The sequence below is a fragment of the Stenotrophomonas sp. PI_27 genome, from assembly GCF_027854495.1.
In the GTDB taxonomy this organism is placed as follows: Bacteria; Pseudomonadota; Gammaproteobacteria; order Xanthomonadales; family Xanthomonadaceae; genus Stenotrophomonas; species Stenotrophomonas pavanii.
The window spans coordinates 114637-170507 of the sequence record NZ_JAJNOF010000003.1 but is presented as its reverse complement, the minus strand read 5'-3'; the positions used below and the strand labels follow the sequence as shown (position 1 = coordinate 170507).

49 protein-coding genes (2 of these 49 only partly in view) are annotated in these 55871 nt (G+C 68.5%); 18 read left to right on the top strand and 31 right to left on the bottom strand.

Annotated elements, in window-relative coordinates; all coding sequences use genetic code 11:
- The 3 genes from LRM18_RS04945 to LRM18_RS04935 form a co-directional block, all read left to right on the top strand.
- Nucleotides 1–1908, top strand: the 3' portion of a protein-coding gene (locus tag LRM18_RS04945) for a DEAD/DEAH box helicase (protein WP_053461795.1). 582 nt of this gene lie to the left of the window's left edge; 1908 of the gene's 2490 nt are visible here — the last part of the coding sequence; its start codon lies off the left edge, out of view; it ends in the stop codon at nucleotides 1906–1908.
- Nucleotides 1905–2927: a ribonuclease H-like domain-containing protein gene (locus tag LRM18_RS04940; protein ID WP_270951886.1), complete on the top strand. Its 1023-nt coding sequence runs from the start codon at nucleotides 1905–1907 to the stop codon at nucleotides 2925–2927. Before LRM18_RS04945 ends, LRM18_RS04940 begins: the two co-directional genes overlap by 4 nt.
- Nucleotides 2928–2993: 66 nt before the next feature.
- A complete protein-coding gene (locus tag LRM18_RS04935) occupies nucleotides 2994–3308 on the top strand; it encodes an I78 family peptidase inhibitor (RefSeq protein ID WP_049470483.1) in 315 nt (104 codons plus the stop codon).
- Between the two features lie 66 nt (nucleotides 3309–3374).
- Here the strand turns inward: LRM18_RS04935 and LRM18_RS04930 are convergent, their stop codons facing one another.
- Nucleotides 3375–5363: a M56 family metallopeptidase gene (locus LRM18_RS04930; RefSeq protein ID WP_270951884.1), complete on the bottom strand. Its 1989-nt coding sequence runs from the start codon at nucleotides 5361–5363 to the stop codon at nucleotides 3375–3377.
- A 3-nt stretch (nucleotides 5364–5366) separates the two neighbouring features.
- Nucleotides 5367–5753 carry a BlaI/MecI/CopY family transcriptional regulator gene (locus tag LRM18_RS04925; protein WP_270951882.1) on the bottom strand — a complete coding sequence of 129 codons (387 nt, stop codon included), beginning with the start codon at nucleotides 5751–5753 and terminating at the stop codon, nucleotides 5367–5369.
- Nucleotides 5754–5944: 191 nt separating this feature from the next.
- On the opposite strand from LRM18_RS04925, the gene LRM18_RS04920 reads away from it, so the two are divergent.
- Nucleotides 5945–7012, top strand: a complete 1068-nt coding sequence (locus LRM18_RS04920) for a serine hydrolase domain-containing protein (protein ID WP_270952433.1) — start codon at nucleotides 5945–5947, stop codon at nucleotides 7010–7012.
- A 39-nt stretch (nucleotides 7013–7051) separates the two neighbouring features.
- Here LRM18_RS04920 and LRM18_RS04915 read toward each other — a convergent pair whose 3' ends face one another.
- Nucleotides 7052–8164 carry an SDR family oxidoreductase gene (locus LRM18_RS04915; protein ID WP_057493716.1) on the bottom strand — a complete coding sequence of 371 codons (1113 nt, stop codon included), beginning with the start codon at nucleotides 8162–8164 and terminating at the stop codon, nucleotides 7052–7054.
- Between the two features lie 35 nt (nucleotides 8165–8199).
- Entirely contained in the window at nucleotides 8200–8424 is a 225-nt protein-coding gene (locus LRM18_RS04910; protein WP_270951878.1) for a hypothetical protein, read from the bottom strand.
- A 152-nt stretch (nucleotides 8425–8576) separates the two neighbouring features.
- On the opposite strand from LRM18_RS04910, the gene LRM18_RS04905 reads away from it, so the two are divergent.
- Nucleotides 8577–8885 carry a hypothetical protein gene (locus LRM18_RS04905; RefSeq protein WP_206631572.1) on the top strand — a complete coding sequence of 103 codons (309 nt, stop codon included), beginning with the start codon at nucleotides 8577–8579 and terminating at the stop codon, nucleotides 8883–8885.
- Here the strand turns inward: LRM18_RS04905 and LRM18_RS04900 are convergent.
- Entirely contained in the window at nucleotides 8873–9931 is a 1059-nt protein-coding gene (locus LRM18_RS04900; protein ID WP_049470499.1) for a DNA topoisomerase IB, read from the bottom strand. The genes LRM18_RS04905 and LRM18_RS04900 overlap by 13 nt on opposite strands.
- Before the next feature lie 111 nt (nucleotides 9932–10042).
- Here LRM18_RS04900 and LRM18_RS04895 point away from each other — a divergent pair, with 111 nt between their 5' ends.
- The 3 genes from LRM18_RS04895 (at nucleotide 10043) to LRM18_RS04885 (ending at nucleotide 16593) form a co-directional block, all read left to right on the top strand.
- Nucleotides 10043–10432, top strand: a complete 390-nt coding sequence (locus LRM18_RS04895; RefSeq protein WP_014035471.1) for an I78 family peptidase inhibitor — start codon at nucleotides 10043–10045, stop codon at nucleotides 10430–10432.
- Nucleotides 10433–10607: 175 nt separating this feature from the next.
- Nucleotides 10608–15062, top strand: a complete 4455-nt coding sequence (gltB, locus tag LRM18_RS04890; RefSeq protein WP_270951866.1) for a glutamate synthase large subunit — start codon at nucleotides 10608–10610, stop codon at nucleotides 15060–15062.
- Between the two features lie 85 nt (nucleotides 15063–15147).
- On the top strand, nucleotides 15148–16593 hold the full coding sequence (locus LRM18_RS04885; RefSeq protein WP_049470505.1) for an FAD-dependent oxidoreductase: 1446 nt from the start codon (nucleotides 15148–15150) through the stop codon (nucleotides 16591–16593).
- On the opposite strand, the gene LRM18_RS04880 is transcribed toward LRM18_RS04885, so the two are convergent.
- Nucleotides 16579–18984, bottom strand: a complete 2406-nt coding sequence (locus tag LRM18_RS04880; protein WP_270951861.1) for an ATP-binding protein — start codon at nucleotides 18982–18984, stop codon at nucleotides 16579–16581. The genes LRM18_RS04885 and LRM18_RS04880 overlap by 15 nt on opposite strands.
- Nucleotides 18985–19151: 167 nt before the next feature.
- Here LRM18_RS04880 and LRM18_RS04875 point away from each other — a divergent pair, with 167 nt between their 5' ends.
- The gene (locus LRM18_RS04875) at nucleotides 19152–20018 is read left to right on the top strand and encodes a methylglyoxal synthase (protein WP_049470511.1); all 867 of its coding nucleotides are present in this window, start codon (nucleotides 19152–19154) and stop codon (nucleotides 20016–20018) included.
- A 333-nt stretch (nucleotides 20019–20351) separates the two neighbouring features.
- Here the strand turns inward: LRM18_RS04875 and LRM18_RS04870 are convergent, their stop codons facing one another.
- The 3 genes from LRM18_RS04870 to ttcA are packed head-to-tail and all read right to left on the bottom strand — an operon-like array spanning nucleotide 20352 to nucleotide 23053.
- Nucleotides 20352–21131: a SprT family zinc-dependent metalloprotease gene (locus LRM18_RS04870; RefSeq protein ID WP_049470515.1), complete on the bottom strand. Its 780-nt coding sequence runs from the start codon at nucleotides 21129–21131 to the stop codon at nucleotides 20352–20354.
- Nucleotides 21132–21190: 59 nt separating this feature from the next.
- The gene (locus LRM18_RS04865) at nucleotides 21191–22096 is read right to left on the bottom strand and encodes a recombination-associated protein RdgC (protein ID WP_270951857.1); all 906 of its coding nucleotides are present in this window, start codon (nucleotides 22094–22096) and stop codon (nucleotides 21191–21193) included.
- A 36-nt stretch (nucleotides 22097–22132) separates the two neighbouring features.
- Complete coding sequence (gene ttcA, locus LRM18_RS04860; protein WP_204323518.1) at nucleotides 22133–23053, bottom strand: tRNA 2-thiocytidine(32) synthetase TtcA; 921 nt, start codon at nucleotides 23051–23053, stop codon at nucleotides 22133–22135.
- 90 nt (nucleotides 23054–23143) lie between these two features.
- Between ttcA and LRM18_RS04855 the strand changes: the two genes are divergently transcribed.
- Entirely contained in the window at nucleotides 23144–23347 is a 204-nt protein-coding gene (locus LRM18_RS04855; protein ID WP_049470524.1) for a DUF465 domain-containing protein, read from the top strand.
- Between the two features lie 99 nt (nucleotides 23348–23446).
- On the opposite strand, the gene plsB is transcribed toward LRM18_RS04855, so the two are convergent.
- From plsB to LRM18_RS04830, 5 genes are all read right to left on the bottom strand, one after another.
- Entirely contained in the window at nucleotides 23447–26083 is a 2637-nt protein-coding gene (plsB, locus tag LRM18_RS04850) for a glycerol-3-phosphate 1-O-acyltransferase PlsB (RefSeq protein ID WP_057493722.1), read from the bottom strand.
- A complete protein-coding gene (locus LRM18_RS04845; RefSeq protein WP_336297076.1) occupies nucleotides 26083–27036 on the bottom strand; it encodes a hypothetical protein in 954 nt (317 codons plus the stop codon). Before LRM18_RS04845 ends, plsB begins: the two co-directional genes overlap by 1 nt.
- 316 nt (nucleotides 27037–27352) lie before the next feature.
- A complete protein-coding gene (locus LRM18_RS04840; RefSeq protein WP_074725832.1) occupies nucleotides 27353–28174 on the bottom strand; it encodes a serine protease in 822 nt (273 codons plus the stop codon).
- A gap of 218 nt (nucleotides 28175–28392) precedes the next feature.
- Complete coding sequence (gene pyrF, locus LRM18_RS04835) at nucleotides 28393–29118, bottom strand: orotidine-5'-phosphate decarboxylase (protein ID WP_049470536.1); 726 nt, start codon at nucleotides 29116–29118, stop codon at nucleotides 28393–28395.
- Nucleotides 29115–30038, bottom strand: coding sequence for a 5'-nucleotidase, lipoprotein e(P4) family (locus tag LRM18_RS04830; RefSeq protein WP_049470541.1), 924 nt, complete (start codon nucleotides 30036–30038; stop codon nucleotides 29115–29117). The genes pyrF and LRM18_RS04830 overlap by 4 nt, the downstream gene beginning before the upstream one ends.
- Before the next feature lie 101 nt (nucleotides 30039–30139).
- Here LRM18_RS04830 and LRM18_RS04825 point away from each other — a divergent pair, with 101 nt between their 5' ends.
- Complete coding sequence (locus tag LRM18_RS04825; RefSeq protein ID WP_049470542.1) at nucleotides 30140–30790, top strand: DUF480 domain-containing protein; 651 nt, start codon at nucleotides 30140–30142, stop codon at nucleotides 30788–30790.
- A gap of 74 nt (nucleotides 30791–30864) precedes the next feature.
- Here LRM18_RS04825 and LRM18_RS04820 read toward each other — a convergent pair whose 3' ends face one another.
- Together LRM18_RS04820 and LRM18_RS04815 are read right to left on the bottom strand one after the other, a co-directional pair.
- Entirely contained in the window at nucleotides 30865–31392 is a 528-nt protein-coding gene (locus tag LRM18_RS04820; protein WP_262231607.1) for a GNAT family N-acetyltransferase, read from the bottom strand.
- Nucleotides 31393–31446: 54 nt separating this feature from the next.
- On the bottom strand, nucleotides 31447–33423 hold the full coding sequence (locus LRM18_RS04815) for a UvrD-helicase domain-containing protein (RefSeq protein ID WP_049468492.1): 1977 nt from the start codon (nucleotides 33421–33423) through the stop codon (nucleotides 31447–31449).
- A 101-nt stretch (nucleotides 33424–33524) separates the two neighbouring features.
- Between LRM18_RS04815 and LRM18_RS04810 the strand changes: the two genes are divergently transcribed.
- Entirely contained in the window at nucleotides 33525–34145 is a 621-nt protein-coding gene (locus LRM18_RS04810; protein ID WP_049468491.1) for a thymidine kinase, read from the top strand.
- A gap of 271 nt (nucleotides 34146–34416) precedes the next feature.
- On the opposite strand, the gene LRM18_RS04805 is transcribed toward LRM18_RS04810, so the two are convergent.
- The 4 genes from LRM18_RS04805 to LRM18_RS04790 form a co-directional block, all read right to left on the bottom strand.
- Complete coding sequence (locus LRM18_RS04805; RefSeq protein ID WP_270951834.1) at nucleotides 34417–36021, bottom strand: glucan biosynthesis protein D; 1605 nt, start codon at nucleotides 36019–36021, stop codon at nucleotides 34417–34419.
- A gap of 106 nt (nucleotides 36022–36127) precedes the next feature.
- Nucleotides 36128–36940: a bifunctional DNA-formamidopyrimidine glycosylase/DNA-(apurinic or apyrimidinic site) lyase gene (gene mutM, locus LRM18_RS04800; RefSeq protein ID WP_005421105.1), complete on the bottom strand. Its 813-nt coding sequence runs from the start codon at nucleotides 36938–36940 to the stop codon at nucleotides 36128–36130.
- A gap of 19 nt (nucleotides 36941–36959) precedes the next feature.
- Nucleotides 36960–37292, bottom strand: coding sequence for an EF-hand domain-containing protein (locus LRM18_RS04795; protein ID WP_049468487.1), 333 nt, complete (start codon nucleotides 37290–37292; stop codon nucleotides 36960–36962).
- Entirely contained in the window at nucleotides 37289–38491 is a 1203-nt protein-coding gene (locus LRM18_RS04790) for a fatty acid desaturase (RefSeq protein WP_103283078.1), read from the bottom strand. The genes LRM18_RS04795 and LRM18_RS04790 overlap by 4 nt, the downstream gene beginning before the upstream one ends.
- A gap of 151 nt (nucleotides 38492–38642) precedes the next feature.
- On the opposite strand from LRM18_RS04790, the gene LRM18_RS04785 reads away from it, so the two are divergent.
- Complete coding sequence (locus LRM18_RS04785) at nucleotides 38643–39464, top strand: ATP-binding cassette domain-containing protein (RefSeq protein ID WP_064239581.1); 822 nt, start codon at nucleotides 38643–38645, stop codon at nucleotides 39462–39464.
- Between the two features lie 130 nt (nucleotides 39465–39594).
- Here LRM18_RS04785 and LRM18_RS04780 read toward each other — a convergent pair whose 3' ends face one another.
- Nucleotides 39595–40797 carry a DUF4785 domain-containing protein gene (locus LRM18_RS04780; protein ID WP_270951819.1) on the bottom strand — a complete coding sequence of 401 codons (1203 nt, stop codon included), beginning with the start codon at nucleotides 40795–40797 and terminating at the stop codon, nucleotides 39595–39597.
- Nucleotides 40798–40808: 11 nt separating this feature from the next.
- Nucleotides 40809–41687, bottom strand: a complete 879-nt coding sequence (locus LRM18_RS04775; RefSeq protein WP_053506740.1) for a hypothetical protein — start codon at nucleotides 41685–41687, stop codon at nucleotides 40809–40811.
- Nucleotides 41688–41947: 260 nt separating this feature from the next.
- On the opposite strand from LRM18_RS04775, the gene LRM18_RS04770 reads away from it, so the two are divergent.
- Entirely contained in the window at nucleotides 41948–42787 is an 840-nt protein-coding gene (locus tag LRM18_RS04770; protein ID WP_074725837.1) for a phosphatase PAP2 family protein, read from the top strand.
- Nucleotides 42788–42802: 15 nt separating this feature from the next.
- On the opposite strand, the gene LRM18_RS04765 is transcribed toward LRM18_RS04770, so the two are convergent.
- The 3 genes from LRM18_RS04765 to LRM18_RS04755 all read right to left on the bottom strand — a co-directional run bounded on the left by LRM18_RS04765 (nucleotide 42803) and on the right by LRM18_RS04755 (nucleotide 46791).
- Nucleotides 42803–43750: a hypothetical protein gene (locus LRM18_RS04765; protein ID WP_270951816.1), complete on the bottom strand. Its 948-nt coding sequence runs from the start codon at nucleotides 43748–43750 to the stop codon at nucleotides 42803–42805.
- Nucleotides 43732–44454: a hypothetical protein gene (locus LRM18_RS04760; RefSeq protein ID WP_270951814.1), complete on the bottom strand. Its 723-nt coding sequence runs from the start codon at nucleotides 44452–44454 to the stop codon at nucleotides 43732–43734. Before LRM18_RS04760 ends, LRM18_RS04765 begins: the two co-directional genes overlap by 19 nt.
- Nucleotides 44455–44520: 66 nt before the next feature.
- A complete protein-coding gene (locus LRM18_RS04755; RefSeq protein ID WP_270951812.1) occupies nucleotides 44521–46791 on the bottom strand; it encodes a TonB-dependent receptor in 2271 nt (756 codons plus the stop codon).
- A gap of 159 nt (nucleotides 46792–46950) precedes the next feature.
- Between LRM18_RS04755 and LRM18_RS04750 the strand changes: the two genes are divergently transcribed.
- Both LRM18_RS04750 and LRM18_RS04745 read left to right on the top strand, forming a co-directional pair.
- Complete coding sequence (locus LRM18_RS04750; RefSeq protein WP_049468473.1) at nucleotides 46951–47967, top strand: TIGR00266 family protein; 1017 nt, start codon at nucleotides 46951–46953, stop codon at nucleotides 47965–47967.
- A gap of 234 nt (nucleotides 47968–48201) precedes the next feature.
- A complete protein-coding gene (locus LRM18_RS04745) occupies nucleotides 48202–49194 on the top strand; it encodes a patatin-like phospholipase family protein (RefSeq protein ID WP_049468508.1) in 993 nt (330 codons plus the stop codon).
- A 39-nt stretch (nucleotides 49195–49233) separates the two neighbouring features.
- Here the strand turns inward: LRM18_RS04745 and LRM18_RS04740 are convergent, their stop codons facing one another.
- A complete protein-coding gene (locus LRM18_RS04740; RefSeq protein ID WP_270951808.1) occupies nucleotides 49234–49719 on the bottom strand; it encodes an Lrp/AsnC family transcriptional regulator in 486 nt (161 codons plus the stop codon).
- 125 nt (nucleotides 49720–49844) lie between these two features.
- On the opposite strand from LRM18_RS04740, the gene phhA reads away from it, so the two are divergent.
- Together phhA and LRM18_RS04730 are read left to right on the top strand one after the other, a co-directional pair.
- On the top strand, nucleotides 49845–50738 hold the full coding sequence (phhA, locus tag LRM18_RS04735) for a phenylalanine 4-monooxygenase (protein WP_270951806.1): 894 nt from the start codon (nucleotides 49845–49847) through the stop codon (nucleotides 50736–50738).
- Nucleotides 50739–50769: 31 nt separating this feature from the next.
- Entirely contained in the window at nucleotides 50770–51420 is a 651-nt protein-coding gene (locus LRM18_RS04730) for a DUF4375 domain-containing protein (RefSeq protein ID WP_270951804.1), read from the top strand.
- A gap of 81 nt (nucleotides 51421–51501) precedes the next feature.
- On the opposite strand, the gene LRM18_RS04725 is transcribed toward LRM18_RS04730, so the two are convergent.
- The 5 genes from LRM18_RS04725 to LRM18_RS04705 form a co-directional block, all read right to left on the bottom strand.
- Complete coding sequence (locus LRM18_RS04725; protein ID WP_270951802.1) at nucleotides 51502–52599, bottom strand: GDSL-type esterase/lipase family protein; 1098 nt, start codon at nucleotides 52597–52599, stop codon at nucleotides 51502–51504.
- Between the two features lie 101 nt (nucleotides 52600–52700).
- Complete coding sequence (kduD, locus tag LRM18_RS04720) at nucleotides 52701–53456, bottom strand: 2-dehydro-3-deoxy-D-gluconate 5-dehydrogenase KduD (protein WP_270951800.1); 756 nt, start codon at nucleotides 53454–53456, stop codon at nucleotides 52701–52703.
- A gap of 80 nt (nucleotides 53457–53536) precedes the next feature.
- Complete coding sequence (kduI, locus tag LRM18_RS04715) at nucleotides 53537–54385, bottom strand: 5-dehydro-4-deoxy-D-glucuronate isomerase (protein ID WP_053506103.1); 849 nt, start codon at nucleotides 54383–54385, stop codon at nucleotides 53537–53539.
- A gap of 182 nt (nucleotides 54386–54567) precedes the next feature.
- The gene (locus tag LRM18_RS04710) at nucleotides 54568–55626 is read right to left on the bottom strand and encodes a LacI family DNA-binding transcriptional regulator (protein ID WP_019337388.1); all 1059 of its coding nucleotides are present in this window, start codon (nucleotides 55624–55626) and stop codon (nucleotides 54568–54570) included.
- 39 nt (nucleotides 55627–55665) lie between these two features.
- Nucleotides 55666–55871, bottom strand: the end of a protein-coding gene (locus LRM18_RS04705) for a family 43 glycosylhydrolase (protein WP_336297078.1). The gene runs 1339 nt beyond the window's last position; the window shows 206 of its 1545 coding nt (coding positions 1340–1545); the start codon falls outside the window, past its right edge — the gene reads right to left on this strand; it ends in the stop codon at nucleotides 55666–55668.

Here is a 55871-nt window from a genome sequence, read left to right as displayed (position 1 = left end):
GCGCAGTTCTTCGAGAACCTGCGCTACATCGTCATCGACGAGGTGCATACCTACCGCGGCGTGTTCGGCAGCCACGTCACCAACGTGCTACGCCGGCTCAAGCGCATCTGCGCGTTCTACGGCGTGCAACCGCAGTTCATCCTGTGCTCGGCCACCATCGGCAACCCGCAGGCGCATGCCGAGGCGTTGATCGAGGCGCCGGTCACCGCCATCACCGAATCCGGCGCACCCAGCGGGCCGAAGCAGGTGCTGCTGTGGAACCCGCCAGTGATCAATCCGGACCTGGGCCTGCGCGCTTCGGCGCGCTCGCAGAGCAACCGCATCGCGCGCATCGCGATCAAGTCCGGGTTGAAGACGCTGGTGTTCGCGCAGACACGGCTGATGGTCGAAGTGCTGACCAAGTACCTGAAGGACATCTTCGACCACGACCCGCGCAAGCCGCCGCGCATCCGTGCCTACCGCGGCGGCTACCTGCCCACCGAACGCCGCGAGACCGAGCGGGCGATGCGCGCCGGCAACATCGACGGCATCGTCAGCACCTCGGCGCTGGAGCTGGGGGTGGATATCGGCAGCCTGGACGTGGTCATCCTCAACGGCTACCCCGGCAGCGTGGCCGCCACCTGGCAGCGCTTCGGCCGTGCCGGCCGTCGCCAGCAGCCGGCGCTGGGGGTGATGGTGGCCAGCTCGCAGCCACTGGACCAGTACGTGGTGCGGCATCCGGATTTCTTCGCCGAAGCCTCGCCCGAACATGCGCGCATCGCGCCGGACCAGCCGCTGATCCTGTTCGACCACATCCGCTGCGCCGCGTTCGAGCTGCCGTTCCGGGTCGGCGATGGCTTCGGCCCGATCGACCCGGAAGTGTTCCTGGAAGCGCTGGCCGAAACCGAGGTCCTCCACCGCGAAGGCGAACGCTGGGAATGGATCGCCGACAGCTACCCGGCCAACGCGGTCAGCCTGCGCGCGGTCGCCGACGGCAACTTCGTGGTGGTCGACCGCAGCGATGGCCGCCAGCAGATCATCGCCGAGGTCGATTATTCCGCCGCCGCGCTCACCCTGTACGAGGGCGCCATCCACATGGTGCAGTCCACGCCCTACCAGGTGGAAACGCTGGACTGGGAGGGCCGCAAGGCCTACGTCACCCGCACCCACGTGGACTACTACACCGACAGCATCGACTTCACCCGGCTCAAGGTGCTGGACCGCTTCGACGGCGGCGTGGCCGGCCGTGGCGATTCGCACCATGGCGAAGTGCACGTGGTGCGCCGCGTGGCCGGCTACAAGAAGATCCGCTACTACACCCACGAGAACATCGGTTATGGCCCGGTGAATCTGCCCGACCAGGAACTGCACACCACCGCGGTCTGGTGGCAGTTGCCGCAGGCCCTGCTGCTGCGCGCGTTCGCCAGCAAGCAGGATGCGCTCGATGGCTTCCTCGGTGCGGCGTATGCGCTGCACATCGTCGCCACCGTGGCGGTGATGGCCGATGCGCGCGACCTGCAGAAGTCGGTCGGCAACGGCGATGGTTCCTGGTTCGCCATCGCCGACCAGAGCGGCCGTGGCCAGCTGCGCGGCAGCGAAGGCGATCCTGGCGGGGTGGAGCTGCTGCAGGAGTTCGTACCCACGGTCTATCTGTACGACAACTTCCCCGGCGGCGTCGGCCTCAGCGAACCGCTCTGGCAGCGCCAGGCCGAGCTGGTGCAGCGCGCGCGCGAACTGGTCCAGCGCTGCGACTGCAAGGCCGGCTGCCCGGCCTGTGTCGGCCCGGTGCTGGCCGCACAGGAGGACGATGAAACCTCGCCGCGGGCGCTGGCGCTGCGCGTGCTGGACCTGTTCGATGCCGAAGCCTGCCAGTACGTGCGCGACGTGGTGGTGACCACGCGCGAGCCGATGGAGTTGCTGGCACCGTGAGCCTGAGCCTGGACAAGCTGCGCCTGCTGCGGAAGCAGGCCGGCGACCCGAAAGCCGCCGTACCGGCGGCACCGGACGCTCCCGCTGCACCTGCGGCACCGCGGGCCGCCAACGATGCGCGACAGCCGCCGGTCGAGCGCTCGGTGTTCGCCTGGGTCGAACAGGAGATCCGCCACAAGCCGACCGGCGCTGCGGCCTGTGCCCCGGCGCCGGCAACGCTGCGGCGGCCGGAGGTGGGAAGCCTGCATCGCCTGCTCGGCCTGCGCGCGCGCGGTTCCGCCACGCCGGCACGCGCCAGCGCACAGGATCGCCAGCTACCGGGGGACGAGATCGCACCGGGCCTGTTCCTGATCGAATCGCTGCAACCGCAGCCGATCCCGGCCGCCCCGTTGTCACTGGCCTTCGCCAGGCGCGAGGACCAGCACGTGGCCGCGCGCGATCTGCTGTTCTTCGATACAGAGACCACCGGGCTGGCCGGTGGCACCGGCACCCGCGCCTTCATGATCGGCGCGGCCGACTGGCACGTGTGCCCGCAGCGCGGCGAGGGCCTGCGCATCCGCCAGCTGCTGATGGCCACGATGGCCGCCGAGGACGCCATGCTGGCCACCTTCGCCGGCTGGCTGCAGCCGTCCACCGTGTTCTGCAGCTACAACGGCCGCAGCTACGATGCGCCGCTGCTGAAGGCGCGCTATCGGCTGGCCCGCCAGCCCGACCCGATCAGTGCACTGGACCACGTCGACCTGCTCTACCCCACGCGCCGCCGTTACCGCGGCCGCTGGGAGAACTGCAAGCTGTCCACCATCGAACGCCAGCTGCTGCGCGTCGTGCGCGAGGACGATCTGCCGGGCTCGGAGGCGCCTGGCGCCTGGTTGCGCTTCCTGCGCGGCGGCGACGCGGTGAACCTGCGGCGGGTGGCCGACCACAACCATCAGGACGTGGTGACCCTGGCCCTGCTGTTGCAGCGGCTGGTACGCGAGGAACAGCGCGAACGCGAGACGCTGGCGCTGGTCGGGCAGTAGGCGTTGACATGCCCTGACGGTGGCAGCGGTGACACTGCCGGCACCATCCACGCCTGGAGCCCGACGATGCGTCCCAGTCCCCTTGTCCTGCTCGCCATCCTGCCCTTGGCCGCCTGCAGTCACGCCGGCGGCAGCACCGCCCACGATCCTGCACCGGCGCCCGTGGCCGATGCCGGGCACGAATGCAGACCCGAGGCGCTGGACGCCTTCACCGGCAAGACCGCCGACGAGGCCACGATCAGGAAACTGGTGGCTGACAGCGGCGCGCGCGGCGCACGGGTGGTCAAGCCGGGCATGGCGGTGACCATGGACTTCCGCCAGGACCGCGTCACCGTGCAGGTGGACGCGCAGAACCGCATCGAACGCGCCAGCTGCGGTTGATCGACCCGGTGGGTGCCGGCCAGCGGCCGGCGCCCCACATTGCCGGCCAGCGGCCGGCACTACCAGTCAGAGACGCTCGGCCTTGCCGCTGGCCAGTGCGCGCGCGATCACCTGCTGTGCCTGCTGCGACGCCTGCGCATGCACGCGGGCCTGGCGCTCGCCAAGCGCGGCCTGCTGGCTGCCCAGCGCCGCCTGACGGCTGGCCAGTTCAGACTGCTGGCTGGCCAGCCGCTGGATGTCGCGGGTGTGGCTGGCACGCGCGCTTTCGTTGTCCACGTGCTGCATGGCACGACGTGCCTGTGCTGCGGCCTCACGTGCAATGGCCGAATCGCGGGTCGCGCCCCGCGCCGCCTTCGCCGCCTCGGCCGCCGCTTCGCGGTTGATGTCATGCGCGGCCATCGCGCTGCGCGCGGCCTCGGCGGCCGCCAAGGCGATGCGTCGCGCCTCCTCGCCCTGCAGGCGACCCATCTCGCCCATCTGCCTGCCGAGTTCACCCTGCCGGCGGCCCAGCGCACTCTGCTGACGGCCGAGTTCGCGCTGCTGGCGGCCCAGATCCACCGCGCCACTGTAGGCACGCTGCAGGCTCTGGATCATCATCGGATCACGCACCACGTAGCGCTTGTCGCCCTGGCGGAACCACAACGCCGGGCCCTTGCCGAGCTGCTGGCGGGCCACCGTCACGTCATCCATGCCGCCGTTGGCGAAGGTCGAATCACCATCGACCAGCACGAAGGCCTGCGGCGGCGACCTGCCCAGGTCCAGGCGGCCATAGGTGGTGATGGATGAGGCCGTCGAAGTCGTTCCCTGGGGGTCTTCGGCCATGCCGGCGGCGGCGTCGAAATCGGCCACGTCGGCATCGTCGGGCCCGGTCGTATCAGCGGGTTCGGCCGGTGCTGCAGGCGCCTCCGGTGCAGCCGGTGCTGCAGGCGCCGCCGGCACACCCGCGGCCGATGGCGGTGCGGCCGGGGCCTTGGGAGCCTTCGGCGATGGCGGCACAGCCACCTTCGGTGCCGTCGGCGGCGCGGGCGGAGTTGGCGGCACCGGGGCCGCGACCAGGCGCATCGGTGCCACGCCCACCAGGACCACGACGGCCGTCAGCGCCATCGCCAGAACGCGCGGGCAGGCCCGGCGCGGCTGCAGCGACAGCAGGCGGCGCTTGAGGCTGGTGGCGTCCGGCGCGGCACTGGCCACGCCCAGGTGTGGCTGCGGCGCAACGCCCAGCTGCAGCAGCAGGCGGCCATAGGCTTGGCGGCTGGCACCCTGCTGGCCCACCACGGCCGCATCCACGGCTTCCTCGCGGGCCTGCGCGTATTCGCGCACCGACAGGCGCAGCAACGGGTGGAAGAAGAACAGGTGCTGGGCCAGCGCGGGCAGCAGGCCCCATTGCAGGTCACGGCGCTGCAGGTGCTGCAGTTCGTGGGTCAGTGCCAGGTCCAGCGCGTCGCCCTGCAGGGCGTTGTCGCCCGCCGGCAGCAGCAGCACCGGGCGGAACGGACCGACCAGCTGCGGTGCGTCCACCTGCCTGCTCATCCACAGCCGCGGCGCAGGGCGCACGCCGTGTGCATCGGACGCCAGCTGCAACGCGGCTACCAGCGCCTCGGCCGTGCAGGGATACGCCGCCGCCAGCAACGCGCGGCAGCGACGCCATTCACCGAAGGTGCGCAGGGCCATCAGCAGCACGCCCGACATCCACAGGCCGGCCAGTGCCACCGCCCACCACGCCATGGCCGGCATGTCCGCCGCAGCCGTGGGCATCGCCGCCAGCAGCTGTGCCGAGGCTTCCGGGGCCAGCGGATAGACCACATCGGCGGCCGCATCGGTTGCGGTCATCGCCACCGCCTGCGGTGCGGGCAGCCAGGCCAGCTGCAGCGGCTGGCTCCAGAACAGGCCAAGCACGGCCTGCAGCGATACCAGCCACCACAGGCGGCAGCGGGTCGCCGCCGACAGGGACGGCAGCGCGCGGCACACGCCATACACCAGGGCCACCAGCAACACAGTCTGCAGGCTGGTCCAGCCCAGCCGTTCCAACAACGGGATCAGCATCGTGGTGTCCATGGCTCAGCCCTCGTGGCGACGCGATTGGAGTTGGGCCACCAGCGCTTCCAGCTCGGCCAGTTCGTTGTCGCTGACCTGCTGGCGCTGCGACAGGTAGGCCACGAACGGCGACACCGAGCCCTGCAGGGTGCTGTCGACGAACTGGGCCACGGCGCCCTGCAGCACGCTTTCCGGGCCACGGGTGGCCTGGTAGCGGTAGACGCCGTCCTGCTGGTGGCGCTGAAGATACCCCTTCGCCCGCAGCCGCTCCATCATCGTCAGCACGGTCGAACGGGCCAGGCCGCGGGCCTCGCCGTAGCCACTGGCGACCTCGCCGACCGTGGCCGGCGCATGTTCATCGATGTACTGCAGCAGGGCCAGTTCCTGGTCCCCGATCGTCTTGCCACGCATGACACCACTCCCTTGACTACACGTGTCGTCACTTTCTCTGTGACGACAGTTGTAGTCAACCCCCCGGAAGTCATGGGCCGACGAACGGTAGGCACCACCGCGCACTTAAACCTTTGACGCGCCGTCTGCATCCGATCCGCAACGTCCCAGTGGAATGCCGCATGTTCCGTCCCACGCTCCGAGTGCTGCTCATGCTCATCAGTGCACTGCCCTTCGCTGCCATCTCTGCCAGCCACGACCCGGCCAACGACCAGACCCGCCGCCTGATCCGCCAGGTCATGCTGGAACAGCGCATCCCCGGCTTGCAGGTCGCCGTGGTCAAGCAGGGACAGATCGTGCTGTCAGAGGCCTATGGCCTGGCCAACGTCGAGAATGGCGTGCCCGCCACGCGCGACACCCGCTTCCCGCTCAATTCGGCCACCAAGGCGTTCACCGGCGTGGCCGCCGCACAGTTGGCACAGCGGGGGCAGCTGGATCTGGACGCGCCGGCGTCGCGCTACCTGGATGATCTTCCACCTGCGTGGAAAGACGTACGCGTGCGCCAGTTGCTGGCGCATACCTCAGGCCTTCCGGACATCCTCGATGCGAACGGACTGCTTGGCGGTGGCTCCGAGGCACAGGCATGGGCGGCAGTCACCGCGCGCCCTGTCGAAGCCGCCCCGGGGCAGCGTTTTGCCTACAACCAGACCAACTACGTGCTGCTGGCCAGGATCATCGCGCAGCTATCCGGCATGCCCTACGAACGCTTCCTGGCCACCGGCCAGTTCAGCAGTGCACGCATGGCGCGCACCACCTTCGGCGACAGCTATGACCTGATTCCGGATGTGGCGACGATGTACAGCCTGGCCCCGCGTGCCACCGACGCTGCGGATGCGCCGTCGCGCCTGTCGCACTGGTTCTATGACATACCGCCTTCGCTGTGGGCCGGTGGCGGCATCCTCACCACTGCCGACGACACCGCGCGCTGGCTGGTCGCGCTGACCGAAGGCGGCCTGTTGGACGACGCCGCGCGTGCACGCATGTGGTCGGCCGAGCGTCTGGCCGATGGCCGTGCCGGCCCCTGGGCCGCCGGCTGGCCCGTGCTGCAGGACACACCGGACCCGCAGGTCGCCGGCATCGGCGGTGCCCGCTCGGCCTTCGTGGTCTATCCCGAGCGCGGCGTGGCGGTGGTGGTGCTGACCAATCTTGTCGGTGCCAATCCGCAGCAGTTCATTCCACGCATCGCCGATCTTTATGCGCCTGCGGTGACCGTGCCCTGAGGTGGCCGGCCAGCGGCGGGCACTACCGGCAGTGCCTGTTCACCCACGCGGCCCGCCCATCACCGGCAGGATCACCCCGCTGATGTAGCTGGCACAGGCTGGCGACGCCAGGAACACATAGGCCGGTGACAGCTCCTCGGGCTGTGCGGGCCGGCCCATGTCACTGTCCTTGCCGAATTCCGCTACGTCTTCAGCCTGCTTGTCAGCCGGATTCAACGGCGTCCACACCGGACCGGGTGCCACGCAGTTGACCCGGATGCCACGTGGCAGCAGCTGGCTGGCCAGGGCCTTGGTGAACGCATGGATCGCGCCCTTGGTGGCCGAGTAATCGATCAGCGCCTTGCTGCCGAAGAGTCCGGTTTCCGAACCGGTGTTGATGATGCTGGCGCCCTCGCCCATGTGCGGCAGTACCGCACGCGCCATCTGGATGTAGCCGCCGATGTTGGTCTGCAGCGTCTCCTGCAGGTGCGCGTCTTCCAGATCCTCCAGCCGCTCGCAGTGCAGCTGGAACGCAGCGTTGTTGACCAGGATGTCGATGCCACCGAAGGCCTTGGCCACCTGCTTCACCGCCTTGTTGCAGAAGCGCGGGTCGCGCACGTCACCGGCGATCACCACACAGCGGCCGCCTTCGCGCTCCACGTGCTGGCGGGTGATGTCGGCATCTTCGGCCTCGTCCAGGTGCAGGACCGCCACATCGGCGCCTTCGCGTGCGAACAGCACGGCCACCGCGCGGCCGATGCCGGAATCACCGCCCGTGACGATCGCGCGCATGCCCTGCAGCTTGCCGCTGCCGGTGTAGTCCGGCGCGAGGAAGCGCGGCGCCAGCGCCAGTTCGTGTTCGTGCCCCGGCTTTGCCAGCTGCTGGGCCGGCATGGCCTCCGGCTGGCGGCGTGCGCCGGCCTGGGTGGCGGTCTTTTTCGTGGCCTTCTTGGCCGCGCGGGCGTCCTTGGCCTTTTCCTGGTCCTGCAGGCGCCGCTGCCGGGCGGCAACGCGGGCAGCGCGGGGATCACCGGCGGCGGCCTTGCGCGTTGCGGTCTTCACCACCCGCGTACGCGCAGTGCCTGCAGCCGTTTCCGCAGCCGGCGCCTTCGCACCCTTGCGTACCTTGGGGGATGCCTTGCGGCGGGCGGGCACCTTCTTGCTCGTGGCCATGGGGTCTCCTTCAGTCAGATGGGAATGGGGGCTGCTCAGGCGCGGTCGGCCACGCCCTGCACGCCGGCGTGGCTGGCACAGTGCGCACAGCAGAAGATCCGGCCGTCGCCTTCGACGCCGTGGCCGATCACCGCGCAGTCGCAGTGCGGGGCGAAGGCATGGATCGCGCACTCGAACGAGTCAAACGTGCCGCTGCGCCCGCCCTGCTGCAGGGTGAAGCTCTTGTCGTAGTCGTTACCGCAGACATCACAGGTGGCCATCTCGCGCCTCCGTGGTGTGGAAAGAAACGTCAGTGTGGCCATCGCCGATGTCGCCGACGGTGAATGCCCTGTGTCGCGCGCGTGCAGGCCATTCATGCCGTCACCACGCAGCGCCCGGCACGCTGTCGACCCGATCACCACGGAGCAGGACCATGATGCGCGCATTCAGCGTGGCCGTACTCACTTTCGCCGTCACCGCCTGCAGCAGTACGCCGATCGCACAGGTACAGCCGATCGATGGCGTGATTTCCGGCCAGTGCCACAGCGACAAGGTGCGTGGCGCCGTGGGCCTGGCCGCTTCGGACGCCACCGTGGCCCGCGCACGCGTGGACAGCGACAGCCTGCAGGTGCGCGTGCTGCGCCATGACGGCCCGCGGGTACCACCGGCCAGTGAAGGCGGCGACCGCCTGACCATCGAGAAAGGCCGGACCAACAACATCGTCGCGATCTATTGCGGCTGACGACGGCGGCTGAGCCGGCGCGCCCTGCGCAGTACGCGCAGGGTGGCCTGCTCCCACTGGCGCGGCCCACGCAGGCCGGCCAGCGCCGCCAGTTCACCGCGCTCCCAGCCGGCAAACACGCACGGGTCGATGTAGGCCTTGCGGCACACGGCCGGTGTGTTGCCCAACCGCGCAGCGACCTGGCACACCACGCTGCGCTGTGCCTGCGCCAACGCACGCTGGCTGGCCGGTTCCGGCAGCTCGGTGGCGGCAAACGCCTGCACTGCGGCCACGGTGCCGCCCCAGGTGCGGAAATCCTTGGCCGTGAAATCTTCGCCCATCACTTCGCGCAGATAATCGTTCACTGCACCCGAATCCACCGGCTGCAGCGCACCTTCATCGTCGCGGTACTGGAACAGCGCCTGGCCCGGCAGCTGCTGCAGGCGCCGCACCAGCAGCCCCAGCCGGCGATCACCCACGGTCACTTCCTGCAGCTGGCCGGACTTGCCTCGGAAGCGCATGCGCACCCGCCCACCCCGCAACAGCTCCAGATGGCGGTTGCGCAGGGTGGTCAGCCCGAATGAACGGTTCTGCTGGGCATAGGTTTCATTGCCGACCCGCACCAGCGTGTCGGCCAGCAGTGCGACCACCATCGCCAGCACCTTTTCGCGCGGAAACCCTGGACGCTTCAGGTCCCGCGACAGCCGTCGCCGCAGCGTGGGCAGGGCGTCGCCAAAGGCGATGATGCGGTCGAACTTACCGGCGTCGCGCTCTTTCGCCCAGTCGGCGTGGTAACGGTACTGCTTGCGCCCGCGCGCATCGCGGCCGGTGGCCTGCAGGTGGCCGTTGGCGTGGGCGCAGATCCACACGGCGGTGTAGGCCGGTGGAATGGCCAGTGCGCGGATGCGCTGCAGGGTGGCCGCGTCGCGGACCACGTGACCGTCCGCGTCGCGGTAGCTGAAGCCCTGGCCGGCGCGGCGCCGGCTGATGCCCGGCTGGGTGTCATCGACATAGCGCAGGCCGGCCGCGCGCGCGGCCTGTCGTTCGGGGGAAGAGGGGGTTGGCATGACCACAGTGTCGCCGTCGCGATGCCGCGATCCTGTCGATAACAGAAGACAAACACGTGAGGGCCGGATCGCCGCTATGCTCGGGTTTTCACAATCCCTTCCGGAGTCATGATGTCGTTCCCGATTCGCGCCCGTTCGCTCTCCGCCCTGCTGCTGCCGGCCGTACTGGCCCTGACCGCCTGCCAGGCTCCGGCGCTGGATGAACAGGATTCGGCCACGGCCCATGCGCAGCAGGCGGCCGAAGCGGCCAAGGCACCGGCCGACGAAGCCGGCAAGGCCACCGAGGCACCGCCGGTCGGCACCTGCGATGCCAGCCAGGTGCAGAGCCTGGTCGGCCAGGCCTATGCCGACGCGCTGGGCAAGCAGGCGCAGGAAGATGCCGGTGCCCACCAGCTGCGCGTGATGAAGCCCAACGACGTGGCCACGATGGAGTTCCTTGGCGACCGCCTGAACATCGAAGTGGACGACAAGGGCCTGGTCAGCGGCGTGCGCTGCGGCTGAGGCCGACCCCGCGCCGGCACGGGGTTGCCGGCGCGTTCCGTTGCACCTGCAACCGTGTATTGCGGCGTTGCAGCAACCTGTGATCTAGTCGAGGCATCCGGTGGCCTCACGATGCGCTCCAGGGATTGGGCGGGCTTGAGTGTCCCCGTTCAATTCATCCCGCATCGAGGTAGAGATGGCCCCCCGCAACCGCCAAGGGCTTTACGACCCGCGCTCCGAGCGCGATGCCTGTGGCTTTGGCATGGTCGCCCAGCTCGACGATCAACCTTCGCGCCTGCTGGTCGATACCGCCATCGCCGCGCTGTCGCGCATGACCCACCGTGGCGGTGTTGCCGCCGATGGCCTGACCGGCGATGGCTGCGGCCTGCTGCTGCGCCGCCCCGATGCGTTCCTGAAACTGCTGGCCAGCGAAGCCGGCATCGCCGTCTCCGCACGCTTTGCTGCCGGCCTGGTGTTCCTGCCCCACGACGCCGATGCCGCCCATGCCTGCCGCACCCAGCTGCAGGCGCAGGTCGAAGCGGTCGGCTGCCGGGTCGCCGGCTGGCGCGAAGTGCCGACCGATGACAGCGTCTGCGGCCAGCTGGCGCGTGACACCCTGCCGCGCATCGAGCAGGTGTTCGTCGATGCCGGCGTCGGCCAGGATGACGGCGGCTTCGCGCTGGCGCTGTTCCTGGCCCGCCGCCGCAGCGAGCAGCAGCTGCGCGATCACGCTGATTTCTACGTCACCACCCTCACCCCCGATGCGATCAGCTACAAGGGCATGGTGCTGCCGGACAAGCTCAGCCGCTTCTATCCGGACCTGCAGCGGCGCGAGCTGGCCTCCAGCGCGATCGTGTTCCACCAGCGCTTCTCGACCAACACGCTGCCGCGCTGGCCGCTTGCCCACCCGTTCCGGATGCTCGCCCACAATGGCGAGATCAACACCATCGAAGGCAATCGCCGCTGGGCCCAGGCGCGCAGCAAGGTGTGGAAGACGCCGCGCTTTGACATCGCCGAATTCGACCCGGTGATCTCCATGCACGGCTCGGACTCGCAGAGCCTGGACAACATGCTGGAACTGATGGTCGCCGGTGGCATGGAGCTGATCCAGGCGCTGCGCATCCTGGTGCCGCCGGCCACCCAGTCGCTGGAGTTCAAGGACCCGGACCTGGCCGCGTTCTACGAGTTCCACGGCCTGAACAGCGAGCCGTGGGATGGCCCGGCCGGCATCGTTGCCTGCGACAGCCGCTACGCCGTCTGCACCCTCGACCGCAACGGCCTGCGCCCGGCGCGCTGGATGCTGACCGCCGACCGCCACTTCCTCGTTGCCTCTGAAGCGGGCGTGTGGGAAGCGCCCACCGAGCGGGTGGTGCGCAAGGGCAAGCTCGGCCCCGGCGAGATGATCGCGATCGACCTCAAGCGCGGCGACCTGCTCGACTCCGATGCGGTGGACCGCATCAACCGCGGCCGCGCGCCCTACAAGCAGTGGCTGCAGCAGGGCGTGACCTACCTGCAGACCGAACTGATCGACCCGTCGCTGGTGGAAGAGCCGTTCGACGAAGCCACCCTGCGCAGCTACCACAAGCTGTACCAGCTCAGCAGCGAGGAAGTGGAGCAGGTGCTGCGGCCGCTGGCCGAGACCGAGCAGGAAGCCACCGGTTCGATGGGCGACGACACGCCGATGGCGGTGCTGAGCCAGCGCAGCCGCCCGCTGTACGACTACTTCCGCCAGGCCTTCGCGCAGGTCACCAACCCGCCGATCGATCCGCTGCGCGAAGACTGCGCGATGTCCCTGTCCACCCAGCTCGGCAAGGAGACCAACATCTTCCATGCCGGCCCGGAGACGGTGAACCACGTCATCCTCAATTCGCCGGTGCTGAGCCAGCGCAAGCTGCGCCAGCTGTTGAAGATGGACCAGTACGTGCAGGCCAACCGCCTGCTCGATCTGTCCTACAGCGAAGACGAGGGCCTGCGCGCCGGCATCGAGCGCATCTGTGCCGAGGCCGAACAGGCCGCGCGCGATGGCATGGTGATGCTGCTGCTGTCCGACCGCTACCCGGTGGCCGGACGCCCGATGGTGCATGCCCTGCTCGCCACCAGCGCCATCCACCACCACCTGTCGGGGTTGGGCCTGCGCTGCGACGTCAACCTGATCGTCGAGACCGGCACCGCGCGCGATCCGCACCACATGGCCTGCCTGCTCGGCTTCGGTGCCACCGCGGTGTATCCGTACCTGGCCTATCAGACCCTGTTCGACCTCGGCCGTCGCGGCATCCTCAAGCTCAGCAAGGGCGGTGAGCAGTCGCAGATCGGCCGCCGCTACCGCAAGGGCGTCTACAAGGGCCTGTCGAAGATCATCTCGAAGATGGGCATCTGCACCGTGGCCAGCTACCGCGGCGCGCAGCTGTTCGAGATCATCGGCCTGGAACCGGAAGTGGTGGACCTGTGCTTCCCGGATACCGCCTCGCGCATCGGCGGCGCCGGCTTCGCACGCCTGGACGCCGATGCGCGCGAGCTGTGCGCGCAGGCCTGGGACGCACAGCAGGATGTCGATGTCGGCGGCCTGCTGAAGTACGTGCACGGCGGCGAATACCACATGTACAACCCGGACGTGGTCACCACCCTGCAGCGCGCGGCGCGCAGCGGTGACCCGCGTGCGTGGCAGCAGTACTGCGATGCGGTGCATGCGCGCCCGCCCTCGGCACTGCGTGACCTGCTGGAACTGGTACCGGCCGCCGTGCCGGTGCCGCTGGACGAGGTCGCCCCGGCCAGCGCACTGTTCCCGCGCTTCGATACCGCGGCGATCAGCCTCGGCGCCCTGTCGCCGGAAGCGCATGAAGCGCTGGCCATTGCCATGAACCGCCTGGGCGGCCGCAGCAATTCCGGCGAAGGCGGCGAAGACCCGGCACGCTACGGCACGCAGCGCCGCAGCAAGATCAAGCAGGTGGCCTCCGGGCGCTTCGGCGTGACCGCCGAGTACCTGGTCAATGCCGAGGTGCTGCAGATCAAGGTCGCCCAGGGCGCCAAGCCCGGCGAAGGCGGCCAGCTGCCCGGCCACAAGGTCAACGAACTGATCGCACGGCTGCGCTACGCACGCCCCGGCATCGGCCTGATCTCGCCGCCGCCGCACCACGACATCTATTCCATCGAAGACCTGGCGCAGCTGATCTACGACCTCAAGCAGGTCAACCCGACCGCGCTGGTGTCGGTGAAACTGGTCAGCCATGCCGGCGTGGGTACGATCGCCGCCGGCGTGGTCAAGGCCGGTGCGGACCTGATCACCATTTCCGGCCATGACGGTGGCACCGGCGCGTCGCCGGTCAGCTCGATCCGCTATGCCGGCGTGCCGTGGGAACTGGGCGTGGCCGAAGCGCACCAGGCGCTGCTGGCCAACGACCTGCGCGGGCGCACCCTGCTGCAGACCGATGGCGGGCTGAAGACCGGCCTGGACGTGGTCAAGGCCGCGCTGCTGGGCGCGGACAGCTTCGGCTTCGGCACGGCGCCGATGATCGTGCTGGGCTGCAAGTACCTGCGCATCTGCCACCTCAACAACTGCGCCACCGGCGTGGCCACCCAGGACGAACGCCTGCGCGAGAACCACTTCACCGGCCAGCCGGAGCGCGTGGAGAACTTCTTCCGGCTGCTGGCCGAAGAAGTGCGTGGCTGGCTGTCCTACCTGGGCGCGCGTTCGCTGGAAGAGATCGTCGGCCGCACCGACCTGCTGCGGCAGATCGAGGCCGCGCCGCGTGACGGCGTACGCGTGGACCTGTCGCGCCTGCTGGCCGACAGCCGCTATGAAGGCAGCCACTGCGCCGCGCAGCGCCTGTACGAATCGCCGGACAGCCTGGCCACGCAGATGGATGGCCTGCTGGCCCCGGCCATCGAGCACAAGCGCGGCGGCGAGCATCGCTTCCTGATCCACAACACCGACCGCAGCATCGGCACCCGCCTGGCCGGCGCGGTGGCACGCGCGCACGGCAACCAGGGCATGGCCGACACGCCGCTGGAACTGCGCTTCCGCGGCAGCGCCGGGCAGAGCTTCGGCGCCTTCAATGTCGGCGGCCTGCACCTGGAAGTGGAAGGCGAAGCCAACGATTACGTCGGCAAGGGCATGGCCGGCGGCCGGCTGGTGGTGCGGCCGCCGCGGGGCGCGCGCTTCGAGGCACGCAGCACCGCCATCATCGGCAACACCTGCCTGTACGGCGCCACCGGCGGTGAACTGTTCGCTGCCGGTCGTGCCGGCGAACGCTTCGCGGTGCGCAATTCCGGTGCGCTGGCGGTGGTCGAAGGGGCGGGTGACCATTGCTGCGAGTACATGACCGATGGCGTGGTGCTGGTGCTGGGCAAGGTCGGCCTGAACTTCGGTGCCGGCTTCACCGGCGGCCTGGCCTACGTGCTGGACGTCGACCGCGACTTCGTCGACCGCTACAACCACGAGCTGATCGACATCCATCGCGTGTCCGCCGAAGGCTTCGAGAACTATCGCCAGCACCTGCACCGCCTGATCGGCCGCCACCGCGAGCTGACCGGCAGCATCTGGGCACAGCAGATCCTGGACGAGTTCCGCGATTACATCGGCAAGTTCTGGCTGGTCAAACCGAAGGCCGCCAGCATCGAGTCGCTGACCGAAACGCTGCGCCGCGCCGCGTAACGGTAGTGCCGGCCGCTGGCCGGCAACCCAGGACCACGTAGTGCCGGCCGCTGGCCGGCAACCGCAAAACACCACAGAGCCCGCCATGAGCCGCAAGCACGCCTTCCAGTTCCTCGACCTGCCCCGCACCATGCCGCAGCGCATTCCGGTGGAACTGCGCACCTCCGGCGACTGGGGCGAGCTGTACGGAAAGTTCGGCAAGGAAGACGCGCAGTACCAGGCCGGCCGCTGCCTGGACTGCGGCAACCCGTACTGCAGCTGGAAGTGCCCGGTGCACAACGCCATTCCGCAGTGGCTGCAGCTGGTGCAGGAGAACCGCATCCACGAGGCCGCCACGCTGTGCCACAGCACCAACCCGCTGCCGGAAGTCTGCGGCCGGGTCTGCCCGCAGGACCGGCTGTGCGAAGGCAGCTGCACGCTGGAGGAATTCGGCGCGGTCACCATCGGCGCGGTGGAAAAGTACATCGTCGATACCGCCCTGGCCAGTGGCTGGCGCCCGGACCTGGGCGCGGTACGGCCGACCGGCCACAGCGTTGCGGTGATCGGGGCCGGCCCCGCCGGCCTGGCCTGCGCCGATCGCCTGGCCCGCGCCGGCATTGCCGCGGTGGTCTACGACCGCTACGAGCAGATCGGCGGCCTGCTGCAGTTCGGCATTCCCAGCTTCAAGCTGGACAAGGACGTGATCCACCGGCGCCGCGAAGTGCTGGAAGGCATGGGCGTGCAGTTCCGCCTCGGCGTGGAGATCGGCCGCGACCTCAGCGTGCAGCAGCTGCTGGACACCCACGATGCCGTGTTCGTCGGTACCGGTGCCTACCGTTATACCGACGGTGGCCTCGACGGCCAGGACCTGAAGGGCGTGCTGCCGGCACTGCCGTTCCTGGTGCAGAACAGCCGCATCGTCGGCGGCGATGACCCGAAGGGACGGCCGATTGCCGGCTGGGAAGACACCATTGCCCTGCCCGACCTCAACGGCAAGCGCGTGGTGGTGCTCGGTGGCGGTGATACCGGCATGGACTGCGTACGCAGCGCCGTGCGCCTGGGCGCGGCCAAGGTCACCTGTGCCTACCGCCGCGATGAAGCCAACATGCCCGGCAGCGCGCGCGAAGTGGCCAATGCGCGCGAAGAAGGCGTGCGCTTCCTGTTCAACCGGCAGCCGCTGTCGATCGAAGCCGGCGCCGACGACGAAGTGATCGGTGTGACCGTGGTCGAAACGCGGCTGGGCGAACCCGATGCCAATGGCCGCCAGAACGCCGTACCGATCGAAGGCAGTGAATCGCTGCTGGAGGCGGACGTGGTGATCATCGCCTTCGGCTTCTCGCCCAGCGTGCCGGCGTGGCTGGCCGAACTGGGCGTGGAAGCCCAGTCCAACGGCCGCATCCTCGCCGGTGGCAAGGACCGTCTGCCGTTCCAGACCGCGCACCCGCGCCTGTTCGCCGGTGGCGATGCGGTGCGCGGTGCCGATCTGGTGGTGACCGCCGTGGCCGAAGGTCGCGACGCCGCTGCCAGCATCGTCCGCCTACTGGCGCACTGAGTCCGGCAGCAGCAACGCGTCCAGCAGCGCGCGCAGTTCGCGCGCCTCCAGCGGCTTGGCCAGGAAATGGTCGATGCCCGCATCACGGCAGGCCTCACGGGTGCGCTCCAGCACGCTGGCGGTCAGCGCAATGATCGGGACCCGCGCACGGGTGGCGCAGGCGTCGCTCCGGATCGCCTGGGCCAGCGCGAAGCCATCCATGTGCGGCATGTGGCAGTCGGTGATCACCAAGTCGAACGGCTGCCCCTGCCAGGCCTCCCAGGCCTGCAGGCCGTCGCCGCAGGCGTGCACCTGCAGTCCCAGCTCGCACAGGCGTTGTGCCAGCAACTGCAGGTTGGTCGGATGATCCTCGGCCACCAGCACCCGCGCCGGTGGCAGCGGTCGTTGCGCGGCCCGTGCCGTCGCCGGTCCCGTAGCGGGGGCCGCACAGGCCGCCAGGTCCAGCTCCAGCCACACGGTGGTGCCCTTGCCGGGCACGCTGCGCAGGTGGAGGCGCCCGCCCATCGACGTCGCCAGCTCGCGGCAGATCGACAGCCCCAGGCCACTGCCGCCGAAACGGCGCGTGGTCGACGCCTCGGCCTGCTCGTAGGCGGCAAACACCGCCTGTTGCCGTTCCACGCTGATGCCCACGCCGGTGTCGGTCACCTGCAGGCGCAGCTGCTGGCCGCCCTCGCGCTGCTGCAGCACGCGGACCTGCAACACCACGCACCCCTGCAGGGTGAACTTGAGTGCATTGCCGGCCAGGTTGAACAGGACCTGCCGCAGGCGCAGCCCATCGGCCAGCGACCAGGCCTGCAATGCCGGGTCGATCTCGCTGTGCAGTTGCAGGCCCCGGCTGCTCGCGACCGGCGCCAGCAGCTGCTGCACCGCCCGCACCATCGCCGCCAGGTCGGTCGGGCGCAGCTGCAGCGGGGCGGGTTGCAGGCGCTGGCTGTGCAGCACGTCGTCGAGGATCTGCCGCAGCATCTGCGCGGCATCCGCCACCGTGCCCAGCACCTGCTGCTGGCCCGCGTCGAGCGGCCCGCCCGCCAACCGCTCCAGCATGCCCAGCAGGGTGCTCATCGGCGTGCGGATCTCGTGGCTCATGGTCGCCAGGAAATGGCTCTTGGCCAGCGCCGCCTGCTCGGCTGCACGGCGTGCATCGGCCAGCGCCGTCGCCCGCGCCTGTGCCTCGCTGACGTCCATCCAGTAACCGCTCCACTCCACGCTGCTGTCATCGCACGGCAACGGGCGCCCCTGCGAGCGGACCCAGCGCCAGCCCTGCGCCGACCGGGTGCGGAAGGTGACGTCGATCGGGCCGCGCGCCAACGCGGCAGCTTCGATGCAGGCCATCACCCGGCTGCGGTCGTCGGGATGGACGGCGGCCAGCAGCTGGAAGTGATCGATCCGCGCGGTCTCCACGCTCACCCCGAACAGCGCCTGCACATCACCGGCGATCTGGGTCAGGCTGTAGTGCCCGGTCGCCGAGCGGCGGGCTTGGTAGACTACCGCCGGCAGGTTCGCGGTGACCTCCTGCAAGCGCTGCTCCAGCACGCGCCGGCGGGTGCTCTCACGATGCACCCTCCAATAGCCGAAGGCATGGACCAGCGCGAGCGCGAGCAGGACCAGCGACGCTGGCACCAGCCAACGCAGCGTCGTGCCGGCGGGTTGTGCCCGCGGCCGCTCCGGCCGCCACGCGCTGTGCTCGGATGCGCGATGCGCGTCGTCTTCCTGCCGCAACTGCTGGTCGAAGGCTGCGATCACCCCGGCACAGGCCGGCACCGCTGCCACCACCAGGGCATCGCCGAAGCCCGCCGGTGCGGCGATCACCAGCGGGTCACCCGGCCCGGCACGGAGCGCGGCTTCGACTTCAGCAAGATTGGCGATCACGGCATCGACCAGCCCGGCGCGCAGCAGTGACAGCGCATGGTCCAGCGGCGCAGGGGCCAGCAGCTGCGCGCCCGGGGCCTGCTCGGCCAGCAGTGCCTCCAGCGGTAGCCGGTCCGGACTGGCCACGCTGCGCCCACGCAGGTCCTCCAGCCCCAGCACGGCTGCCGCGCTCTCGCGCCGCACGATCACCTGTGGCACCTCCAGGTAGGCCCTGCTGGCCACCCATCCGGCGGGGAGCTGCGCCTGCGGCCACCCCAACAGCACCTGGGTGCCGGCCGGCACCTGGCCTTCGGTGAGCGCCGCAGCAGCCAGCGGCCTGGCATCCGTCGCCGCCGCCTCGCCCAGCAGCGGCAGATAGTCTGCAGCCAATCCCGCAAGGTCGCCCTGCACGCTGTAGGACAGCGGCGGCCGATCGGAGCGCCATGCCACCTGCAACGGGCTTGTGCAGCTGGACGCAGTGGCGACGCCGGGCAGCAGCATTGTCATGACAGCGGCGACGGCGCGGCGGCCGGCGGCATTCACGGTAGGCGTCCTCATTTCGCGGGCAGGAACCACGGCCGCGCAGCGGTACCGCTGCCAGCCACGCTAGCGGGGCAGGCTTCCGCCACAATGAGAAAAATTGGAAAAACATCCGCATCGGCGGATGGCGACATACACTGCCGCTTCTACCCGTCCCTACGGAGCGCTCGATGCGTATCGGCCTGGCCGCCAACCGTCTCCATCACCACGATGCACGCGCTGCGCTGTTCCGCTGGCTGCGTGCCAGCGAGGCGGGCCTGCGGGAGCTGGGGGTGTCACTGCATGCGGTCGGGCGCACCCACGACGCCATCGCGCGGCAGGGCTTCCTGGCCGGGTACGGCGGCCTGCACCGCTATCCCTACGGCCGCGAAGGTGGCCTGATGAAGCTGGTGGCCGAAGTGGTCGGCATGGGACCGGAGCGCACCCTGGACGGTGCGATCTACCTGATCGACCCGGTCGATCCTTCCTCGGTGTTTCCGGAAGCCACTGCGCTCAAGCGGCAGTGTGTGATCCACGGCAAGCCGTTCATCTCAACCGTGGCCACCGCGCGCGACTGGATCGAAGTGGAGCGCATCCACGCCGGGCTGGCTGCCGATGCCGGTGCCGACGACCTGCATGCGTTCCAGGAACAGACGCTGGCGCTGATCGCGCATGATGCAATGAAGCCGGCGATGCTGGCCTTTGCCGATGAACACTTCGATGTGCTGGCACGCTTTGGCCAGCGCGTTGCCACCGGCACCACCGGCCAACGCCTGAACGAGCTGGCGTGGAGCCGGGGGTGGCCCAGCGATACGCCGTGGGTGACGCGGTACCAGAGTGGCCCGATGGGTGGCGACGCGCAGATTGCCGATCGCGTGCTGGAGGGCCGCTGCCAGCGCGCGATCTTCTTCGAGGACCCGCATGTGGCGCGCCAGCACGAGGCCGACATCCAGCTGCTGGAGCGCGCGGTGACCACGGTGACCGACCAGGCGGTGTGCATCACCGCACCGCGGGTGGCGGCGCGCTGGGCGACAGCGGCGGCGTTGCGCGCGGGATGAGGGTTCCGGCCAACGGCTGAGCCCCTCGTGGTGGGTCGTTCAAATCAGAAGCCGTGCTCGGCCGGGCGGGGTGGATTGCGCAGGGGTCGCTGCAAGTACGTCCTTGTAAGCTCGGTCGCCGCATCCATGCGGCTCACGCCCCTGCGCAACCCACCCCGCCCGGCCACGGACAGTTTCCTGTGTGCCCATCACGGAAGAAAGAAAGAAAGAAGGAAGAGCAGGAGCGGGTCGCGCGCTGCGCGCGCTTTTGTAGAGCCGAGCCATGCTCGGCTGCTGTTGATCGCGAGGGCTGAATATCCGCGCTACGCGCGTCAGCCGAGCATCGGCTCGGCTCTACAACAGCTGGCGGAGCATGGCTTTCAGGCGGCGCCCTTCGAGCTGGAAGTAGTCGCGCTGCTGCCGCCAGTCCGGGAAGCGTTGTTCCACTTCATGCCAGAACGCCGGCGAGTGATTGGGCTGGATCAGGTGGCAGAGTTCGTGCACCAGCACGTACTCGAACGCTTCGGGGCGACCCAGCACCAGTGCCAGGTCCAGTGCCATGCTGCCATCGGGGGCGAGCGAGCCCCATTGCGAGGACATCACCTTCAGCCGCAGGCGGCTGGGTGCGCGTGGCAGGGTGGGCAGGTACCTGGGCAGCCAGCGGCCGACATCGGCGCGGGTCTGGGCTTCGTAGAACTCGCGCAGCAGGCGGCGCAGGGTGGCATCGCCGCCCCGGGTCGGCCACTGCACGCAGGCGCCGTGCTCATCGATCTCCAGCCGCGCGTAGCGGCCTTCCTGCCAGCGCAGCGGCAGCAGTTCGCCGCGCAGTGGCAGCACGCCGGCTTCGCCCGGCTGCAGCGGGGCCGGTAGGCCCTGGCCCTGGTACTGGCGCAGCTGCAGCGCCAGCCAGTCGCGGTGCTGCTCCAGGAAGCGCTCGCCCATCACCAGGCTGGCCCGCGGCGGCAGGGTCAGGCGCGCGCCACGCTCGTCCACGCTCAACTTGATCCGGCGTGCCCGCGGATCGCGCACGCGCAGTACCTCGATCTCGGCATCCTCCAGGCGCAGGCGAACGGTGTCGCGCTGCACGGTGGCGGGCGGGGTCGGGCTGATCAGGCGGCGCAGCAGACGGCTCATGCACCCAGCATAGCGCTGCTTCGGGCCGCCGGATGACCGGCGGCCCATGAGGTGCGTGTTCAGTCAGCCTTGCTGAGCTTGAACGCGTCTTCCAGCAACAGGAACAGGCGGCGGATCTCGGCGCTCTGCAGGGCGAAGCGGGCGTCGAACTCGGCGCGGCGGCCGTCTTCGTCGGCATGCTCCAACTGGTCCAGGGCACCGTCGAGGAACTTCAGCTTGCGCACGATCAGGTCGTCGCCGATCACGAACGACAGGTTGTCCTCGAAGATCAGCGCCAGCTTGGTCACCTGCTTGCCCGCGTCCAGGTGCTTGTCGATCTCGTCGCAGCGCAGTTCCTGGTGCTGGCACTTGACCACCGCACCGCCTTCGACCGGATCCTTCATCTCGCACTCTTCGCCCAGGCTCAGCCCGGTCGGCAGCGGCTCACCGGCGATCCAGCCGGTCAGGATCGAACGCGGCGCGACTTCAGCGTTCAGCGGCATCGCCGGGAAGCTACCGAGCAGGCCGCGGATGTCGGACATGAAGTACTCGCCGGTCTTGCGGCTGGAGGTATCCACTGCGACGTAGCCGTGCTGCAGGTCGATGAAGGCGTCGTTGCGCGAGGACTTCACGAAGGCGCGCGGCAGCAGTTCATGCAGCAGGTCGTCCTTCATGCGCTTGCGCTCGCGGCCACCGGGGCGGCGGCCTTCCTTCTCCTCGATCTCCTCCAGCTTGCGCTCGAGCAGGTCGTTGACCACCGCCGCCGGCAGGATCTTGTCCTCGCCGCCCACGGTCAGCCACAGGTGTTCGGCGATGCGGTGCGACAGCAGTTCCTTCTCCTCGCGGCCAAACGGCGAGATGAAGCCACGCGAGTTCATTTCCAGCGCGCCCACGGGCTTGAGCACGGCATGCGGCAGCAGGGTGTTGACTTCGGAAAAATCGGTCGTGGTCGGGAAACGGAAGAACGTCAGGTTGCGAAAGAACATGGAATTCCGGATGGCAAAGAGGAAGGGCGACCGACCTTAAACGGCGGGCGTCTCGGGATCTGCGTCGGCGTCAGCCGGGGTACCGGCCAGCCAGGCATGGGCGTCGGGCAGTGGCGCGTCGTCGCCACGGCCCAACGCCATGAAGTCGAACAGGGTGGTGTCGGCCAGCTGCGAGGGCCGGACGTCGCCCAGGGCGCGCGCGATCTGCTCGATGCGGCCCGGGTGGTCCTTCTCCCACTGCTTCAGCATCAGGCCGACCTGGCGGCGCTGCAGGTTCTCCTGGCTGCCGCACAGGTTGCAGGGAATGATCGGGAACCGACGTGCCTGCGCGTACTCGACGATGTCGCTCTCGCGCACGTACGCCAGCGGCCGGATCACCACGTGCCTGCCGTCATCGCTGCGCAGCTTCGGCGGCATGCTCGCCAGCTTGGCGTGGTGGAACAGGTTCATGAAGAACGTGGCCACCCTGTCGTCGCGATGGTGGCCCAGCGCGATCTTGGTGAAGCCATGGGTCTCGGCGTAGTGGTACAGCGCACCACGACGCAGGCGCGAGCACAGCGAACACATGGTCTTGCCTTCCGGGATGACCCGGCTGACCACCGAATAGGTGTCCTGCTCGATGATGTGGTACGGCACGCCCAGCCCGGCCAGGTACTCCGGCAGGATGTGCTCGGGAAAGCCCGGCTGCTTCTGGTCCAGGTTCACCGCCACCAGCTCGAACGGCACCGGTGCCTTCTTCTGCAGTTGCAGCAGCAGATCCAGCAGGGTGTAGCTGTCCTTGCCGCCGGACAGGCAGACCATCACCTTGTCGCCGGCCTCGATCATGCCGAAGTCGGCAATCGCCTCGCCCACCTGGCGGCGCAGGCGCTTGGCCAGCTTGTGCTGCTCGCGTTCGGCCACGCGCGGATCGCGGGCGGTGCGCGGCGGGGGATCGGGAAGGGAAATCACGGCACTCATGGGGTCCATTCTAACGGCTCGGAGCGGCCCCGGCCGGGAGTCGGGATTCCCCTCTCCCGGCGGTCATCAACGCTGTGTATCCTCGAAGCCGTGGATACCTACGACCCCGCCGAGATCGTCGAACGCCTCGCTGCCCTGCGCGCCGAGCACCGCCTGCTGGATGAACAGATCACCCGCATGGCCGCCAACGGCGAGGATGAGCTGGAAGCCAAGCGCCTGAAGCGGCGCAAGCTGCAGCTGAAGGATTGCATCGCCAAGCTGGAAAGCCTGCAGATTCCCGACGAACCGGCCTGAGCGGTGGCCATCCACGCATGGCGTGGATCTACTGCTTGGCCCCGGTAGATGCCCCCCCGGGTTGGCATGCCGTTCGCCGGGCAGGACCCGGCGCTGCCTTCAATCCTGCGGCGCAGGTTCGTCCGGGCGGGCCGCTTCCGGGCTGACCCGCTCGATGGTGTGGCGCAGCTCGCGACCCAGGATGAACTTGGCGTCCTTGGCCCAGGCGTCCAGGCGCTCGTCGAACAGCAGCTTGCTGTTCTCGTCCGGCCACACCAGGCGCAGTTCGCGCAGCTTCTGGATGAAACCGCGGAACAGGGCCTTGTCGAAGAACTCCGGCGCGGCCGGTGCATAGAGCAGGCTCAGGCGCTGCGCGGCCTGCTGGCACAGGCTCTCCAGCTCGGCGGCGCCAAGCACGCCCGGGCCGTTCTTCACCAGCACCGAAATGGCGATGTAGTAGCGCTCGAACGCCTGCTGCAGCGAATGGCCGATCGCACGCAGGCGGAACACCTCGTCGGTCTGCCCGGTGTTGCGCGCCAGGATGCCGCCATCGTCATCGTTGACGTTCTGCAGCAGGCCCTCACGCACGAACACGTCGATGGTGCGGTCGATGCGCTGGGCGAACTCGTCCTCGCTCCAGGGCAGGAACAGCTCGGCCTGCAGGAACGGGTAGACCGTGCGCCCCAGCTGCACCAGGCCGGTGCGGCTCATGCGGCGGTTGTTCTGGAAGCAGCACGCCACCCACGACGAGGCGGTGAACAGGTGCACCACGTTGTTGCGGAAGTAGCTGAGCAGCACTGCGGTGTCGCCGCTGACGCTGAGCACATCGCCCAGCGGGTGCTTGATGCGGGTGAGGACGTTGATTTCCTCGGCGTGGGCGATGATCCGTTCCGGCGAATGCGGCGTCACCGTCACCCGGTCCGAGTACGGCATCTCGGCCAGCAGGGTCTTGCACAGCTCGATCTGCGCGATCAGGTCGGCCTCGCCCATCGCGTGCTTCGGCGTGGACAGCAGCGCCAGCGCCAGCAGGTTGATCGGGTTGACGTCGGCGGCGCCGTTGATGCGCACCTGGATGCGCTCGGCCAGCGTATCCACGGTGGTCGACAGCCAGGCCGGCTTCTCGTCCTCGGACACTGCCTCGCCCTTCCATTCCGGCGCCTTTTCGGCCAGCACGTCGTTCAGCGCGATCGGCTCGCCGAAGTTCACCACCACCTGGCCGTAGTTCTGCTTGAGCACCTTGGGGATGCCCCACAGCAGCGACCAGATCGATTCCTTTTCCTTCGGCCGGCCGGACAGTTCGTCCAGGTAGCTGCCGCCTTCCATCAGCTTCTCGTAGCCGATGTAGATGGGCTGGAACAGCACCGGCTTGCGCGGCTGGCGCAGGAACGCGCGCAGCGTCATCGAGATCATGCCGCCCTTGGGCTGCAGCAGGCGGCCGGTGCGCGAGCGGCCACCTTCGACGAAGTACTCCAGCGAATAGCCGCCGGCCACCAGCTGCGCCACGTATTCACTGAGCACCGCCGAGTACAGCGCGTTGCCACGGATCGAGCGCCGGATGAAGAACGCACCACCCTTGCGCAGCAGGGTGCCGACCACCGGCAGGTTCAGGTTGATGCCGGCCACGATGTGCGGCGGCACGATGCCACGGTCGTACAGCAGGTAGGACAGCAGCAGGTAGTCCATGTGGCTGCGGTGGCTGGGCACGTAGACCACTTCGTGGCCCGGCGCGGCGGCCTTGAACTTGTCCAGGTGGTGCACCAGCACGCCCGCATAGATGCGGTTCCACACGTGGCTGAGCATGAAGCTGGCCGAGCGCACTACCGGGCTGGAATAGTCCGCAGCGATTTCCCAGGCGTAGGCGTGCGCCTTCTTCCAGGCATCGGCTGGCTTCGAGTTGTCGCGCTTGGCCTGTGCGGCGATCGCTTCGCGCACCGGCTCGGCGGCCAGCACCTGGTCCACCAGCAGGCGCCGGGTCGACAGGTCCGGGCCGATGACCGATTCACGGATACGGCGGAAATGGGTGCGCAGCACGCGCTGCAGCTTGCGCACCGTGCGTTCCGGCTCCAGGCCTTCGTCCACGGTGCTGCGCAGCGAGATCGGCGGGGCGAAGCGCACGATGGTATTGCGCCCGTTCAGCAGCAGGCCCAGCAGGCGGCGGAAGCGGCCGACCAGCGCCCAGTTTTCCGAGAACAGCACCGCGAACCAGCCGCTTTGCTTGTCCGGCGCGCGGCCGACGAAGATCGACACCGGCACCAGGTGCACGTCCAGGTCATCGCGCACGCGGTGCGCCTGCAGGACCTTGGCCAGCGAATCGGAGTGGGTCTTGGCGCCGCGCTGCTCGGGAATCAGCGAGTTGCTGGAACTGCGCCGCGACAGCGCCAGGTAGGCGCGCTTGCGCCCGGTCGGATCACCGGCCAGCGGCACCAGCGGCGACGGCAGACCGGCCTGGCGGCAGGCCTTGTCCAGGATCAGCGCGTTGGACAGGCCGTAGTCTTCCAGCACGTACATGACCGGACGGCCATCGTTGTACTGGCCCGGGTCTTCCGGTTCGATCTTCAGCGACAGCCACGGCTCGACCAGGCGACCGAGCAGGCGCGCCCACAGCGGGCGGCGGCCGGCCGGGCGCGCGTGCGCGGGCGGCGGTACCGGGTTCGGGCCGGTACCGGTCGAGGGGGACGCCGGCACCGTATCGGCGAGCGTCGACTGGGATTCTTCGCCGGGGAACGGCAGCGGGTTCTGTTTCGACATCGGCGCCATTATGGCTTAGGCGGCGGCGTTGCTGCTTCCCCACCCCCGGCAGGGGCCTCAGCCGGCGACGGCGAGGCCGCAGCGCGGGCCGCGTCGGCCTTGCGCAGCAGCGCATCGGTGTCGGCCAGGGTGCGGGTCAGGTACCAGTGGCCTTCGCGGCGGCTCAGCGGCAGCTGCAGGCTCATCTCACGGCCGGCCAGGTCGTAGTGCAGGCGCACCAGCGCGTTGTCGCCCTCCACCGAGAGCAGCTCGCCACGCACGCTGCGCAGCGCGTCGTCCACGCCCAGCCCGTAACTGCCGAGCACCGCCTTGAGGGTGTGGATGAACGGCGCCAGCTGCTGCAGGCTGCCTTCCATGCCGGCGGCCTGCAGGCCCGCCTCGTCGTCGAAGCCGACCTTGCCGGCCGCGCCGACCAGCGCGGCGATGGTGCTGCGTGCACGGGCGCGGTCGCTGATCGGCGCGCCCTGCGCCCAGACGGCAAGGGTTTCCACCAGGGCGATGTAGTGCGCCTGCTGGCCGGGCGTGTAGCCCTTCTGATGGCGCAGGTATTGCACGCCGAAGTTGCCCATCGACTGTGCAGCCTGGCGCACGGCACTGGCCTGGCCGGCCAGCTGGCGGTCGAAGCTGCGCTGCAGCTCGGCGCTGGCCCCGGGCTTGCGCAGTGCGGCCAGCATCGGCAGCAGCTGGTCACCCAGCGGCAGTTCGGTCAGCGGCCACTGGCTGTGTCCCTCGGCCCAGGCCTGCTGCAGGCGCTGGTACTGGCCTGGCGGTACCGACAGCTTTGCGTAGCCGACCAGATCATCGTCAGCCAGGCGCAATGCCATCGCCTGCACGGCCGCCACCGGCTCGGCCGCCGGCCTGGCCGGATCGTTGCCAGGCTCGCGGCACGCCGCCACGGCCAGCAGCAGCATGGCTGCCAGCCCCCACCCACGCGCAGACCTTCCTCGCACCGCCACGCTCATGCACTCGGACTCCCCGGACCGGCCCGCATCTTGCGGCCTGCGACGTGACAGCGGCAAGCCGTGCGGTCACGGTTTCCAACCACGGGGGTCAGATCCCTTCTGCCCGCAGGCAGAAGGAATCTGACCCCAGAACCGCCACCGGGATAAAAAAAGAGCCCGGATCACGGGGATCGCAGGCTCTTCAAGCCGGCACGGGGCCGGAGGACAGTGTTGTGGCGCATGTCCGGTCAAGGACCGGATGGCGGCGATCCTACGCTGCCGCCCAAGTTAAGGCAACACTTTACGTAATGCATCGTATCTACTTGATTTTAATGGATCAGTCTCGTTGCCAAACCGCCTCAATGAAATCTACGGCATGTTTTTCGGCGATTCGGGCATAAACCCCGGGATAGCCGGCCAGCGCGCACCCCTCGCCCCAGCTGACGATGCCGAACTGGGTCCAGCCCTCGCGCAGGCGCAGCAGCAGCGGGCCGCCCGAATCGCCTTGGCAGCTGTCCACGCCTTCACGGCCAGCGCAGATCACCTTGCCGCGTGACAGTTCACCGCCGTAGGCCTGCTGGCAGTCGCTGAAGGACACGAACGGCACCTGCGCGGTCTGCAGCTGGGTGGGGTAGATCCGGCCATCACCGATGTCGGTGTCGCCCCAGCCGATCACGGTGAACTCGCGGCCCGGCTTGAGGTAGCTGGCGTCGGGCCGCAGCCGCAGTGCCACCGGCTGTGCGCCCTCCAGGGGCGCGCTCAGCTGGACCAGCGCAACGTCGTGTTCGAGCGAATTGCCGCTGTTGAAGGCCGGATGGACGTGGATCGCCTTGACGTTGGACGGTCGCGGCGCGGCACCGGTGGAGAGCGTGGCCTGGCCCCCCAGCACCGCCAACCCCATCGGCTGCTCGCCCTGCAGGCAGTGCGCGGCGGTGAGCACCCAGGACGGTGAGATCAGCGTTCCGCCGCAGAAGTGGCGGTCATGATCCGAATCGCCGTCGAAGATGCCCTGGATGCTGACCATGAACGGGTACTCGCCGGCGAGTGCCGCTTCGCCGCCGATTACGCGCGGCGCATCGCGCACCTGTGGCGCAGCGAAGGCGGGTACGGCGGACGCGGCCAACAACAGGCCGATGAACAAAGAGGTGCTGCGATACATATCCCTGTACTCCTCTATCAATGGTTGGAACCGGCGCGGCCGCGGTCCGTGCCGGTGCATCGATTGGGGAGCAGGGATGAAGCCTGCAGCGCGAACGCGCGCACAGTTTCGGCGCAATGCGCTGCCTGCGACAGTCGCAGGCCGACAAATGCGAACGCCATCCCGCATGGATCGGAATGGCGTTCGTGGTGCCGGCGTGACCGGCGTCAGCAGTGGGCTCAGCGTGCAGCCAGAGCCGACGCGATTTCCTGCTGGATCGCCCGCGCTGCCGCTTGCGGATCGGCCGCCAGACGGATCGGGCGACCGACCACGATGGCATCGGCGCCATCGGCAAAGGCCTGGGCCACGCCGACGGTGCGCTTCTGGTCATCGCCAGCCGGACCACCGGGACGGATACCCGGACAGACGATCGAGAACCCGCTACCGGTCGCGGCGCGGATCGGTGCAGCCTCCTGGCCCGAGGCGATCACGCCATCGACGCCCGCTGCCTGGGCGGCCAATGCGCGTTCGACCACCACGTCCACCGGCTCGCGGTCGATGCCCATCTGCGCCAGATCGGCGCGCCCCATCGAGGTCAGCACGGTCACCGCCAGCAGGCGCATGTCACTGCTGTTGGCGGCCGCGCAGGCCTCCATCATCGCCGGGTGCCAGCCATGGATGGTCGCGTAGCTGACCGGCCACTGCGACAGGCGCTTGATCACCGCCGCCGCGGTGGCTGGAATGTCGAAGAACTTGAGGTCGACGAACACGCGCTTGTCGCGGCGGGCCAGCTCGTCCAGCACCTGGAAGTACTCGCCGGAGGCGAGCAGTTCCATGCCGATCTTGTAGAACGCCACGCTGTCACCGAGGCGATCGACCCAGTCCAGTGCCTGCACGCGATCAGGCACGTCCAGTGCGAAGATCAGGCGCTCGTCATCGCGCAGCGGCAGCGGTGCGCGGCTCACGGGGCGTAGTCCAGGGCGGCGCGCTTGGCGTCGTGGCGGGCCTGGCGCGACTGGCTGTAGTCGTTGTTGAACTGCGCCGGCTCGAAGCCACCGTAGGTCGGGTTGGGCAGCATCCACCAGCGCTCGCCGAACCAGTCGTGATACTGCTGCAGCAGCGCGTCGCGGCCTTCATTGGTATTGGCGGTCACTTCGACGAAATCACCCAGCTGGTCGCCGAACTGCATCAGCACGCGGTACTTCTGCCCGGCCAGACGGCGTCGGCAGTTCTTCTCGCTGCCGGCCTGCTCGCACCCCGGCACCACCGTGCCCAGGCCCAGGAACACGCTGTCATCGGCCACCGGCAGGCCCTGCTCGCGCAGGTTGGCCAGCGTCGCGTCCTTCAGGTGCACGGCGCGGTTGGAGATGTACAGCAGGGTCACGCCCTTGGCGTTGGCGGCCTTGGCGAAATCAACCACGCCGGGAATGGCCTTGGCCTTCTTTTCAGCCACCCACTGGTCCCAGCTCAGCTCGTCGTATTCCTTGCCATCGCGCACCAGGCGCGCCTGGTAGGGCGAGTTGTCCAGCACGGTTTCGTCCACGTCCAGCACCACCGCCGGCTTCAGGCCCTTGGCGTCGTTGCCGCGCTCTTCCGGCACCAGCGCATCCCAATGGGCTTCCTTCAGCGCCACATCCAGATGGTCGGCGGCGGCGCGGTAGGTCTGCTCGGTGATCGCCTTGTACTCCTGCGCGCGCTGCATCCACAGCACCGCATTGAGGTTGTCGTTGGCCGTGGCATCGAGCGCGCCTTCGGCCTTGGCAGCGGCAGCGGGCGCCTGCGGGGCAGCGGCTTCGGCGGCAGGCGCCTCCACGCGCTTGCAGGCGGACAGGCCCAGCGCCGCGGTAGCGAGCAGGGTCAGGGACAGGGAAACGGGACGACGCATGGATTCACCGACAATCAGATATACCGGCGCATTTTACCGGCAAAGGCGGCCCCGGGACGGCTATGCTTGGCGGTTGACCCGTTGCCCTTCCGGAGGCCGCCATGACCGATTCCAGCCAGACCCCCGACGTCCCCCTGCTCGACGCCGTGCAGGCCCGCCTGCTGGGCTGCCTGGTGGAGAAGGAGGCGACCACGCCGGACACCTACCCGCTGACGGTCAACGCCGCCCAATCGGCCGCCAACCAGAAGACCGCCCGCGAGCCGGTGATGAACGTTGATGCCGGCACGGTGCAGCACGCGCTGCGCCAGCTGGAGGCGCTGGGGCTGGCCCGCCAGCACTTCTCCTCGCGGGCAGACCGCTACGAGCACCGCCTGCAGGCAGCGCTGGACCTGACCCGGCAGCAGACCGTGCTGCTGGCGCTGCTGCTGCTGCGCGGGCCGCAGACGCTGGGCGAGCTGGTCACGCGCAGCGAGCGCCTGCACCGCTTCGCCGACACCGACGAAGCCCGCCATGCCATCGAGCGCCTGCAGCAGCGCGCGCTGCTGGTGGTGTTGCCGCGTGCCAGTGGCCAGCGCGAAGACCGCTACATGCACCTGCTGTGCGGTGAAGTGGATGGCGCAGCGCTGGCGGCGAAGTACGCCAGCAGCAGCGGCAGCAGCGATGCGGCCGAGCCGGGCCTGGCCGAGCGCGTGGCCCAGCTGGAAGCGGCCGTGGCCGAACTGCAGGCACAGCTGGCCGAACTGCGCGGTTGAGCGTCGACATGCGCAGGTAGTGCCGGCCGCTGGCCGGCATCTGGTCATGCCTGGTTGCCGGCCAGCGGCCGGCACTACCCGACGTCGGTCGCACCCGGCGTGGCATACAGCCGGCTCGGGCTGTCCACGCCCGGCAGCTGGACCACCCCGCGCTCCTGCATGCCCAGGCCCAGCAGGATCTTTCCGGACACCACGTTGTCCAGGTCGGTGATGCCATACAGATCGCGCAGGCCCAGCTCGCCACGCGCATAGGCAAACACCGCCCGCGCCGCCTCACCGGCATAGCCTTGCCCGGCGAATTCGGACAGCACCGCATAGCCGATATCCGGTCCCGGCAGGCCATCGCGCCGCACCAGCCCGGCGTTGCCCAGCCACGCGCCATCGGACAAGCGCTCGATGGCATACATCCCGTAGCCGTGCAGCGCATAGGCCGGCAGCACCCGCGCCGTGGCGTAGTCGCGTGCCTCCTGCGCCGTACGCACGCCGCGGTCACCGATGAAACGCAGGAAGCCGGGGTCATTCAACAACGCCAGCATCGGCACCGCGTCGCGGTCAGGATCGATCCGGCGCAGGCGCAGGCGTTCGCTTTCAATGGGATGCACGCGCGGATCTCCAATGGAAAAACCGATTGTAGGGCCGTGAGCCGGGGTACCGGATCAATCGAACAGCGCCTCGATCGCCGCCAGACCCGCCGTTGCCCGCTCCTTCTTGCGCGCCGCATCGGCGACCGGATCGGCACCATCGCGCTGGATCTCCTCGGCGGGAATTTCCTCGAAGAACCGGCTGGGCTTCAGCCGTACATGCTCACCGAACTTGCGGGTGAGCTTGCTGTAACTCATCCACAACTGGATCTTGGCGCGGGTGATGCCGACGTACAGCAGGCGGCGTTCTTCCTGCAGGTTGCCCTCATCCAGGCTGACCTGGTGCGGCAGCACGCCGTCTTCGCAGCCGACGATGAACACATAGGGGAACTCCAGGCCCTTGGAGGCATGCAGGGTCATCATGCGCACCTGGTTGCCGCCCTCGTCCTTGTCGCTGCGCGACAGCAGCGCCAGCTGGCCGGCCAGGTCGGCGGCGGTGGCACCGCGCGGGCCGCCCTCGAACCACTGCGCCAGTTCCTCGATGTTGTTGGCGCGGCGCTGGTAGCTGGCCTCTTCCTTGGCCTGCTGGCGCAGTTCGCTGAGCAGGCCCGATTCCTTGGCCACCTTGCGGATCATGTCGCCGGACGTCACCTGGCGCATCTGTGCCCGCAGGTCGCGCAGGATGTCGGTGAAGCGCGCCAGGCTGTTGGCCGCGCGCGGCGGCAACTGCTGCAGGGCGCCGATGGTCTCGGCCACATGCGCCATCGGCATGTCCTTTTCCTGCGCCAGCTCGGCCAGCCTGGCCAGCGTACCGGCCCCCACGTCGCGCTTGGGCGACTGCACCGCGCGCATGAACGCGGTGTCGTCGTCCGGGTTCACCAGCAGGCGCAGCCAGGCCAGCGTGTCCTTCACTTCCTGGCGCTCCAGGAACATCGTGCCGCCGGTCAGGTGGTACGGGATGCGCAGCAGCTGCATCGCTTTTTCCAGCGGCCGCGACTGGAAGTTGCCGCGGAACAGGATGCAGAAATCACTCCACGGCACCTTGCGCGACTGCGCCACGAAGGCGATCTCGGCCGCGACCTTTTCCGCTTCATGCTCGCTGTTGCGGCATTCCCACACGCGGATACGCTCGCCGTCGGCCTGGTCGCTCCACAGTTTCTTCAGGTGCTCGTGCGGGTTGTTGGCGATCAGCGCATTGGCCGCGCGCAGCACGCGGTTGGAGCAGCGGTAGTTCTGCTCCAGCTTGATGATCTCCAGGGCGGGGTAATCGCGCCCCATCTGCTGCAGGTTTTCCGGGTTGGCCCCGCGCCAGGCGTAGATCGACTGGTCATCGTCCCCCACGCAGGTGAAGTTGCCCTTCTCGCCGGCCAGCTGCTTGAGCAGGCGGTACTGCGCGTCGTTGGTGTCCTGGCATTCGTCCACCAGCAGGTAGCCGATGCGCTCGCGCCAGGCCAGCGCGATCTCCGGGTTCTCTTCCAGGATCTGCACCGGCAGACGGATCAGGTCGTCGAAGTCGACCGCATTGAACGCGGTCAGCCGCAGCTGGTAACGCTCGTAGACGCTGGCCGCTTCCTTCTCGCGGTTGCTGCGCGCGGCGGCCATCGCCTGCTCGGGCGACAGGCCGGCGTTCTTCGCACGCGACACCAGGTTCTTCATGTCCTCGATGTCATCGGGCTTGGCCCCGTGCATCAGGTCCTTGATCTGCGCGGCGGCATCATCGGCATCGAAGATCGAGAAACCACGCTTCAGGCCCACGGCGGCGTGCTCGATCTGCAGGAACTTCAGGCCCAGCGCATGGAAGGTGCAGATGGTCACTTCGTCGGCGTCCTGCTCGCGCAGGCGCTTGGCCACGCGCTCGCGCATTTCCTTGGCCGACTTGTTGGTGAAGGTGATCGCGGCGATGCGGCGCGCCGGGTAGCGGCCACAGCTGATCAGGTGGGCGATCTTCTCCACGATCACGCGCGTTTTGCCGCTGCCGGCGCCGGCGAGCACCAGCAACGGGCCTTCGATGTGCAGGACCGCGGCAGCTTGGGGGGGATTGAGACCGTGCATGGAGTGGGGATTGTAGCGGGCGGGCGGGACAACCACAGCGGGCGGCCGGCAGGCTTGCTGAACAGCTTCGGCCAGTGGGGGCGGCGGCGTACAATCGGCCGATGGCCAAGCTCTACTTCTACTACTCGGCGATGAACGCCGGCAAGACCACCACCCTGCTGCAGAGCGCACACAACTACCGCGAGCGCGGCATGCGGGTGGCGATCCTGACGCCGCGCCTGGACGACCGCGCCGGCGCCGGCGTGGTTGCCTCGCGGATCGGCCTGCGCGCCGAGGGCATGGCCTTCGACCGTGACACCGACCTGCAGCGCTGGGTAGAGCAGGACCTTGCGGAAAACGGGCCGATGGGCTGCGTGCTGGTGGACGAGGCACAGTTCCTGACCCGCGCCCAGGTCTGGCAGCTCAGCGAGGTGGTCGACCAGCTGCGCATTCCGGTGCTGTGCTACGGCCTGCGCACCGACTTCCGCGGCGAACTGTTCGAGGGCAGCCAGTACCTGCTGGCCTGGGCCGACGAGATGCAGGAAATCAAGACCATCTGCCACAGCGGCAAGAAGGCGACCATGACCGTGCGCGTGGACGAGCATGGCCACGCCGTGCAGGACGGCCCGCAGGTGGAGATCGGTGGCAACGACCGCTACGTGTCGGTCAGCCGTGCGGAGTTCAAGAAGATCACGCGCGGTGAAGGGCGGATCGACCCGGCGCAGGCGCCCCTGCCGCTGTAAAGGGTGTTCTTTTGCAGGGCTTGCAGCCCTGCACCTGCAGAAGCAACGGCAACGGCCAAAGCCAGAGCCGCATTCCGTGGGATGGCGGGCCGGTGGCGGGAGCGTCCGCGGCATGAATGCCGCGGCCAAACCCCCATGGACGGGTTTACGGCGTCTCCCGCCACCGGACCCACCCCGCCTACCCTCAGGAAACCAGCTTCTGCTTCGGCTGTTGCGGTTGCTTTGGCCTCGGCAGGTGCAGGGCTGCAAGCCCTGCAAACCCGCACCCCTCTTAGTACAGCGTGCGCTCCGGCGCTCCGGCCGGCGGCGGGCTGTACTGGTACAGCCAGGTCTCGGTCAGGGTCTTGCCGCCACTGCGCAGGAACAGGCGGATGTCGATCTGCTCGGTACTGCCTTCCGGCGGCACCAGGTCGAACATCGCGCGATAGCCGTTGATCTCGCGCAGCGGCCGCGCCGACACGATCTCGACCCGGCCCCGGCTGGCTTCCACCACCGCCTCGACCTCGGCCTTGTCGATCAGTCTGGCCAGTTCGCCGCCTTCGAAGTCCACCGCGAAGCGCCAGCTGAAATACTCGCGCTTCTTGCCGACCACACCGCCCAGGCCGGTACGGCTGGCCACGCAGTGCGCCAGCGGCGGACGTGCCGGCGGCTCAGCGCCCCAGTACAGGCGGTAGCCAACCAGCAGCTCCTGGCCCGGCTGCGGCTTCTCTTTCGGATTCCAGAACGCCACGATGTTGTCGAAGGTCTCGTCCACGGTGGGAATCTCCACCAGCTGCACCGAGCCCTCGCCCCATTCGCCCTTCGGCTCCACCCACAGGCACGGGCGCTTCTCGTAGAACACGCCGTCATCCTGGTAGTGGTCGAAGTTGCGGTCGCGCTGCAGCAGGCCGAAGCCGCGCGGGTTGCGGTCCACGAACATGTTGAAGCGCAGGTTGCGCGGGTTCAGCAGCGGGCGCCAGATCCATTCGCCGGCACCGGTCCACAGCGACAGGCCGTCGGTATCGTGGATCTCCGGGCGCCAGTCCCAGCCCATGCGGCGGTCGTTCTCGCCCACCTGGTACATGCTGGTGCACGGTGCGATGCCGAGCCGCTCGATCGGCTTGCGCGGGTACAGCGCGCTGTCGATGTCCATCAGCAGCACGTCACCGTTGGTGATCGCGAAGCGATAGGCACCGGCCACGCTGGGCGAATCCAGCAGGCCGTAGACCACGATCGTGTCCGAATCAGCCGACGGCTGTTCCAGGTAGTAGGCGATGAAATCCGGGAATTCCTCCGGCTTGCCCATCCCGGTGTCGATCGCCAGGCCACGCGCGGACTGGCCGTACTGGCCTTCCTTGCCGACCGCGCGGAAATAGCTGGCGCCGAGGAAGGCAGCGAAATCGCGGTCGGTATCCTTGCGGGTGTTCAGGCGGAAGCCGGCGAAGCCGAGGTCGGCCGGCAGCTCGCCATCCTTGATGCCGCTCTTGCCGTAGTTGAACGCCGCGCCGTCATAGGCCAGCTCCTGCGCCTTGCCGTCGACCACGTCGAACATGCGCACCGGCGAATGGAAGTACAGGCCCAGGTGGAAGAACTTGGCCTGGAACTTGCCGGGCTGGTCGGCCCACAGCGCATGGTCCTGGCGGTAGCCGATCGACTGGTACTGGTCCCAGTCCAGGCCCTCCAGGCGGCCCGGCAGCACCCGCTTGTGGCTCTTGTAGGGCGCCTGCGCCAACGCGCGCGCCTGGCCCTTCAGGGTGGCGAAATCGAACGGCTGCGGCTGGCCGAGGCGGCGCAGGCCCATCTGGCCGCTCCGGCTGGCCGCGCACGCGGGCAGGGACGGCAGGCCGAATGCAGCCAGGGCGAGGGAGGCATTGCGGATGAAGTCGCGTCGTTGCATGCAGGCGCGTCAGGCACAGGGAGGAAGGTCGGCCATGATAGGCAGACAAACGTTAACGGGCAGCGGAGACGCACCCTGCCCGTTCAGCTGCCGCTGGCTGCCCGGCTCAGCGCTGGCAGTGGCTGCACCAGACGCTGGCGCGCTGGCCGATGGTGGCGTGCTTCAGCGCGCGCCCGCAGTTCGGGCACGGCAGCCCGTCACGGCCGTACACCAGCAGTTCCTGTTCGAAGTAGCCCGGCGCACCATCGGGGCTGATGAAATCGCGCAGGGTGGTGCCGCCGCGGGTGATCGCGTAGCCCAGGATCTCCTTCACTGCATCGGCCAGCCGCTGGTAGCGCTCGCGCGAGATCTTGCCGGCCTCGCGCAGCGGGCTGATGCCGGCCTTGAACAGGCTCTCGGCGGCGTAGATGTTGCCGACACCCACCACCACCGCCTGGTCCATCAGGAAGGTCTTCACCGGCGCACTGCGGCCCCGGCTGCGGGCGAACAGGTAATCGCCGTCGAAGGCATCGTCCAGGGGCTCCGGGCCCAGCCCCTGCAGCAGCGGGTGGATCTCGCCGGCCGGCTGCCAGAGCAGGCTGCCGAAGCGGCGCGGGTCGTTGAAGCGCAGCAGGCGGCCGTTGTCCAGGCTGATGTCGACGTGGTCGTGCGCCCGCAGCGGGGTATCACCCGGCAGCACGCGCAGGCTGCCGGACATGCCCAGGTGCAGCACCGCGCTGCCGATGGCGGTATCCAGCAGCAGGTACTTGGCGCGGCGGCGGATGTCCTCGATGCGCTGCCCCGGCAGCAGCTCGGCCACTTCCGGCGGAATCGGCCAGCGCAGGTCGGCGCGGCGCAGGATCACGCCATGCACGCGCCGGCCCTGCAGGTGCGGCGCCAGGCCGCGGCGGGTGGTTTCGACTTCGGGTAGTTCGGGCATGGGGTGATTCTACGCCCGCTCAACGCGGCGGCGCGGACAGCTCACGGGCGTCCAGGAAACCATCACCGTTGGCATCCTGCTTGTGGAAGCGCTGCACGATCACCTGCCGCTGCTGCTCGCGGCTGATCGCCCTGCCCTTGCCGCCGGGCAGCTCGTCGGCGCTCAGCACGCCATCACCATTGCGGTCCATGTGGTCGAAGGCATACAGCATCCACTGCACGTACTCGGATTCACTCACCCGGCCGTCGCCATCGCTGTCCATCCGCTGCAGATAGCTGGCGGTGTCGGTGACCTGGGCCAGCGCCACGCCCGGCAACAGCAGCGCCAGCAGAAGCCCGTGCCCTGCCCTCACGCGCCCACCAGGCTGTAGCCCTTCAACCGTGCGGCGTAGGCCTGCAGCGCGGCGATACCGCTTTCCTCGGCCTCGCGACACCAGGCCTGCAGCTGATGCAGGCGCTCGGCAGCATCGTGGCCGCGCGCCTCCAGCAGCGCCGCCAACCGCGCGCGGTACTCGACCAGGGTGCGGATGCGCGGGCGCTGTGCCACCCAGGCGCTGAGCTGGGCACGCCCGTCCGGCTTCAGCCAGCGGCCATCATTGACCAGGCCTCGGCGCAGCCGGCGCGGCAACAGGCGGCGCAGCTTGGCTCCAGCCTGCGCGGCTTCCTCGCGCAAGGCGGGCATGAACACGTTGCGCTGGTAATCCGTCATCGCCTGGAAGCGGTGCGACAGCAGCGCCTTCAGGGTTTCGGCATCGGGCACGGCGATGTTCGGGCGCACGTCCATGGCCGGCGCCACCCGCAGCACCTTGGCCAGGCGCAGCGCCTGCAGCAGTCGGATCGCACTCCAGCCAATATCGAACTCCCAGCGCCGCATCGCAAAGCGCGCCGAACTGGGGAAGGCATGGTGGTTGTTGTGCAACTCCTCGCCGCCGATCCAGAACCCCCACGGCGTGAGGTTGGTGGAGGTATCGGCCGACTCGTAGTTGCGGTAGCCCCACCAGTGGCCCAGGCCGTTGACCACGCCGGCGGCCCAGAACGGGATCCACGCCATCTGGATCGCCCACAACGCCACGCCCGGCAGGCCGAACAGCACGCTGTTGATCACCAGCAGCAGCACCGGGCCCAGCGTGGCGTGCGGGGTATACAGGTGGCGCTCGATCGCATCGTCGGGGGTGCCGCGCCCGTACTGTTCGATGTCCGCGCGCATGCCGCGTGCCTCCCGGTACAGCTCCACGCCGTGCCAGAACACCTTGCCGATGCCGCGGGTGACCGGGCTGTGCGGGTCGTCCTCGGTCTCCACCTTGGCGTGGTGCTTGCGGTGGATCGCCACCCATTCCCGGGTGATCATCGAGGTGGTCAGCCACAGCCAGAAGCGGAACACATGGGCCAGCGCCGGGTGGAAATCGACCCCGCGATGGGCCTGGCTGCGATGCAGGTACAGGGTCACCGAGAAGATGGTGATCTGGGTGAAGACCAGCAGCACCGCCAGCAGGGCCCACCCGCCCAGGCCGAGCACACCACCGGTCAACAGGGACATCAGGGCATCAGGCATGGCAGCTCTCCGGATCGACGCGGGGATGGCAGACATGATGGGCGCTTGCGTTGCAAACTGCATCCCTACGGCGGTGTATCGCATCGCCATCCGTGGCACCGTTCACAGTTGGGGACCCGAGTTGTCGAGCCTTGATCCACGCACCAGCGCCATCACCGCTGCCCCGCCCGTCGCGGAGCCGCCCCCGTTGATCGAACTGGACCGCGCCACCGTGGTGCGCGGCCAGGTAAAGGTGCTGCACGGGCTCAGCCTGCGCATCGCGCAGGGCCAGCACACCGCCCTGCTCGGGCCCAACGGCTGCGGCAAGTCGACCTTCATCAAGCTGATCACCCGCGAGCTGTACCCGCTGGCGCTGGGCGACGGCTCGGTGGCCGTGAAGGTGCTGGGCCAGAACCGCTGGCAGGTGGACCGGCTGCGCTCGCAGCTGGGCATCGTCACTGGCGACCTCAGCAGCAACCTGGCCGACATGCCGGGGCTGACCGTGGAGCAGGCGGTGCTGTCCGGCTTCTTCGCCAGCTACGTGGTGCCCGCGTTCCGCGAGGTGACCGACGACATGCGCGCCCGCGTCGGCGAAACGCTGGCGATGACCGGCGCCCTGTCCCTGCGTGAACGCGCCTACGCCGAGCTGTCGGCCGGCGAGACCCGCCGCGTGCTGATCGCCCGCGCGCTGGTCAACCGGCCGCAGGCACTGCTGCTGGACGAACCGTCCACCGGATTGGACCTGGTCGCGCGCGAGCAGCTGGTGGCGACCATGCGGGTACTGGCGCAGCAGGGCATCACCCTGGTGCTGGTGACCCACCACATCGAAGAGATCATTCCCGAGATCGAGCGGGTGGTGCTGCTGCGCGACGGCCGCGTACAGGCCGACGGTACCCGCGCCGAGCTGCTGCGCAGCACGCCGCTGTCGGCGGTATTCGGCGGCACGATCACCGTGTGCGAGCAGGAAGGCCGGCTGACCGCGTACGCGGGGTAATCGACATGCGGTTGTAGAGCCGACCCCACGCTCGGCGGCTCGTGATCACAGCACACAGCAGCCGAGCATGGGCTCGGCTCTACAGGCTGCAATGCAGCGGGCCGGAGGTTCCGGCCCGCTGCACCCTTGCTCAGAACTTCAGCGCCAGCGCGCGCGACTCGATCGGTGCCATCCGGCTCTGGTCCTGCAGCTGCAGGTCTCGCAGCTCATAGGGTGCGCCGAAGCCCGTCGGCAATGCGGCCTGGTCGAACGGCAGCACCAGCTGGCCCGCGCCGGGGCCATCGAACCACGCCGCTGCATGCCCCTGCGCGACCGGCCTCAGTTGGCCGTCGCGTCCGGTGGCATACAACGTGCCACGCGCCTCGTAGCGACCGGCTGCGGCCACCTGCAGCGGCAGCGCCACCTCGCGGCTGGCCGGGTCCGGTGCCGCCTGGCCGCTGAAACGCGCGGTCGGCCGCGCCACCGCGAAGGCGACCTTGCCATCGCGCAGCACGCCATCGGCCTGCGCGAACACCTGCAACTCCCACAGCCCCTGCACGTTGCCGACATCGGACGGAATCCGCACCTGCGCACGCAGGGCGCCATCGGTGGTGCGCAGCAGCCGCTGCGGCCAGCTGCGTCCGTCCGGTGCCACCAGCAGCGCTTCACCGCCCAGGCCGCTACGCCGCGATGCCAGCTGGGCGGTGGTGGCGCCGTCTTCCAGCAGGCGTGCCTGCAGCTGCACGCTGCCACCGGCCAGCACCTGTGCCTGGTTGGCCTGCACTTCCAGCCGCAGCGGGCTGTTCGGCTCAAGCACCTGCACCACGTAGCGGCCCTGTGCCTGTGCGCTCTGCAGCGTGTACGCACCGGCGGCACTGGTCGCGCCGGTGCGCAGCATGCTGCTGCCATCCTTCACCGGCATGCCGGCCTCCTGCAGCGCGCGCGCATCGACACGGCGCGCCACGCTGCTGCGGCCGGCCGGGTCGCGCACCTGCAGGGTATTGGCCGGCAGCGCGCGGGCACCTTCGGCCGGGCTCAGCTGGATCACCGCATCGGCGGCGGTCAGCGGCAGGTCCAGGCCGCGTTGCAGCTGCGTGCCATCGACCTGCTGCCAGTAGCTGCGGCTGACCGAGGCGTATGGCGTGGCTGCCTGCAGCGGCTGTGCCGGGTCCAGCGCCCAGGCGAACGCCAGCGGCGCGTGTTCGCTGTCATCGGTGGGCAGCGGCGCGGCCACCAGGGCGGCAGGCACCTGATCGCCCGCGCGGGCCGCCTGCAGCGGCTGCGCGGCCTGCGCTGTGGAAAGGGACAGCACTGCCAGCACCGCACTGGCCAGCAGGGTGGAATGGATCGTCATGGTCATCTCCCTCACTGGGTCAGGTCGTTGCGCAGCAGGGTGCCGAGGCCGAAGCACTCGCGCCGGCTCTGGTTGTGGCTGAGCGGTTCTGCGCCCTGGGTGCGCGCCTTGTCGGTGAACCAGGTGGTGCCGGCAGCTTTCTGGCTGCTGCACTCCAGGAAGCCATCGGAGCAGGACGACAGCCAGTTCTGGGTGAACTCCAGGCCGACATTGGCGGCATAGCCACCGCAGTAGCTGTTGCTGTCCCATACCGCCGATTCCACGTCACTGCCGACCACCACACGGAACGGCTTGGGCAGCGCCGGGCGACCGGCCGTGCCATACAGGTTCTGCGCGTTGTAGGTCGCCATGCTCGCCACCTGCTGCTGGCGCACCGCGTCGTTCTTGTAGCCCAGCAGCCAACCCAGCGAGGTTTCGAAGGTATTGCCGTTGAGCACCGCATCGGCCAATGGCGTGCCGGCCGAGGACGGCGCCAGCGCGGTGACCTTGCGCACCGTACGGATGATCTTCGGATAGCGGCTGTCGTAGGTCGGGTTGGACAGGATCCAGCGCACCACGTTGCCGCCGTTGGAGTGGGTGATCACCACCAGCTGGGTGATGCCACGGCTGTCGATGAAGCCGGTCAGCTGGTTGGCCAGGCAACCGGCCGCTTCCGGTTTCCACATGTACTGGGTGAAGTCACAGTTGATGACGACGTAGTTGCTGCTGTTGGGCAGGCCCTGGCGCACGGTGTCGATGATCGCCGGCTGCCAGTAGTCCTGGGTGGCATTGGTCTGCGCGCCGGTGCCATGCACGAAGGCCACGCCGACCACGTCGGCGGCCTGCGCCGGGGCGGTTGCCAGCCCGAGGAGCAGGGCCAGGACGGTACTTCCTGTTGCGGTGCTGCGCATCGCTTCTCTCCCTCTGTCAGCGGATCCCCCCGACCCGACTGGAACTGGACGGCATCTCGACCACCGTTGTGTCGATGCTCGCGGTGCAGGCGCGTGAAAGTCCGTGCGCTGCGCCCGGAATTGGGAGAATGACGCCGAACGATGACGGTTTTTATTCCATGGCAGTGACCATGCCGGGTCTGGCCGTATGACCGACGGTCACTGCGGTGTCGTGCGGGGGCTGCGATCATGGCGCGGTGTTTCCTGCCCAGAGCCTGTCCATGTCGCTGATTTCCCACCCTGCCCGCCCGCTGCTCGGCCTTGCCGTGGCTGCGGCCCTGGCCGGTTGTGCCGCCACCGCCACCAAGCCGACCGCCGTCGAAGCCAACATCACCACCAAGGCCGTCGGCTATCTGGACAAGAGCGCGGTTCCGGCCAGCCTCGACCTGGTGCCGGCACCGCCGGTCGCCGGTTCGGCTGCCCTCGCCCTGGACGAGCAGGTCAGCCGAGAAGCCCGCGCGCTGCGTGGCAGCCCGCGCTTCGCCCAGGCCGGCGTCGATGCGGAACTCGGTTTCCCCGAGGGCGCCAACCACTTCTCCTGCGCCGCCGACATCGACGTCGATGCGGTGAAGACCCCAGCGCTGTACCGCCTGCTGGAGCGCAGCCGGATCGACGCCAGTGCGGCGACCAAGGCGGCCAAGAACCACTACCAGCGCCCGCGCCCGTTCATGGTCAACGGTGAGCCGACCTGTTCGCCGAAGGACGAGGACGGCCTGCGCAAGAACGGTTCCTACCCCTCCGGCCACACCTCGATCGGCTGGGCCTGGGCCCTGATCCTGTCGGAGATCGCGCCGGACCGCGCCGACGCCATCCAGGCCCGTGGCCGCAACTACGGCGAGAGCCGCCTGGTCTGCAACGTGCACTGGCAGAGCGACATCCTCGAAGGCCGCTTCATGGGTGCCGCCGCCGTGGCCCGCCTGCACGACAACGCCGCGTTCAACAAGGACCTGCTGGCCGCACGCAAGGAGATCGAAGCGGCACGCAAGGCCGGCCTGCACTCCAGCCGCGACTGCACCACCGAGAACGCGGTGCTGAAGATCCGCCCGCAGAGCGCGCTGTAACGGTCGATGCCAGGGTCAGGGCTCTGCGGCGATCCCTGCGTCGGCGAACGCCTTCTGCAGGGCTGCTTTGTTGCCGCCGCGCGGCCAACCCACCACCCGCGCGGCGACCCTGCCGTCGCGCAGGATGTAGAAGGTGGGTGTTCCCCAGTAGCCGAAGTCTGCAAAGTCCGTCTGGCGGGCCACGACCTGGATCGGCAGATCGGGATGGCGTTCGGCCCAGTCGGTGAAGATGCGCAGATCAAGCGTCCCGTCCTGCGGGGACAGCCACAGCGCGCGGCTTCCTGAAAGTATCCGCAACACGTCGGGGTCGGCGCGCGCCGCTTCTGCCACCGCACGCGTGAAGCCGCAGGCTGGATGCGCGATGACAATGATCTTCAACGACGCCATGTCGGCGTGCGCCGCGCGAAAGCTCGCGCCATCCGCACTGGGCGTCCAGTACTCGAACGGCTTGGTGACGCGCGGCCACCGGGGCACGGGGCGGCCATTGAAAGCGGCCCGCCACGGCGATACCGGGGCCAACGCAGCGGCATCACGGCTCAGAACGGCAATGGTCGCTCCGGCGCGTGCGTCAGCAGGCTGCAGTTCACCACGCTTGCGGAGCTCGACCCCCACGCGCAGTGCAATGGCCGAGTAGTGCGGCTGCTTGCCTGCCACGGCGGCCGCGTGGGTCGCCCGCAACAGTACACGCAGGTCGGGTGTGCTCAGGCGGGACAGCGTAGCGGTATGAGGCAAAACACCCGTGTCAAACGCACGATCAACCTGGGCTCCGCGCTCACGCCAGTCATGGTCCGGCCCTGAGAGGCTTTCCCACGTTTCCTGCACGGTGGCATAGCCCTCCTCCAGAGATGCCCCGGCGGCACAGGGAGAGGACAGGATCATCGCCAGCGTGGTGGCGACCGGGAGCAACCCACGCATCATGACCCGTGGGCGCCGCAGGGCCGCGATCAGCAGTTGGACGTGCATATGTGTGCCGTTGATTCCTCGCATGTCGCGTGCGAGATGCACTTGTAGCCGGGATAGTCTGCCTCGTTGCAATGTTCTCCCACGCTACAACGCAGGCTGCGCGCAGTGTTCTGTATCTGCAGAACCCGTTGGTCTTCTTCCGAATTGACCCTGACATCGGGAATGACCGCCACCAGGTGCTGGAACCCAAACGGTTTGAGTACGCGATGGAGATCGGCCGCTCCCACTTCCCGTGCCAGATCGGAGTAATCGAAGGTGGTCAGTCCGAGCGCACTGAACCGTAGCGATGCGGTGAACCGCGCGCGCGCTGCAGGCGTCATTTTGTAAAGGGGAAACGTATCGGTATCCCCGAATGCCTTTGCATACGCGTCGAATGATCGCTGATCGGTGATCGACGCGGTCCGCTTCTCCAGGTGCAGGTGCTGGTCGTCCGGAAGCGTCGTTGTTGCTGCTTCAGCAGCGTTCACCCCCGCAGATGCCTGCATCGACAGCACGAGCATGGCCAAGCCTACGGTCATCCGCGACATTCTGTTCTTCATTGCAGTACCCCGGTTGCCCGGAAGATTCCGGTAGCTACGGTTGTACGCCTGTTCCATCCGAGCGCATCGACACGGGCTCGGGTTCACGGCAACTGAGACATATTCTTGCCGCCGCTCACACTTCTTGACCGCTGCCCGCAGCGCGGGCGTGTCCATCTGCGACATGGTCGCGCATCAAAAGGAAGGGCCGGCATTGCGCCGGCCCTTCTTCATTGCACTACCGCCACCGCATCAGAACTTCGCGGTGAACTCCACGCCCCAGGTCCGCGGCTCGTTGAGGAAGCCGGTCAGGTTGTTGAAGTCGATCGCACCGACCACGCGGGTCTGGTTGGTCAGGTTGCGGCCGAACACGGCCACGTCGTACTGGCCGTAATCCCAGTTGTAACCGAGGCGCAGGCCGCCCTCCAGCGAACTGCGGCCGCGGAATTCCGGCGACTCGTAGATGAAGAAGTTGACCGCGCTGCGGTACGCCCAATCGGTGTAGGCGTACAGCTCACTGCCATCGCTGAGCGGGAAGCCCACGCGCAGGGTCGCGTTGTGGATCCACTTCGGCGCCTGCGGCAGCGGGTTGCCGTTGACCAGCGCGTAGGTCTGGCCGTTGATCACCGTGGTCGGGTCAGTGATGGTGCAGCCACCGCCACAGATCGCCACCGCCAGGTTCTTGTCCTTGATCTCGGTGTCGTTGTAGCTGCTGCCGAAGGTCAGCAGGACGTTGTCGGCCAGGTAGGCCTCCAGGTCCAGCTCGACGCCCTGGCCGACGGTCTTGTCGGCGTTGAGCAGGGTGGCGGTGTTGTTGGCGCCGCCCACGGCGATCAGCTGCTGGCCATCGACGTTGTAGCGGAACACGCTCAGGCCCAGGCGCGCGCGGCGCTCGAACAGGTCGGCCTTGATGCCGGCCTCGTACGAGATCACCTTCTCCGAATCGGCCTGCGACAGGCCCGGCGCGAAGGCCAGGCGGCCCTGGATCGACGGCGCGCGGAAGCCCTTGGCCACGCGGGCATAGGCGTTGATGTCGTCGGTCAGCTTGTAGACGCCACTGAAATCCCAGCTGACGTCGTTGACGTCGGTGTTGGCCAGGTACGGGCCACTGACCGGGGTGCCGAACGGAACGGCCTGCAGCACGCTGGCGCTGAAGTCCTTCTTGTCCTGGGTGTAGCGCACGCCGGCGCGCAGCTTGAAGCGGTCGGTGACGTCGAAGTCACCCGAGGCGAACACCGCCCACGCCTTGTTGCGCTGGTTCTGCACCACGTGGCCGGTCTGCGGATTGCCCGGGGTCAGCGAGTCGTAGTTGAAGTTGTTGATGGTCACGTCTTCATCGAAGTAGAAGACGCCGGCCTGCCAGTCGAAGCGGCCCCACTCGTTGGACTCGACGCGGACTTCCTGCGTCCACTGCCGGTGGTGCGGCAGGCCGTCGGCCGACTCCGACGAGAACGGAATCAGGCCGGGGCCGTAGTTGCCGGCACCCAGGAAGGACGCGCCGTAGCCACCGTCGATGTCGCCACGGTTGAGCGATTCGGCGGTTTCATAGCCGGTGATCGAGTGCAGGGTTACCGAGCCGAGGTTCCACTGCAGGCGCGCGCTGCCACCCCAGGTCTCCAGGTCGGAGAAGTTGACGCCGTCATTGGCCACCTTGTCGCGGTCGAAGCTCTCGACCAGCGCATTGCCCCCCTTCTGGATGATGTTGGCGCGGAACAGGCGGGCGGTGCCGTTGAGCTTGCGCTTGTGCAGGTTGAACAGCGCTTCGAAGTCATCGCCTTCGTACAGGAACTGCACGCGGCCGGCCGCTTCGTCATAGCCCTCGAAGCCGCTGTTGGGTGCACCGGCGCGGGTGTTGTCGACCCAGTCGTCGCGGCGCTGGTAGATGGCCGAGACGCGCGCCGACCAGCGGTCGGTCAGCGGGCCGCCGTAGGCGCCCTGCACGTTCCAGCTGTTGTAGCTGCCGTAGCCGACGCGGAGGTAACCATCGGCGTCCTGCGACGGGCGCGCCGAGTCGAACTTGACCACACCGGCCGGGGTATTGCGGCCGAACAGCGTGCCCTGCGGGCCACGCAGCACTTCCACGTTGGCCAGGTCGAACAGCGGGAAGCCCTTCAGCAACGGGCTTTCCTGCACCACATCGTCATACACCAGCGACACCGGCTGCGACGCATTGAGGTCGAAGTCGGTGTTGCCCAGGCCGCGGATGTAGAAGCGCGGGAAGGCCCGGCCGTAGGACGACTCGATGTTGAGGCTAGGCACGCGTGCGGCCAAGAAGCGGATGTCATCGCCGGCCGAGCCGAGCACGTCCAGCTTCTCGCCCTGGATCGCGCTCAACGCGACCGGTACGTCCTTGGCGTTCTCGACGCGGCGCTGCGCGGTCACCTGCAGGGCGTCGAGGGCAACCGGATCCTTGGCAGCGGGGGTTTCCTGGGCGGCTGCTACCAGCGGCAGCAGGGCGGAAAGAGCGGCAACGAGGGGACGCGCGACCGGAAATCGGCCACGGGAAGTGCGGGTCGGGGACATGGCGGTAGGCTGTGTTTGGAGGGGTGGTAAAACGGCGCTACCAGATAATTGTTGCAATACAGCACCTGCCCCGCAAATGCCGGCCGTTCATGGCCCTGTCGCCCGGCCCCGGGCGCGCTCGCTAGACTCGGGGTTTTCCAGCGCCGCGGAGCCGCCGCAATGACCCAGTGGTACTTCCACGCCTCTGCCCAGGCCGAACGCATCGGCCCGCTTGATGACGAGGCCGCGCGCCGCTTTGCGCTGGCCAATCCGCGCGCGCTGGCCTGGTGCCAGGGCATGGGCGGGTGGACGTCGATTGCCGAGGTGCCCGAACTGCAGTCAACGGCCCCGGGCATGCCCAGCACCCCACCGCCGGTTCCCGCCGACGCCAGCGGCCGCGCCGACGACATCGAATTCCGCATCGTCGGCCATGAGATGCAGTTCGTGGAAATCGAGCTTGACCCCGGCGAGAGCGCCATTGCCGAGGCCGGCGCCTTGATGTTCAAGGACGCGAGCGTGCAGATGGACACCGTGTTCGGCGCCGCCAGCGGGGGTCCGGGCGGTGGCTTCATGGGCAAGGTGATGGCCGCCGGCAAGCGCGTGCTGACCGGCGAGAGCCTGTTCGCCACCGTCTACACCCAGAGCGGCCACGGCAAGGGCAAGGTCGCCTTCGCCGCGCCCTACCCCGGCACCGTGCTGGCGATGAAACTGGACCAGCATGGCGGCCGCCTGATCTGCCAGAAGGACAGCTTCCTGGCCGGCGCGCGCGGTGTGCAGATCGGCGTGCAGTTCCAGCGCAGGATCATGACCGGCCTGTTCGGCGGTGAGGGCTTCATCATGCAGAAGCTGGAAGGCGACGGCTGGGTCTTCATCCACGCCGGCGGCTGCGTGATCGAGCGCGAGCTGGCCGCCGGCGAGCGCCTGGACGTGGATACCGGCTGCGTGGTGGCCTACCACCCGACCGTGGACATGGACGTGCGCCGGGTGACCGGCATCAAGAGCATGCTGTTCGGCGGCGAAGGCGTGTTTCTGGCCACGCTGACCGGCCCTGGCAAGGTCTGGCTGCAGTCGCTGCCGTTCTCGCGCCTGGCCGGCCGCATGTGGATGGCCGCGCCGCAGGGCGGCGGCCAGAACCGCGGCGAAGGCTCGGTGCTGGGTGGCCTGGGCCGGATGCTGGACGGCGACAACCGGTTCTGAGCGGCTCCGGTCGTGCCGGCCGCTGGCCGGCAGCCCCATGCACCTTGGCGCGCATCCCGGTAGTGCCGGCCGCTGGCCGGCAACCCCATGGACCGTTGCCAGTTTTCCTATGGTTGCCGGCCAGCGGCCGGCACTACCTTTATGAATGGGCGATATTTCCCACCCTGCCCGCCCTGCCACGGCTTCGGTATGCTGGCGCCCTTTCCTGAATCCGGCGCCGCGCGCGCACTGCCGATGAGCCTGTTCCGCCCCCGCATGCTGCTGTCCGTCGCCCTGATCGGCCTGCTGGCCGGCTGCGGTGGCGAGCCGGTCCGCCCCACCCCGCCGCCGGCACCGACCGTGGTCCCGCAGGCCAAGCCGGTGAAGATCGGCATCGCCCTCGGCGGCGGCGCGGCCAAGGGCTTCGCCCATATCGGCGTGATCAAGATGCTGGAGGCCAACGGCTTCGAGCCGGCCGTGGTCGCCGGCACCAGCGCCGGCAGCGTGGTCGGCGCCCTGTATGCCAGCGGCATGGACGCCTTCCAGATGCAGAGCAAGGCCGTGGCGCTGGATGAAGCCAGCATCCGCGACGTGCGCCTGTTCTCCGGTGGCCTGGTGCAGGGCCAGAAGCTGCAGGACTACGTCAACGAGCAGGTTGCCAACCGTCCCGCCGAGCGCCTGAAAAAGCCGTTCGCCGCCGTCGCCACCCAGCTGGAAACCGGCGAGCGCGCCATCTTCGTGCGCGGCAATGTCGGCCAGGCCGTGCGCGCATCGAGCAGCATCCCCGGCGTGTTCGAACCGGTGAAGATCGGCGGCCGCAACTACATCGACGGCGGCGTGGTCAGCCCGGTGCCGGTGGACGCCGCGCGCCAGCTCGGCGCCGACTTCGTGATCGCCGTGGATATTTCCAGCAAGGCCAGCGGCAAGGCGCCGACGGACATGCTGGGCATCGTCAACCAGTCCATCTCGATCATGGGCCAGCGCCTGGGCGAGCAGGAACTGGCGCGCGCCGACATCGTCATCCGCCCGAAGGTGCTGGACATCGGCGCGGCCGATTTCAGCCAGCGCGGCACCGCGATCCTGGAAGGCGAAAAGGCCGCAATGGCGGCCATGCCGCAGATCCGCGCGAAGATCCAGCAGCTGCAGCGCGCACGCGCCGCCGCAGCGGCACCGGCCCCGGTGGCTGCACCGAAGTGCGAGGAAGCCTCGCGCCTGGGCAGGCTGATGGGCCGCAAGGACAAGTGCTGATCCCTTGATGCCTGGCCACCGGGCATGCCCGGTGGCCGCTCAGGACTCCAGCTGCGACAACGGCAACGCCTGGAAGCCCTTCACCGTGCGCAGCACGAAGCTGGAATTGGCATCGGCCACGCCACCGGCGTTGAGCAGCCTGTCCAGCAGGAAGTGCGAGAAGTGCTCCAGGTCGCGCACATAGACGTGCAGCAGGTAGTCCATGTCGCCGGTCAACGCATGGCAGGCCACCACCTCATCCCAGCCCTGCACGCTGTCCACGAAGTGGCCGATGGCGGCCTGGTCGTGCTTTTCCAGCTGCACGCGCACGAAGGCCTGCAGGCCCAGGCGCAGTTGCCGTGGCTCCAGGCGCGCACCATAGCCGACGATCACGCCCTCGCTTTCGAGCCGCTGCAGGCGGCGCAGGCAGGCCGAGGGCGAGAGATTCACCCGCGCCGCCAGTTCGGCGTTGGTAGCGCGCCCGTCCCGCTGGATTTCATCCAGCAGGCGTATATCCGTGCGATCGAACTGGACTTCTCCGGCCATTGTTGCCCCGCAACATGGTGAGTACGCAAGGATATTGCGCCAACAACGGCAATCGGCGCAACTTTTGCAACCCTGTTGCGCGCGCCCTGCCCTAGCATCGTGGGTATCCCTTCAAGGAGCGCCCCATGGACCTCGCCCAGCCCCGCCGCGTCGAACACCAGCAGACCGACAAGGGCTACGTGCCGGTGTACACCACCGCGCTCGTCGAGCAACCGTGGAACACCTACACTGCCGACGACCACGCCACCTGGAGCACGCTGTACCAGCGCCAGCGCGAGCTGCTGGTCGGCCGCGCCTGCCAGGAGTTCCTAGATGCGCAGGACGAGATGGGGATGAGTGCGCACATGATTCCGCGCTTCGACCAGCTCAACGAAGTGCTCGGCGCGGCGACCGGGTGGACGCTGGTCGGCGTCGAAGGCCTGCTGCCGGAACTGGATTTCTTCGACCACCTGGCCAACCGACGTTTCCCGGTGACCTGGTGGATCCGCCGCCCGGACCAGATCGACTACATCGCCGAACCGGACCTGTTCCACGACCTGTTCGGCCACGTGCCGCTGCTGATGAACCCGGTGTTTGCCGACTACATGGAGGCCTACGGCCGCGGTGGCGTCAAGGCCCACGCGATCGGGCCGGACGCGTTGCAGAATCTCACCCGCCTGTACTGGTACACGGTGGAATTCGGCCTGATCGAAACGCCGGACGGCCTGCGCATCTACGGTGCGGGCATCGTGTCGTCGAAGGGAGAGTCGCTGTACTCGCTGGAATCGGACGCGCCCAATCGCATCGGCTTCGACCTGCAGCGGATCATGCGCACGAAGTACCGCATCGACACGTTCCAGAAGACCTACTTCGTCATCGACAGCTTTGAACAGCTGATGCAGGCGACCTCACCGGACTTCACTCCGATCTACGCGGCACTGGCCGACCAGGCGCACCTGCCTGCCGGTGATGTGCAGTCCGACGACCGCGTGTTCCAGAAGGGCTCGGGTGAAGGCTGGGCCGACGGCGGCGACGTGTGAGGCGGGCCGGCGCGCGGGTATCCTGCGCGGCATGACTGATGTGTTTGCCGCCCTGCGCGTGACCAACGTCGCCTTCGACGACGACGTCATCCTGCTGACCCTGGCCGATGGCCGGCGCACCCGCCAGCCGCTGCGCTGGGTACCTGCGTTGTTCGAAGCCGATGCAGGGCAGCGCGCGCAGTGGGTCGCCACCGCCGATGGCCTGGGTGTGAACTGGCCGGCCCTGCTGCCGGCGCGCGAGGCGGGCGTGGTCGATATCCTCAACCAGGTCTGGGAAGACCGCTACGACGCGGCGATGGCGCGGCTGAAGGACGCCGGATGGACGCTGGAGGCGCTGTCCGACGAGGACCAGCAACTGGTGGCGCTGTGGCGCATGGAAGCGGACATCAACAACGGCGGCTTCATGCAGTTCCTGTGCAACTGGGGCGACCCGACCTGCCAGCTGGCGCTGCGCGCGCTGCAGGCGATGGGCGCAGTGCAGACGCACGCGCTCCTGGCCGGCATGCGCGGGCTGCTGGATCGGCTGGAAAACGACCCGGCGATCAAGGAACCGACCGACCTGTACGACGCGATGAGCGAAGACGAACAGCAGGCGCTGGAAGCCTTCGAGGACGCCTATTTCGAGCGCCCGGAAGACCTTGCGCGGTTCGGGCTGAGGCACTTCGGCGCCGAGCGGCTGTAGCAGCCCGCGTGGAGCCGAGCCCATGCTCGGCTGCGATCAACCGGAGGCAGGACAGCCGAGCATGGCCTCGGCTCTACAGGCTCAGCGCGGGTACGCCAGCAGCACCACCAGGTCCTCGTCACCCACCTGCTGCAGCGCATGGCGGCTGCCCTTGCGGGTCAGCAGCGCGTGCCCGGCGTGCACGTCGTACTGCCTGCCGTCCAGCACGTAGCTGCCCTGCCCACTGACGATGTAATAGATCTCATCCTTGTGCTGCGGATGCAGGCCGATACCCGCGCCCTTGTGCAGCACGCGCTTGCGCAGCACGAAGGGCAGGTCCGCCGCGCCGGCAAAGAACGGATACGCGGTGGTGGGCCCGCCGCCGCCGTGCGGGCCGGGCTGCATGCGCGCAATCGTGCCTTCGTGCACGACCTGCGAATCTCCCGTCGCACCGGCGCCCTGCCCTGCGTCCATCACGTCGCAGTCGATGTCCCGCACCAGCGCCGGCTGCAGCGCGGGCAGCAGCGGCGCTGCTTCGCGCAGTACCAGGCAGGCCACCGCATGGGCGCCGGCCACGCTGAAATGGGTGCCGTCGGCCTTGTTCTGTTCGGGCACGAACAGGAAGTACGGTCGCGCGCCCTGCTCACCCAGCGCGCGGATCCAGCGCGTGCTGCGGTCGTTCAGATCAATCAGGGCAATCCGCTCGCGCGCGGCCAGGGCCTTCATCGATTGCGTGTAGCGGCCATGCGTGTCCAGCAGTGAACCGAAGTCGTACAGCAGCCGCGCCACCGGCGTGACCAGCACCGGCGTGGCGCCTTTCCCGCGCGCCACCTGTACGTAGCGCATCAGCAGGCGGGGGTAGTCCCGGTCCGGATCGGTGTAGCGCGTGGAATCCTCAAACTTCGCATCGTTGTGGCCGAACTGGATCAGCAGCACATCGCCACCGCGCAGCTCGGCGGCGATGGCATCCAGGCGCCCTTCGTCGATGAAACTGCGCGTGCTGCGACCGCCCTTGGCATGGTTGTGCACCTCGAAGCGCGCCGGGTCGAGGTAGCTCTGCAGTGCCTGGCCCCAGCCGGCCTGGGGCGCGCGCTCGGGGCCGTATTCGGCCGCAGTGGAGTCACCGGCGATGAATACCCGCACCGGCGCCGCCTGCGCGGTGGTGCAAGACAGCAGCAACAGCAGCAACAGGGTGCGCATGGCGGTTCTCCGGTAGTGCCGGCCGCTGGCCGGCACCCTCATGAACGGCGGAAGCCTCGCGAAGATGCCGGCCAGCGACCGGCACTGCCGTGGCTCACGCGTCAGCGCGCCAGCCAGCCACCGTCGACCGGCAGCACGGCGCCGTTGATGTAATCCGACGCCGACGACGCCAGGAACACCGCCGCACCGGCCAGGTCATCCGGCGTGCCCCAGCGACCGGCCGGGATGCGCTCCAGGATCGCCTTGTTGCGCGCTTCGTCGGCGCGCAGCTGGGCGGTGTTGTCGGTGGCCATGTAGCCCGGGGCGATGGCATTGATGTTGATGCCCTTGCCCGCCCACTCGTTGGCCAGCAGCCGGGTGATGCCGGCGATGCCGCTCTTGCTGGCGGTGTACGACGGCACGCGGATACCGCCCTGGAAGGACAGCATCGAAGCAATGTTGATGATCTTGCCGTGGCCCTGTTCGATGAAGTGGCGGCCGGCGGCCTGCGAGATGAAGAAGGCGGACTTGAGGTTGACGTTCATCACGTCGTCCCAGTCCTGCTCACTGAATTCCACCGCATCGGCGCGGCGGATCAGGCCGGCGTTGTTGACCAGGATGTCCAGGCCACCCAGGCCGTCAATGGTTTCGCGCACCACGCGCGCCACCGGTTCGATGCTGATCAGGTTGGCTTCGATGGCCAGGCAGCGGCGGCCCAGCGCAGTGATCTTTTCGATGGTGTCGGTGGGCGGGGCGATGCCGGCCACGGCCACGTCGGCGCCGGCGGCAGCCAGTGCCACGGCGATGCCCTGTCCCAGACCGGTATTGCCACCGGTTACCAGAGCGACCTTGCCTTCCAGGCTGAAGGGATTAGCCATTGCGTATGCGTTCCTTGATTGGGGCGAGCGGGGTCAGCGCGACGGCCGCCGGCACACGGTGCACGGCGGCCAGGTGGGGCCTACTTGAGCTGGCAGATGTCCAGCACGTGCATGTCGGTGTAATCCAGGTTCTCGCCCCCCATCGCCCAGATGAAGGCGTAGTTGCTGGTACCGGCGCCCATGTGGATCGACCACGGCGGCGACACCACGGCTTCGTTGTTCTGGATGACGATGTGGCGCTGCGCGGCCGGCTCGCCCATGAAGTGGTAGACGCGGTCGCTGTCGCCCAGGTCGAAGTAGAAGTACACCTCGCTGCGGCGGTCGTGCAGGTGCGGCGGCATGGTGTTCCACACGCTGCCCGGCTTGAGCACGGTCAGCCCCAGCAGCAGCTGCGAGGACTGGCAGGTGGCCGGCACGATGTACTGGTAGATGGTGCGCTCGTTGCTGGTTTCCAGCGCGCCGCGATCCAGGGCGACGGCATCCTTGATGGACAGCTGCCGGGTCTCGAAGCGGGCATGGGCTGGGGTCGAGGCCAGGTAGAACTGGGCGGGATTGGCGGCGTCCTGCGAGGCGAACACGACGTCCTTGCTGCCCATGGCCACGTACAGGCCATCCTTCGGGCCCAGCGTGTAGACCGTGCCATCGACGGTGACGCTGCCGGTTCCGCTGCCGACGTTGATCACGCCCAGCTCTCGACGCTCCAGGAACGGATGGCCTGCGGCCGAAGCGGGTTCGGTCTGGGTCGGCAGGGCCAGCGGTGCGTCCACCGGGGCAGCGCCGCCGATCACGAAGCGCTCGTAGTGGGTGTACTTGAGGGTCACCGCACCGGCGTTGAACAGGCCATCGAGCAGGTACAGGTCACGCAGCTGGTCGTTGCTGGCACCGTGGATGGCATCGGGATGGGTGGCGTAATGGGTCTTGCTGTACATGGCGTCTCCAGAGCGGGGGGCGGGCCGACGGGTCGGCCCCGGCGCGGTTCACGGTCGATTCTAGCCAGACAGGAAACCGGTGTCATTTTGCGTCGCACGATGCCGGGATGGCCCGGGCAAGGCGCGGCGGATCGGGTGGATGGGGCAGAGGTCGTGACCTGCAGGAGTGATCCCTGAGGGGATCAATCCTCCGGCGGCTGGCAGGAATCGCGGACGATCAGGTGCGGCCGCACGCTGGCGATGGGCAGCGCGGCCTGGCCTTCGGGCTGGATCAGCATCGCCGCGGCGGTGCGCCCGGTATCGCGGGTATGCCGGCGCACCGAGGTCAGCGAGGGCCACAGGCGCGAGGCCAGCGGGCTGTCGTCATAGCCGACGATGGACAGCTGGCGCGGAATGTTGATGCCCGCGCGCAGCGCGACCTTGTAGATGCCGGCGGCCATTTCGTCATTGCCGGTGAAGATGGCGGTCGGGCGGCGCTTGCCCAACAGCAGTTTCTCGGCAGCGGCCACGCCGGATTCGAAGGTGTAGCCAGCCTCGATGATGCGGTCCTTGGGCAGCTCGATGCCGCGCTGGGACAGCGCGTCGATGAAGCCGGCGGTACGTTCATGGGCCGAACGGTAGGCGCTGGGACCGGTCACCAGGGCAATGTCACGGTGGCCGAGCGAGAGCAGGTAGTCGGCGGCTTCGGCCGCACCGTCGCGGTCATGGGTGACCACCATCTGTGAGCTTTCGTCCAGCGGCAGCGCTGCCACGCGGGTGAACCGGCAGCCGATCTCATCAAGCATGTCCGCCAGCGCCTGGTCTTCCGAGGCACGCGGCACCAGGATCACCCCGTGCAGCTTCTGCTGCTGCACGAAGCGCCGCACGCCCTCGATGTAGCCGGGGCTGCGGCTGTCACACGGGTGCACCACCAGCTCGAAGCTGGAACCACGCAGTGCATCCAGTGCACCGTACTGCATGTCCACGATGTACTGCGCGGTGGGGTTGTCGTAGACCATGCCGATCAGGAAGGAGCGGCGGAACGCCAGTCCACGGGCCAGCGGATCGGGCGTGTAGCCCACCTCACGCATCAGCGCCTCCACCTTGTCGCGCGTGTCCTTGCGCACCAGCGGCGAGTTGTTGATGATTCTTGAAACCGTTTTCTTGGATACGCCCGACAGTCGCGCGATGTCGTTGATGGTGGCTGCCTTGCCCTTCGCCAATGCCGGCGTAGCGGCATCGTTCTTGTTGCGCACTGACATGTTTTGAACCCGGTAAGTCTGGGGATTCCGGCTCCGCGCTCAGTCCAGCGCGCGGTAGCGGAAGTTGCGGAAGGTTACCGCACCGTCGCCGGCCGCATACAGCGCCGGCTTCAGCGCCAGGAACCTGCCCGCTACATTGTGATGGTAACCGGACACTTCCATCTGAACCGGATACTTCTGCCAAGTGTGCCCGTCGGTGCTGGAGTGGAAGGTGACGATGTGGCGGTTGTTGGTCACCCGCAGCC

What these genes read in the sequence shown, in the direction of transcription:
- phhA (WP_270951806.1), top strand. Translation starts at nt 49,845, where the DNA reads ATGGACCTCGCCCAGCCCCGCCGCGTCGAACACCAGCAGACCGACAAG.
- LRM18_RS04885 (WP_049470505.1), top strand. Translation starts at nt 15,148, where the DNA reads ATGAGCCGCAAGCACGCCTTCCAGTTCCTCGACCTGCCCCGCACCATG.
- gltB (WP_270951866.1), top strand. Translation starts at nt 10,608, where the DNA reads ATGGCCCCCCGCAACCGCCAAGGGCTTTACGACCCGCGCTCCGAGCGC.
- plsB (WP_057493722.1), bottom strand. Translation starts at nt 26,083, where the DNA reads ATGGCGCCGATGTCGAAACAGAACCCGCTGCCGTTCCCCGGCGAAGAA.
- LRM18_RS04740 (WP_270951808.1), bottom strand. Translation starts at nt 49,719, where the DNA reads ATGGCCGGAGAAGTCCAGTTCGATCGCACGGATATACGCCTGCTGGAT.
- mutM (WP_005421105.1), bottom strand. Translation starts at nt 36,940, where the DNA reads ATGCCCGAACTACCCGAAGTCGAAACCACCCGCCGCGGCCTGGCGCCG.
- LRM18_RS04865 (WP_270951857.1), bottom strand. Translation starts at nt 22,096, where the DNA reads ATGTTCTTTCGCAACCTGACGTTCTTCCGTTTCCCGACCACGACCGAT.
- LRM18_RS04895 (WP_014035471.1), top strand. Translation starts at nt 10,043, where the DNA reads ATGTCGTTCCCGATTCGCGCCCGTTCGCTCTCCGCCCTGCTGCTGCCG.
- LRM18_RS04840 (WP_074725832.1), bottom strand. Translation starts at nt 28,174, where the DNA reads ATGTATCGCAGCACCTCTTTGTTCATCGGCCTGTTGTTGGCCGCGTCC.
- LRM18_RS04725 (WP_270951802.1), bottom strand. Translation starts at nt 52,599, where the DNA reads ATGCGCACCCTGTTGCTGCTGTTGCTGCTGTCTTGCACCACCGCGCAG.
- LRM18_RS04760 (WP_270951814.1), bottom strand. Translation starts at nt 44,454, where the DNA reads ATGTCGCAGATGGACACGCCCGCGCTGCGGGCAGCGGTCAAGAAGTGT.
- LRM18_RS04710 (WP_019337388.1), bottom strand. Translation starts at nt 55,626, where the DNA reads ATGTCAGTGCGCAACAAGAACGATGCCGCTACGCCGGCATTGGCGAAG.
- LRM18_RS04780 (WP_270951819.1), bottom strand. Translation starts at nt 40,797, where the DNA reads ATGACGATCCATTCCACCCTGCTGGCCAGTGCGGTGCTGGCAGTGCTG.
- LRM18_RS04815 (WP_049468492.1), bottom strand. Translation starts at nt 33,423, where the DNA reads ATGCACGGTCTCAATCCCCCCCAAGCTGCCGCGGTCCTGCACATCGAA.
- LRM18_RS04755 (WP_270951812.1), bottom strand. Translation starts at nt 46,791, where the DNA reads ATGTCCCCGACCCGCACTTCCCGTGGCCGATTTCCGGTCGCGCGTCCC.
- kduD (WP_270951800.1), bottom strand. Translation starts at nt 53,456, where the DNA reads ATGGCTAATCCCTTCAGCCTGGAAGGCAAGGTCGCTCTGGTAACCGGT.
- LRM18_RS04925 (WP_270951882.1), bottom strand. Translation starts at nt 5,753, where the DNA reads ATGCGTGGCAAGACGATCGGGGACCAGGAACTGGCCCTGCTGCAGTAC.
- LRM18_RS04810 (WP_049468491.1), top strand. Translation starts at nt 33,525, where the DNA reads ATGGCCAAGCTCTACTTCTACTACTCGGCGATGAACGCCGGCAAGACC.
- LRM18_RS04870 (WP_049470515.1), bottom strand. Translation starts at nt 21,131, where the DNA reads ATGAGCCGTCTGCTGCGCCGCCTGATCAGCCCGACCCCGCCCGCCACC.
- kduI (WP_053506103.1), bottom strand. Translation starts at nt 54,385, where the DNA reads ATGTACAGCAAGACCCATTACGCCACCCATCCCGATGCCATCCACGGT.
- LRM18_RS04745 (WP_049468508.1), top strand. Translation starts at nt 48,202, where the DNA reads ATGAGCCTGTTCCGCCCCCGCATGCTGCTGTCCGTCGCCCTGATCGGC.
- LRM18_RS04770 (WP_074725837.1), top strand. Translation starts at nt 41,948, where the DNA reads ATGTCGCTGATTTCCCACCCTGCCCGCCCGCTGCTCGGCCTTGCCGTG.
- LRM18_RS04805 (WP_270951834.1), bottom strand. Translation starts at nt 36,021, where the DNA reads ATGCAACGACGCGACTTCATCCGCAATGCCTCCCTCGCCCTGGCTGCA.
- LRM18_RS04935 (WP_049470483.1), top strand. Translation starts at nt 2,994, where the DNA reads ATGCGTCCCAGTCCCCTTGTCCTGCTCGCCATCCTGCCCTTGGCCGCC.
- ttcA (WP_204323518.1), bottom strand. Translation starts at nt 23,053, where the DNA reads ATGAGTGCCGTGATTTCCCTTCCCGATCCCCCGCCGCGCACCGCCCGC.
- LRM18_RS04845 (WP_336297076.1), bottom strand. Translation starts at nt 27,036, where the DNA reads ATGAGCGTGGCGGTGCGAGGAAGGTCTGCGCGTGGGTGGGGGCTGGCA.
- LRM18_RS04775 (WP_053506740.1), bottom strand. Translation starts at nt 41,687, where the DNA reads ATGCGCAGCACCGCAACAGGAAGTACCGTCCTGGCCCTGCTCCTCGGG.
- LRM18_RS04765 (WP_270951816.1), bottom strand. Translation starts at nt 43,750, where the DNA reads ATGCACGTCCAACTGCTGATCGCGGCCCTGCGGCGCCCACGGGTCATG.
- LRM18_RS04750 (WP_049468473.1), top strand. Translation starts at nt 46,951, where the DNA reads ATGACCCAGTGGTACTTCCACGCCTCTGCCCAGGCCGAACGCATCGGC.
- LRM18_RS04830 (WP_049470541.1), bottom strand. Translation starts at nt 30,038, where the DNA reads ATGCGTCGTCCCGTTTCCCTGTCCCTGACCCTGCTCGCTACCGCGGCG.
- LRM18_RS04825 (WP_049470542.1), top strand. Translation starts at nt 30,140, where the DNA reads ATGACCGATTCCAGCCAGACCCCCGACGTCCCCCTGCTCGACGCCGTG.
- LRM18_RS04730 (WP_270951804.1), top strand. Translation starts at nt 50,770, where the DNA reads ATGACTGATGTGTTTGCCGCCCTGCGCGTGACCAACGTCGCCTTCGAC.
- LRM18_RS04875 (WP_049470511.1), top strand. Translation starts at nt 19,152, where the DNA reads ATGCGTATCGGCCTGGCCGCCAACCGTCTCCATCACCACGATGCACGC.
- LRM18_RS04910 (WP_270951878.1), bottom strand. Translation starts at nt 8,424, where the DNA reads ATGGCCACCTGTGATGTCTGCGGTAACGACTACGACAAGAGCTTCACC.
- LRM18_RS04915 (WP_057493716.1), bottom strand. Translation starts at nt 8,164, where the DNA reads ATGGCCACGAGCAAGAAGGTGCCCGCCCGCCGCAAGGCATCCCCCAAG.
- LRM18_RS04930 (WP_270951884.1), bottom strand. Translation starts at nt 5,363, where the DNA reads ATGGACACCACGATGCTGATCCCGTTGTTGGAACGGCTGGGCTGGACC.
- LRM18_RS04920 (WP_270952433.1), top strand. Translation starts at nt 5,945, where the DNA reads ATGCTCATCAGTGCACTGCCCTTCGCTGCCATCTCTGCCAGCCACGAC.
- LRM18_RS04905 (WP_206631572.1), top strand. Translation starts at nt 8,577, where the DNA reads ATGATGCGCGCATTCAGCGTGGCCGTACTCACTTTCGCCGTCACCGCC.
- LRM18_RS04900 (WP_049470499.1), bottom strand. Translation starts at nt 9,931, where the DNA reads ATGCCAACCCCCTCTTCCCCCGAACGACAGGCCGCGCGCGCGGCCGGC.
- LRM18_RS04790 (WP_103283078.1), bottom strand. Translation starts at nt 38,491, where the DNA reads ATGCCTGATGCCCTGATGTCCCTGTTGACCGGTGGTGTGCTCGGCCTG.